Annotated in this window: 36 protein-coding genes; 16 read left to right on the top strand and 20 right to left on the bottom strand. The window is 72.6% G+C overall.

The genetic code is table 11. The features are described from left to right. Positions 1-106: 106 nt before the first annotated feature. From ACFVZH_RS35335 to ACFVZH_RS35310, 6 genes are all read right to left on the bottom strand, one after another. Positions 107-1,417: a DUF58 domain-containing protein gene (locus ACFVZH_RS35335; RefSeq protein ID WP_384903982.1), complete on the bottom strand. Its 1,311-nt coding sequence runs from the start codon at positions 1,415-1,417 to the stop codon at positions 107-109. A 12-nt stretch (positions 1,418-1,429) separates the two neighbouring features. After that, positions 1,430-2,413: an AAA family ATPase gene (locus ACFVZH_RS35330; RefSeq protein ID WP_384903980.1), complete on the bottom strand. Its 984-nt coding sequence runs from the start codon at positions 2,411-2,413 to the stop codon at positions 1,430-1,432. Continuing rightward, the gene (locus tag ACFVZH_RS35325) at positions 2,410-3,612 is read right to left on the bottom strand and encodes a DUF4350 domain-containing protein (protein ID WP_384903979.1); all 1,203 of its coding nucleotides are present in this window, start codon (positions 3,610-3,612) and stop codon (positions 2,410-2,412) included. The genes ACFVZH_RS35330 and ACFVZH_RS35325 overlap by 4 nt, the downstream gene beginning before the upstream one ends. Next, positions 3,609-4,304 carry a DUF4129 domain-containing protein gene (locus ACFVZH_RS35320; RefSeq protein WP_384903977.1) on the bottom strand — a complete coding sequence of 232 codons (696 nt, stop codon included), beginning with the start codon at positions 4,302-4,304 and terminating at the stop codon, positions 3,609-3,611. Before ACFVZH_RS35320 ends, ACFVZH_RS35325 begins: the two co-directional genes overlap by 4 nt. 4 nt (positions 4,305-4,308) lie before the next feature. Continuing rightward, the gene (locus tag ACFVZH_RS35315) at positions 4,309-5,523 is read right to left on the bottom strand and encodes a hypothetical protein (RefSeq protein WP_384903975.1); all 1,215 of its coding nucleotides are present in this window, start codon (positions 5,521-5,523) and stop codon (positions 4,309-4,311) included. A 403-nt stretch (positions 5,524-5,926) separates the two neighbouring features. Next, on the bottom strand, positions 5,927-6,169 hold the full coding sequence (locus ACFVZH_RS35310; protein ID WP_384903974.1) for a hypothetical protein: 243 nt from the start codon (positions 6,167-6,169) through the stop codon (positions 5,927-5,929). Positions 6,170-6,176: 7 nt separating this feature from the next. Between ACFVZH_RS35310 and ACFVZH_RS35305 the strand changes: the two genes are divergently transcribed. Next, positions 6,177-6,413, top strand: a complete 237-nt coding sequence (locus tag ACFVZH_RS35305; RefSeq protein WP_384903972.1) for a hypothetical protein — start codon at positions 6,177-6,179, stop codon at positions 6,411-6,413. A 431-nt stretch (positions 6,414-6,844) separates the two neighbouring features. Here ACFVZH_RS35305 and ACFVZH_RS35300 read toward each other — a convergent pair whose 3' ends face one another. Beyond that, positions 6,845-7,543, bottom strand: a complete 699-nt coding sequence (locus tag ACFVZH_RS35300; protein WP_384903971.1) for a hypothetical protein — start codon at positions 7,541-7,543, stop codon at positions 6,845-6,847. Between the two features lie 610 nt (positions 7,544-8,153). Next, positions 8,154-8,480: a carboxymuconolactone decarboxylase family protein gene (locus ACFVZH_RS35295; RefSeq protein WP_384903969.1), complete on the bottom strand. Its 327-nt coding sequence runs from the start codon at positions 8,478-8,480 to the stop codon at positions 8,154-8,156. A gap of 394 nt (positions 8,481-8,874) precedes the next feature. Between ACFVZH_RS35295 and mtrA the strand changes: the two genes are divergently transcribed. The 6 genes from mtrA to ACFVZH_RS35265 all read left to right on the top strand — a co-directional run bounded on the left by mtrA (position 8,875) and on the right by ACFVZH_RS35265 (position 16,289). Then, positions 8,875-9,552, top strand: a complete 678-nt coding sequence (gene mtrA / locus ACFVZH_RS35290; RefSeq protein ID WP_010356958.1) for a two-component system response regulator MtrA — start codon at positions 8,875-8,877, stop codon at positions 9,550-9,552. 1 nt (position 9,553) lies between these two features. Next, positions 9,554-11,572, top strand: coding sequence for an MtrAB system histidine kinase MtrB (gene mtrB / locus ACFVZH_RS35285; RefSeq protein ID WP_384903967.1), 2,019 nt, complete (start codon positions 9,554-9,556; stop codon positions 11,570-11,572). Between the two features lie 73 nt (positions 11,573-11,645). Next, positions 11,646-13,427, top strand: coding sequence for an LpqB family beta-propeller domain-containing protein (locus ACFVZH_RS35280; RefSeq protein WP_384903984.1), 1,782 nt, complete (start codon positions 11,646-11,648; stop codon positions 13,425-13,427). A 124-nt stretch (positions 13,428-13,551) separates the two neighbouring features. Next, positions 13,552-14,355: a ComF family protein gene (locus ACFVZH_RS35275; protein ID WP_384903965.1), complete on the top strand. Its 804-nt coding sequence runs from the start codon at positions 13,552-13,554 to the stop codon at positions 14,353-14,355. A gap of 296 nt (positions 14,356-14,651) precedes the next feature. After that, the gene (gene hpf, locus ACFVZH_RS35270; RefSeq protein ID WP_366304815.1) at positions 14,652-15,332 is read left to right on the top strand and encodes a ribosome hibernation-promoting factor, HPF/YfiA family; all 681 of its coding nucleotides are present in this window, start codon (positions 14,652-14,654) and stop codon (positions 15,330-15,332) included. 204 nt (positions 15,333-15,536) lie between these two features. Continuing rightward, positions 15,537-16,289, top strand: a complete 753-nt coding sequence (locus ACFVZH_RS35265) for a response regulator transcription factor (protein ID WP_351857285.1) — start codon at positions 15,537-15,539, stop codon at positions 16,287-16,289. Here ACFVZH_RS35265 and ACFVZH_RS35260 read toward each other — a convergent pair. Further along, the gene (locus tag ACFVZH_RS35260; protein ID WP_384903964.1) at positions 16,286-17,449 is read right to left on the bottom strand and encodes a winged helix-turn-helix domain-containing protein; all 1,164 of its coding nucleotides are present in this window, start codon (positions 17,447-17,449) and stop codon (positions 16,286-16,288) included. The two genes, ACFVZH_RS35265 and ACFVZH_RS35260, sit on opposite strands and share 4 nt — an antisense overlap. 48 nt (positions 17,450-17,497) lie before the next feature. Then, positions 17,498-18,088 carry a GNAT family N-acetyltransferase gene (locus tag ACFVZH_RS35255; protein WP_384903962.1) on the bottom strand — a complete coding sequence of 197 codons (591 nt, stop codon included), beginning with the start codon at positions 18,086-18,088 and terminating at the stop codon, positions 17,498-17,500. A gap of 239 nt (positions 18,089-18,327) precedes the next feature. Here ACFVZH_RS35255 and secA point away from each other — a divergent pair, with 239 nt between their 5' ends. Beyond that, positions 18,328-21,138: a preprotein translocase subunit SecA gene (gene secA / locus ACFVZH_RS35250; protein ID WP_384903960.1), complete on the top strand. Its 2,811-nt coding sequence runs from the start codon at positions 18,328-18,330 to the stop codon at positions 21,136-21,138. A 164-nt stretch (positions 21,139-21,302) separates the two neighbouring features. Here the strand turns inward: secA and ACFVZH_RS35245 are convergent, their stop codons facing one another. Next, positions 21,303-21,827, bottom strand: a complete 525-nt coding sequence (locus ACFVZH_RS35245; protein WP_384903958.1) for an Rv3235 family protein — start codon at positions 21,825-21,827, stop codon at positions 21,303-21,305. Positions 21,828-22,113: 286 nt separating this feature from the next. Here ACFVZH_RS35245 and ACFVZH_RS35240 point away from each other — a divergent pair, with 286 nt between their 5' ends. Further along, positions 22,114-22,620 (top strand): DUF6912 family protein, encoded by a 507-nt coding sequence (locus ACFVZH_RS35240; RefSeq protein WP_384903956.1) that lies wholly within the window; start codon positions 22,114-22,116, stop codon positions 22,618-22,620. Between the two features lie 57 nt (positions 22,621-22,677). After that, a complete protein-coding gene (locus ACFVZH_RS35235; RefSeq protein WP_384903954.1) occupies positions 22,678-23,334 on the top strand; it encodes an HAD family hydrolase in 657 nt (218 codons plus the stop codon). Positions 23,335-23,505: 171 nt separating this feature from the next. On the opposite strand, the gene ACFVZH_RS35230 is transcribed toward ACFVZH_RS35235, so the two are convergent. Further along, positions 23,506-24,060, bottom strand: coding sequence for a DJ-1/PfpI family protein (locus ACFVZH_RS35230; RefSeq protein WP_384903952.1), 555 nt, complete (start codon positions 24,058-24,060; stop codon positions 23,506-23,508). Between the two features lie 431 nt (positions 24,061-24,491). Between ACFVZH_RS35230 and ACFVZH_RS35225 the strand changes: the two genes are divergently transcribed. After that, positions 24,492-29,459: an NAD-glutamate dehydrogenase gene (locus ACFVZH_RS35225; protein WP_384903950.1), complete on the top strand. Its 4,968-nt coding sequence runs from the start codon at positions 24,492-24,494 to the stop codon at positions 29,457-29,459. 66 nt (positions 29,460-29,525) lie between these two features. Here the strand turns inward: ACFVZH_RS35225 and ACFVZH_RS35220 are convergent, their stop codons facing one another. Genes ACFVZH_RS35220 through ACFVZH_RS35210 form a run of 3 tightly spaced genes read right to left on the bottom strand, consistent with a single transcriptional unit; the run spans position 29,526 to position 32,621 of the window. After that, the gene (locus ACFVZH_RS35220) at positions 29,526-30,890 is read right to left on the bottom strand and encodes a glycosyltransferase 87 family protein (protein ID WP_384903948.1); all 1,365 of its coding nucleotides are present in this window, start codon (positions 30,888-30,890) and stop codon (positions 29,526-29,528) included. Positions 30,891-30,901: 11 nt separating this feature from the next. Beyond that, on the bottom strand, positions 30,902-31,720 hold the full coding sequence (locus ACFVZH_RS35215) for an ABC transporter ATP-binding protein (protein ID WP_384903946.1): 819 nt from the start codon (positions 31,718-31,720) through the stop codon (positions 30,902-30,904). Beyond that, positions 31,713-32,621, bottom strand: a complete 909-nt coding sequence (locus ACFVZH_RS35210; protein WP_384903944.1) for an ABC transporter permease — start codon at positions 32,619-32,621, stop codon at positions 31,713-31,715. Before ACFVZH_RS35210 ends, ACFVZH_RS35215 begins: the two co-directional genes overlap by 8 nt. Before the next feature lie 167 nt (positions 32,622-32,788). Here ACFVZH_RS35210 and ACFVZH_RS35205 point away from each other — a divergent pair, with 167 nt between their 5' ends. Further along, positions 32,789-33,388, top strand: coding sequence for a TetR/AcrR family transcriptional regulator (locus ACFVZH_RS35205; protein ID WP_384903942.1), 600 nt, complete (start codon positions 32,789-32,791; stop codon positions 33,386-33,388). A 15-nt stretch (positions 33,389-33,403) separates the two neighbouring features. On the opposite strand, the gene ACFVZH_RS35200 is transcribed toward ACFVZH_RS35205, so the two are convergent. From ACFVZH_RS35200 to ACFVZH_RS35185, 4 genes are all read right to left on the bottom strand, one after another. Beyond that, positions 33,404-34,255, bottom strand: coding sequence for a carbohydrate ABC transporter permease (locus ACFVZH_RS35200; protein ID WP_384903940.1), 852 nt, complete (start codon positions 34,253-34,255; stop codon positions 33,404-33,406). Next, on the bottom strand, positions 34,252-35,550 hold the full coding sequence (locus ACFVZH_RS35195) for a carbohydrate ABC transporter permease (RefSeq protein WP_384903937.1): 1,299 nt from the start codon (positions 35,548-35,550) through the stop codon (positions 34,252-34,254). The genes ACFVZH_RS35200 and ACFVZH_RS35195 overlap by 4 nt, the downstream gene beginning before the upstream one ends. Before the next feature lie 7 nt (positions 35,551-35,557). Then, entirely contained in the window at positions 35,558-36,913 is a 1,356-nt protein-coding gene (locus ACFVZH_RS35190) for an ABC transporter substrate-binding protein (RefSeq protein WP_384903935.1), read from the bottom strand. A 123-nt stretch (positions 36,914-37,036) separates the two neighbouring features. Then, the gene (locus tag ACFVZH_RS35185; protein WP_384903933.1) at positions 37,037-40,822 is read right to left on the bottom strand and encodes an FHA domain-containing protein; all 3,786 of its coding nucleotides are present in this window, start codon (positions 40,820-40,822) and stop codon (positions 37,037-37,039) included. Between the two features lie 482 nt (positions 40,823-41,304). Between ACFVZH_RS35185 and ACFVZH_RS35180 the strand changes: the two genes are divergently transcribed. The 4 genes from ACFVZH_RS35180 (at position 41,305) to ACFVZH_RS35165 (ending at position 46,744) form a co-directional block, all read left to right on the top strand. Then, entirely contained in the window at positions 41,305-43,056 is a 1,752-nt protein-coding gene (locus ACFVZH_RS35180; RefSeq protein ID WP_384903931.1) for a protein kinase, read from the top strand. A 106-nt stretch (positions 43,057-43,162) separates the two neighbouring features. After that, on the top strand, positions 43,163-44,395 hold the full coding sequence (locus ACFVZH_RS35175; RefSeq protein WP_384903929.1) for a serine/threonine-protein kinase: 1,233 nt from the start codon (positions 43,163-43,165) through the stop codon (positions 44,393-44,395). A gap of 36 nt (positions 44,396-44,431) precedes the next feature. Beyond that, positions 44,432-45,535: a peptide chain release factor 2 gene (gene prfB / locus ACFVZH_RS35170; RefSeq protein WP_384903927.1), complete on the top strand. Its 1,104-nt coding sequence runs from the start codon at positions 44,432-44,434 to the stop codon at positions 45,533-45,535. A 378-nt stretch (positions 45,536-45,913) separates the two neighbouring features. Beyond that, a complete protein-coding gene (locus ACFVZH_RS35165) occupies positions 45,914-46,744 on the top strand; it encodes a hypothetical protein (RefSeq protein ID WP_384903925.1) in 831 nt (276 codons plus the stop codon). 94 nt (positions 46,745-46,838) lie between these two features. Here ACFVZH_RS35165 and ACFVZH_RS35160 read toward each other — a convergent pair whose 3' ends face one another. Then, the gene (locus ACFVZH_RS35160; RefSeq protein WP_351782936.1) at positions 46,839-47,021 is read right to left on the bottom strand and encodes a hypothetical protein; all 183 of its coding nucleotides are present in this window, start codon (positions 47,019-47,021) and stop codon (positions 46,839-46,841) included. Positions 47,022-47,233 lie beyond the last annotated feature (212 nt).

The following is a 47,233-nucleotide window of genomic DNA, read 5'->3' as shown; positions in this document are numbered from 1 at the left end:
CCGAACAATCATTGTGGGAAAGCCCCGCACCTCATGGTGCGGGGCTTTTCTGCGTTCCGGGGCCGTTTCCCCCTTCGGGGACGCTCTGTCGTGGCGCTTGTTGTGTTCAGAGGCGGCCGGCGGCTTTCAGGGCGAGGTAGGCGTCGGCCAGCGCGGGGGCGAGGGTTTCGGGGGAGGCGTCGACGACCGTGACGCCGTGGCGTTGGAGCTGGTCGGCGGTACGGGAGCGCTGGGACTGCGTCTGGGTGGCCGCGGCGGCCTCGTAGACGCCCTCGATGGTGCCGCGGTTCGCCGCCATCCGGGCGGCGTGGGGATCGGCGACGGAAGCCACGAGGACGGTGTGGCGCTGCGTGAGCTGAGGGAGGACCGGGAGGAGGCCCTCCTCGATCGGGGCCGTGTCGAGACTCGTCAGCAGGACGATGAGGGAGCGGCGAGGGGCGCGCGCGAGGGCGGTCGCGGCCAGGCCGCGGGCGTCGGTCTCGACCAGCTCGGGCTCGAGGGGGGCGAGGGCGTTGACCACGGCAGGCAGGACGTCGCCGGCGGAGCGGCCCTGGACCTGGGCGCGGAGCCGGCGGTCGTAGGCGAGGAGGTCCACGCGGTCACCGGCGCGGGAGGCGAGCGCGGTGAGGAGGAGAGCCGCGTCCATGGAGGCGTCGAGGCGGGGGACGTCGCCGACGCGGCCGGCGGAGGTGCGGCCGGTGTCGAGGACGATGAGGATGTGGCGGTCGCGTTCGGGGCGCCAGGTGCGGACGGCCACCGTGGACTGGCGGGCCGTGGCCCGCCAGTCGATCGAACGGGTGTCGTCGCCGGGGACGTACTCGCGGAGACTGTCGAACTCGGTGCCCTCACCGCGCGTCAGGACGCTGGTGCGGCCGTCGAGTTCGCGGAGCCGGGCCAGCCGGGACGGCAGGTGCTTGCGGCTGGTGAAGGGGGGCAGCACACGGACCGTCCAGGGAACCTCGTGGTTGCCCTGGCGGGCGGCGAGGCCGAGGGGGCCGTATGAGCGGACGGTGATCCGTTCGGCGTGGCGGTCGCCGCGGCGGGTGGGGCGCAGGCTTGTGGTGAGGCGGCGGCGTTCGCCAGGCGGGACCGTCACCTCCTGGCGGGATGCTGCCTGCTCGGTGCCGGGGAGCCAGCTGCTGGGCGGCCAGGCGTCGCGGAGCTGGGCGCGGAGGGGCCGGCCCGACGGGTTGGTGACAGTGAGCCGGACTTCCGCCGCGTCACCGAGTCGAACGGATGTGTCACCACTTCGGGTGAACTGGAGCTTTCGTACTGGCGCGGCCAGGGCGAAGTCGCACAGAATTGCCAGGGAGAGAGGTGCGTTCACCGCGAGCATCCCCGTCCAGCTGGGGGCGAGGATGCCGACGGGGAGCGATCCGAGTGCGGCGAGCAGCGCTGTTCGTCCGGTGAGGGCCATGGGGCGCCGTTCTCAGCGGGGGACGGGGACGTGGGCGAGGATCGAGTTGATGACGGAGTCGGGGGTGACCCCCTCCATCTCGGCCTCGGGCCGCAGGTGGATGCGATGACGCAGGGTGGGGAGAGCGAGGGCCTTCACATCGTCCGGGGTGACGTAGTCCCGGCCGGTGAGCCAGGCCCAGGCGCGGGCGGTGGAGAGCAGGGCGGTGGCGCCTCGGGGGGAGACGCCGAGTGTGAGCGAGGGGGAATCACGAGTGGCACGACAGATATCGACCACGTAGCCGGCGATCTCGGCGGAGACCGAGACCTTGGCGACGGCGGCACGGGCCGCTTCGAGCTCGGCCGGGCCCGCGACGGGGCGGACGCCGGCGGCCTTCAGGTCGCGGGGGTCGAAGCCCTCGGCGTGACGGGTGAGGACCTGGATCTCGTCCGCGCGTGAGGGCAGAGGGACCGTCAGTTTCAGCAGGAACCGGTCCAGTTGAGCCTCGGGGAGAGGGTAGGTGCCCTCGTACTCGACGGGGTTCTGGGTCGCGGCGACCAGGAACGGCTCGGGCAGGGCGCGAGGGGTCCCGTCGACGGTGACCTGGTGCTCCTCCATCGCCTCCAGGAGCGAGGACTGGGTCTTCGGGGGCGTGCGGTTGATCTCGTCGGCGAGGAGCAGGTTGGTGAAGACCGGGCCGGGCTGGAAGGAGAACTCTGCGGTCCGGGTGTCGTAGACCAGCGAGCCGGTGACGTCGCTGGGCATGAGGTCGGGCGTGAACTGGACACGCTTGGTGTCGAGTTCGAGGGCGGCGGCGAGCGAGCGGACCAGCAGGGTCTTGGCGACTCCGGGGACGCCTTCGAGGAGGACGTGTCCCCGGCAGAGCAGGGCGACGACGAGACCGGTGACGGCGGGGTCCTGGCCGACCACGGCCTTCGCAATCTCGGTGCGCAGGGCCTCCAGGGAGGCGCGGGCGCTGTCCGAGTTCGTAGCGATATCGGGGGTCGGGGCGCTCATGAGGTGCGTACCTCTCTTTCGAGGGCGTCGAGTTGGTCCGCCAGGCGGATGAGAGCGGCGTCGTCGGCGGGAGCCGGGCCGAAGAGGAGGGTCCTGGGGTCCGTGCCGGTGTCCGGGAGACGGGTGGACAGCGCGGGGAGGAGGCGTTCAGGGGAGTGGGCATCCTGGCGGGCGACGCCGAGCAGCGGGGCGAGGCGGGTGCGGGTCGCGGTGCGCAGGACGGAGGCGGCGCGGTCGCGGGCGTCGGCCTTGCGGTAAAGGCGGGCGCGGCCCTCGGTGGCCTCGGAGGCGCGGACGGCGACCGGGAGGCGTTCGGTGACCAGGGGGCCGAGGCGGCGGGCGCGCCAGATGGCGGCGAGTACGGCCGCGATCGCGAGCTGGAGGGTGCCCCACAGCCAGCCGGAGGGGATGAGGGAGAGGAAGGTGCCCGTGGTGTCGCCGGCGGTGTCGTCGGCGGTGGCCGAGGGATCGGTGAGGGAGGGGAGGTACCAGACGAGATGAGGCCGGGAGCCGAGGAGTTGCAGGGCGAGCGAGGCGTTGCCCTGCTGGTCGAGACGCTTGTTGTGGAGGATGTCGGGCGAGCCCAGGAGAACCGTGTCGGTGCTGCCTGGGCCGGGGAGGCGGACCAGGGTCGGCAGACCGTCGGAGAGGTAGCACGAGTCGGCGGTGGTGCCGGGATCGATGAGGTAGCGCTCGCCGCCGAGGTCGACGCTGCCGGCGCGGGTGGCCGCGGGCAGGGCGCAGGACGGGGCGAGGTTCCGCACGGAGGCGCTGGGGGCGGTGGTGACGCCGGGGGCCAGGGTGGCGAGGGAGGCCGTGCCCGCGCCGACGAGGACGGTGCGTCCGGTGGCGGCGGTCATCGTCGCGCGGAGCCCGACCTGCTGGCTGTCCGTCAGCAGGTCGGGGGTGGTGACCAGGAGCGTCGCTTCGCCGTCGGTCGCGGCTCGGGCCTCGTCGAGGGTGGTGGCGCGGGTGATCGTGACGCCGCGGGCGGCGAGGAGTTCGGCGACGGCCCGGCTGCCGGTGGGGTCGGCCGAGCGGGGGTCGAGGGCGCCGTGCGGGTCGCCGGAGCGCACCGTCGCGAGGGCGAGGCCGCCGATGACGACGAGGGCGAGGACCAGCGCCGTGCCGCGGACCCGGGTCCAGACCCGGCGGGCGGAGAGGGCGGTCGAGGTGGCGGCGGTGGCCGGGCGACTCATGCGGATGCCTCCGCGGAGGAGACGTCGAGGGTCGGGCGGGTGCGCTCCAGGGCGGTGTCCAGCTCTTCGACGCGGCGGTACGCGGCCTCGTCGGCGGTGCGGCCCCCGTATGTGACGTCGTCGAAGGTGCGGGCCGTCAGGCGCAGGTCGTCCGCGTGGGAGGGCAGGGAGCGGCCGGCCTCGGCGGCGGCCTCGTCGGCGGTGCGGCCGGGGCGGGGATCGAGCAGGGCGCGTTCCTCGAGGGAGCGGACGATGGCCCGCATCCGCTCCTGGACCGCCTCGTTCCAGCGGCCGGCGGAGGCGTGGCGGGCGGCGGCCGAGCGGTGCTCACGGGCCGTGCGGGGGCCGTCCGCGAAGAGGGAGTCCCCCGAGGTGCCAGGGGCCCGGTGCGGGGTGCCCAGGCGCCACCAGAGGGCGGCGACCAGGGCGATCACCACCAGGACGATGGCGACGAGGCCGAGGACGCCGCCCGGGGTGGCTCCCGAGGCGGTGGCGAAGAGCTTGTCGAGCCACTCCCAGAAGCGGTCGAGGCCGCGCTGGAGGAGGCTCGGGTCGTTCTGGTGGTACATCGGGTCGGACAGCTCCCGTTCCGCCGCCTCGCGGGCGGGGATACGGGAGATGTCCACCGGTACGTCGCCGTCGGCGAGCGGATGTGTCGGCAGTGCCGCGGTCGTTCCCCCCGTGACCGTCACGGCATCAGCCTCCGACGGTCCGGCCGTCGGAGGTGGCGGCGTAGCCGGGGAGGCCCGCGGCCCGTGCCAGGTCGAGGTCCAGGGCTTCGCGGCGGATGCGCTGGTCGACGTAGAGCAGGACGGTCACGCCGGCGGAGATCGGGTAGGTCACCGCGCTGGTGATCACACCGCCGATGCCGGTGATGATCAGGAACGGCCAGCCGAAGGTGGTGGGGGTGCCGGAGAGGAGGCCGGAGAAGCCGTCGCCGTCGAAGGCGATGCCGACGATGGTGAACGGAATCGCGATGATCATCGCGAAGAGGAAGATCAGCAGCTGGGTGAGGATCGTGATCCCGAAGATCCGCCACCACGAGCCCTGCACCAGCTTGGCCGAGCGCTTCAGGGACTGGGTCACGCCCTGGCGTTCGAGCATCAGGGCGGGGGAGGCGAGGCTGAAGCGGATGATCAGCCAGGCGGCCGCCGCCAGGGAGCCGAAGCCGCCGAGGACGACGAGCGCCACCCCCGGGGCGCCGCCGATCAGGAGACCCGGGAGGAGGCCGACGGAGACGACGGCCGCGCCCATGGCGGCCATGAGCAGGGTCAGTCCGACCAGCTGGAGCAGGCGGGGGCGGGCCTCCTGCCAGGCGGAGCCCAGCGAGACCGGGCGGCCGAGGATGGCGCGGCTGATGACGACGGTCAGCAAGGCCGCGCTGACCGTGGACGCCATCAGCGTGACGAGCAGCGACGGGCCCAGGCCGATCAGGGACGACTGGGCCGACTCGAGGGACTGCCGCAGCTCCTCGGCGGGCGTGGCGTCCGGGCTGATGTCCGCGGGCGCCGGGACGAGATACCGCTGGGCCAGGGTGTTCGCGGTCTGGGAGATCACCGCGACCGTGACCGTGATGGTCAGTACCGTGCGCCAGTAGCTGCGGAGGGTCTTCGCCGCGCCGTCGAGGATCTCGCCCATGCCGAGCGGGCGCAGCGGGATCACGCCGGGCTTCGCGGCCGGCGGCTTGCCCCAGTGGACGTTCGGAGGCGGGGCTCCCCAGTTCCGGCCGGGGCCCGCGGGCGGGGTCCGGTCGCTCGGCGGAGACCACTGGCCCGCGGGCGGCTGGTCCTTGGACCACTGGGGGGCGGAGCCGTTCGCGTCGGCCGGAGCGGTGGGCCGGGGCACCCCGGAGCCGTCCTGGCCGTCGGAGGGGGCGGATCCGGGCGAGGTCCAGCCCGGAGTGTCGTTCACGGTCGTCCACCTCGGAGGATTGGTCGCGGTGCCGGATCGGCGAAACCGGCTCGGTCACGGCGGCCGACACCGGACACGGCGGCGGGCCGGGTGCCATCGTGCCACGCGGGACCCGCCCATGGGCCGGGGCCGCTCACTCGTTCGTACCTTCGTCCGGACCTTCATTGTGCGAGCGGCAGACGGCACACTGTGCGGATACCCGATCAAGCCGCGCGAACCGTGCGGTGGCGGGCCGAGCGGGGTGTGGTCGTCGAGATCGCGCCCCGGGCTGGGGGAGGCGCTGTGGGGCAGGTCACGGCAGGTAACGATTGGCTAATGGGACGTTGTCGTAGCGCCTCATGAAAACGGCCCCCTCACCAGCGAGGTTCCGCCGACGAGACGGCCGTGACATCCATCACTGACATCAGTCCCGGGCTTCCAACCCCGATCGGCCGGTGGCGAGACTCCGCAGAGTGGCTGGCTGACGGAGTAGTCCGTCCAGCTGATCGATCGCGGCGATCACGTCGGGGTCGAGAGACTCGGCGTAGATGTCGAGGCTGGTCGCGATCCGGCTGTGACGCAAGATCGCCTTAATGATCCTCGGGTGCACCTTCAGGTGGACCAGGAGCGTGCCGCAGGACTTACGGAAGCCCTTGGGGTTCTTCAAGCTGTACGTGATCAACAATGAGGACGCGTTCTTCGGGTACTACCCGATCCGTCCCAACAAGGTCGTCGCCCAGGGCGAGACGATCGAGATCTACGACCTGGTGGGCAAGGACACGACGCTCTTCCACCACTCGGTCAACGACGGCGAGTCGTCCAGTGGAGCGCAGCAGGTCCAGCAGGCCCGGATGTGGTTCGACAGCGTCTGGGAGACGATCGGAAGGGACTTCGACCTTGACGCACGCTGACCCGCTCACCGAGACCCTGGCCAACGCCCGAGTCATCCTCTTCGACTTCGACGGGCCCGTGTGTGGCGTGTTCGCCGGACTGCCGGCACCCGAGGTAGCAGGGGAACTGACCGCACTCCTCTCTGCCGAGAACGAAGCCGCGGGCACGAAGGCCACCCAGGGTACCGGCCCGTGGGGTGTAGCGGTGGGGAACTCCCATCCCGTCTGCCATCGACCCAGGCAGAGCCGAGCAGACACGGGTCCTGGCGTCCAGGTCGTTCGTACAGTGGCGCGCTCCACCTGGACGCCAGGACCCGCGCCTGCTCCACGGTGTGTGGGTCGACGGCAGACGGGATGGGAGTTGGGGTGAGTGGTGGATCGGTGCCGGCGTCGGACGAGCCGACGAACCTTGAGCGGCGCCCAGTGTCTCTCCTCAGGACACGGGCGGGTTGTCACGGTGATTGCGAATTCGTGGGCACTGTCAGGGCGGAGGGAGCCAGTACCCACAGCAAGGCTCGGCCGGTCAGTGGGGTCGTGGCGATCAGGGTCAGGTAGACCTCGATGACCGATCCCTTGCCGGTGAGGACGTCCAGGTCCCCGGAAAGACGCGACAGCAGGTAGATGACGGCGTCGACGATGAGCCAGGAGGCCAGGTTCGCGCCGATCCACCACGCCCAGCGACTCGTGACCTTGCGCAGCACCATTGCCTGGGAGAGGCCGAGCAGGGGACCCAGGGCCAGGCTCTGGCTGGCGGCCAGCAGGTAGGCCGTCGAGACATCGTCGCCGGACTCCTGGGCGGTGATCACCGCAGGCATGATGACGAGCAGCCAGGCCAGCAGCGCTGGGCCGACATTGGCGGTGATCCATACCTTGCGCGGGATGGGGACGCGCCGACGGACGACGAGCCATTGCAGCGCTCCAAGAGCGCCTCCGAACAGGATGGCCCCGAGAGTGGCGATCACCAGTGCCACGACCAGGTGGCGGCTGACCAGTTTCAGGTTGAGCGCGTCGCTGCCCACCAGCGCCAGTACGAAGCCGACAGTCAGAACGATGACGAACGCGATCGTGTTGTAACCGATCCACTGCCAGTACAGGCGAGCGTCCCAGCCACTCGGTGAGGCCGACTTGAGGCATGAGTCGGAAGCTGCCATCACTCACCCTTCCCGTGCCCTCGGTTCGGGAGGACGCCATGCTCCACGGTCCGCCCTCGGGCGAGGCGGCCATCCCGGTGACCGTCTGGTGCGCCTGCCACCCTGACCGCCGGAGCCCGGGGACGTTGAAGCCACGAGCAGACGCGGCAACGCGATCACCGCATCGGAGCATCGGGGCGGAACCGTGGACAAGACTTCACGCAAGGGCCGGCGACAGACATTCCGCGCCGTGCTGCGTTCGCTGCTGACGGCGGGAATCCTCGTCGCCGCCTACTACGTGCTTCCTCTGGATTCGGCCTTCACCACCGGCAGTGTCGTCGCGCTCGTCGGCGGTATGGCGGCGGTGGCATTGCTCCTGGCGTGGCAGATCCGAAAGATCACGCCGGCCCCCCGTCCCGAGCTGCGGGCAGCGGAGGCCCTGGGGACGACCCTCCCGCTCTACCTGCTGCTGTTCGCGACGGCCTACTACTTGATGGAGCGCAGCGTCGCAGACAGCTTCAGCGAGGCACTGTCGCGGAGCGACGCGCAGTCGAACGGGGCAGGGTGCAGTCGGGCCGTTCGGGGATGGGAAGCCAGAGCGATGGGGCGTGACCGTCGGCCGAGGGTCTTGCTATCCCTCGGACTCGATCTCTGCCTCCGCGACCGCGATGGCGATGCCGAGAGCCGCGGCGATGTTGCCGGCCGCCGTCATGACGCGGGCCGTGCCCACGATGGGGGCGATGGCGACCAGGACGTCCTGGAGCCGCTCAGCGGTCACGTCCGCCTCCATGGCAGGGCCGATGTGAGCCGCGTAGGAGATGGGGGGAGCGTCCGAGGCCGCGAGCGCGGCGATACGGGTGAGGATGAGCATGTCTGGCGGCAGGCTGCACCGTTCGATCGAGTCGACGGTCATGGCGGCCAGAGTGTCCAGGACGGGGGTTTCGGATGCTACGGACATGCGGAATCGCCTCCTGAGGCGACGGCGACATCGAGATCGGGGCGGGGGAGGCCGGAGCGGAGAGGCATACACGGGCACCGCGCTCCCTCCTCCCACCGTAGGAGCATTCCGAGTGGGGCGCCCGGGGAGCCACGGGGCCAGGGGAGTGCTCGGAGATGCCTCGGTGCCGTGGTTCTCCACTGACCGATGTGGCCGCTCTCGACCGTAGGCCGAAGCCAGTGGCGCGGGGTACGGTTCTGGGCGACCACGGGGGCCACGGGGGTGACATCCATGACTGACATCAACACCCACGGACACGGACGGTCATCAGCAGCCGCTCCGGGACGATGCCGCAGGTCAGTGAGGTATCTCACCAGCCGCCTTACGACTGATACGGAAATGGGATGATGTCGATATGAAGGGACGCGTTCTTGTCGTCGACGACGACACCGCACTGGCCGAGATGCTCGGCATCGTGCTGCGGGGTGAAGGGTTCGAGCCGTCGTTCGTCGCGGACGGTGACAAGGCGCTTGCCGCATTCAGGGAGGCCAAGCCTGACCTGGTGCTGCTCGACCTGATGCTGCCCGGAAGGGACGGCATCGAGGTGTGCCGCCTGATCAGGGCCGAGTCGGGTGTGCCGATCGTCATGCTCACGGCCAAGAGCGACACGGTGGACGTGGTGGTGGGCCTCGAGTCCGGCGCCGACGACTACATCGTGAAGCCGTTCAAGCCGAAGGAGCTCGTCGCCCGTATCCGGGCACGGCTGCGGAGGTCCGAGGAGCCGGCGCCGGAGCAGCTGACCATCGGCGACCTGGTCATCGACGTGGCCGGGCACTCGGTGAAGCGGGACGGGCAGTCCATCGCCCTGACCCCGCTCGAGTTCGACCTGCTCGTCGCGCTGGCGCGCAAGCCGTGGCAGGTGTTCACCCGTGAGGTCCTGCTGGAGCAGGTCTGGGGTTACCGGCACGCGGCCGACACGCGGCTGGTGAACGTGCACGTCCAGCGGCTGCGCTCGAAGGTCGAGAAGGACCCCGAGCGCCCCGAGATCGTGGTGACCGTCCGTGGCGTCGGTTACAAGGCGGGACCGAGCTGACATGAGTACAGGCAGTACTGCTCCGAAGCCCGGGGACCCGGGAGTCCGTACGGGGCGGACTGCCGGACCGGGGCGGGGGGGCTCGCGTTCCGGCCGTCTGCCGCGCGGCGGACGTTTCCTCCAGGACGGGACGCCGGGTGGCACCGTCTTCCGGCTCTTCGCACGCTGGGTGCGCCGCCCGCTGCTGCCGGCCGTGCGCCTGTGGCGGCGGAACATCCAGCTGCGGGTCGTCGCCGGCACCCTGCTGATGTCTCTCGGCGTGGTGCTGCTGCTCGGCATCGTCGTGATCGGCCAGGTCCGCAACGGCCTGTTCGACGCCAAGGAGAAGGCAGCCCAGAGCCAGGCCGCCGGCGGGTTCTCCGCCGCCCAGGACCGGGCGGCGACCACTCCCTCGGCGCCCGGCCAGCAGGACGGCGGACGCGCCGGCGCGTCCGTGAACTGGCGCTCCACCCTGGTCGAGCAGCTCGCCAGCGGTGGCCAGAGCGCCTTCAACGTGGTCGCCCTGTCCCTCGACACCGGCGACGCGGCGAGCCGCGGTGCCCGTGCCTCCGGAGAGGTCGACCCCACCACGAGCATCCCCGCCGAACTGCGGCACTCGGTGGCCCAGGGCACGGACACCTTCCAGCAGTCCACCCGGATCCACTACACGAGCGGCAAGGCGTCCGAGCGGGGGCTCGTGATCGGCAAGCGGCTGAACGACGCCGAGGGCGATCCGTACGAGCTGTACTACCTGTTCCCGCTGACACAGGAGGAGGACTCCCTCACCCTGGTCAAGGGCACGCTCGCGACCGCCGGGCTGTTCGTCGTCGTCCTGCTCGGGGCCATCGCCTGGTTCATGGTGCGCCAGGTCGTCACGCCCGTCCGGATGGCCGCCGGGATCGCCGAGCGGCTCTCCGCCGGCCGGCTCCAGGAGCGGATGAAGGTCACCGGCGAGGACGACATCGCGCGGCTCGGCGAGGCGTTCAACAAGATGGCGCAGAGCCTCCAGCTGAAGATCCAGCAGCTGGAGGAGCTGTCGCGGATGCAGCGGCGGTTCGTGTCGGACGTGTCGCACGAGCTGCGTACCCCGCTGACCACGGTCCGGATGGCCGCCGACGTCATCCACGAGGCCCGGGTCGACTTCGACCCGGTGACCGCGCGCTCCGCCGAGCTCCTCGGCGACCAGCTCGACCGCTTCGAGTCGCTGCTCTCCGACCTCCTGGAGATCAGCCGCTTCGACGCGGGAGCGGCGGCCCTGGAGGCCGAGCCGATAGACCTGCGCCAGGTCGTGCGCCGGGTCATCGGCGGTGCCGAGCCCCTCGCCGAGCGCAAGGGCACCCGGATCGTGGTCGTCGGCGACAAGCAGCCCGTGGTGGCCGAGGCGGACGCCCGCCGGGTCGAGCGGGTGCTGCGCAACCTCGTGGTCAACGCCGTCGAGCACGGCGAGGGCCGGGACGTGGTGGTGAAGCTGGCCTCCGCGGGCGGAGCCGTCGCCGTCGCCGTCCGCGACTACGGCGTCGGCCTCAAGCCGGGCGAGGCGACCCGGGTCTTCAACCGTTTCTGGCGCGCCGACCCGGCCCGGGCGCGTACGACCGGCGGTACGGGTCTCGGCCTGTCGATCGCCGTCGAGGACGCCCGGCTGCACGGCGGCTGGCTCCAGGCATGGGGCGAGCCCGGCGGCGGTTCGCAGTTCCGGCTCACCCTGCCGAGGACCGCGGACGAGCCGCTGCGGGGTTCCCCGATCCCGCTGGAGCCCGAGGACTCGCGGCGCAACCGCGAACAGGCGGCCGCCGGACGCGCCCAGGAGGGCGCGCGCCGGGTCGCGGTGCCGGCCCAGCCCGCAGGGGAGCGGCCTCCGCTCCCCGGACCGCCGAGGCTGCCCGCGCCGTCGCGGGCGACCGTCGACCCGACGGCTCTGCCCGGCAGTGGCGCCCGGGTGGTGGCGCGCGCGGCGACGGAGACCGATGGTGGCGGGGCGGGTCCGGCGGGGGCCGACGTGAACGGGAACGCGGAGCGGGAGGACGGGACACGTGGGCGCTGACTCCCGAGTGGAGCACGCGGGGCGGGGACGGGGTACGCGGGCGGCGGTGCTGGCCGCGTGCGGCGGTCTGCTGATGACCGCCTGCGCGACGATGCCCGACAGCGGCGACGTACAGGCGGTGAAGGGGGCCAACGCGGGTGACTCGCAGGTACGGGTCTACGCCGTCGCACCCCGTGACAACGCGGAGCCGGACGAGATCGTCGACGGCTTCCTGGAGGCCATGACCAGTGACGACCCCGGGTTCGCCACTGCCCGCAAGTACCTGACGAGCGCGGCCGCGCGGAGCTGGAAGCCGGAGCAGAGCATCACCGTGCTCACCACCGCGCCCGACCGCGAGCAGGCCGACCGCAACGCCGACCCCGACAACCAGGGCCGCGCCTACCCGCTCTCCGGCCGCAAGATCGCGACCGTGGACGCCCGGCACGCGTACCAGCCGATCAGCCCCGCCGACTATGTGCAGGCGATCCATGTCGTGCAGCAGCCCGCGGCGAACGGCAAGGGCAAGGAGTGGCGCATCGACAGCCTGCCGCCCGGCCTGGTGCTCGGCGAGGCCGACTTCCTGCGCAACTACCGTTCGGTCAACAAGTACTACTTCGCCTCCGGGGAGGACTGGGTCGTCGCCGACCCGGTCTACATCCGGCAGCGGCAGGACCCGGTCACCCGGATGGATCCGGTGACGCAGACGGTGAAGGCGCTGCTCGAAGGCCCGACGAACTGGCTGAAGCCGGCCGTCGACTCCTCCTTCCTCTCGGGTACGGAGCTGAGGGAGGGCGTCACCACGCTCACGCCGGACGACCAGTCCACGCTGCGGGTGCCGCTCAACGCCAAGGCGGACCGGGCGGGCGGCGACGCGTGCCGGCGGATGGCGGCGCAGCTGCTGTTCACGCTGGGGGACCTGACGTCGGTACGGGTCGAGCAGGTGGAGCTCCTGGGGTCCGGTGACCGGTCGCTGTGCCGGCTGGGCAAGGGGCAGGCGGCCGAGTTCGCCGCGGTCCGGGACACGGGCCGGGAGGAGAACCCGTACTTCGTCGACGAGCACGGCAAGCTGATGGCGCTGATGGCCGGGGCCAAGGAGGCCGTCGCGCCGGTCGAGGTGCCGGGGCCGCTCGGCAAGGGCACCGTGCAGCTCGGGTCCGTCGCCGTCGACCGGGGTGAGACCCGGGCCGCCGGGGTCGGCTCGGGCGGCCGTGAGCTGTACGTCTCCTCGATCACCACCGAGCAGGAAGCGGCTCCCGCGATCCTGCGGAGCAAGGCCGCCCGGCCCCAGGACCGGCTGTCCGCGCCCAGCTGGGACGGCCGGGGCGATCTGTGGGTCGCCGACCGCGACCCCGCCGGACCGAAACTGTGGATGGTGCCGGACGGTACCGGCACGCCCGTCGAGGTCCGTACCCCCTGGCTGGACGACGGCGCCCGGATCGAGTCCCTGCGGGTCTCCGCGGACGGCGTCCGGATCGCGCTGGTGGTCACCCGGGGCGAGCGCACGACCCTGCAGATCGGCCGGGTCCAGCGGCAGACGTCGGGTGACGAACCGGTCGTCTCGGTCCTTGACCTGCAGCCCGCCGCGCCCCGGATGGAGTCGGTCACGGCCGTCTCCTGGGCCGGGCCGAGCCGGCTCGTCGTGGTCGGCAAGGAGGCGGGCGGCGTCCAGCAGATCCGCTACCTCCAGACCGACGGTTCGACGTCGGCGACCTCGGTGCTGCCCGGGCTGAACGGGGTGACCTCGGTCGCCGCGCCGCACACGGACAAGGCGTTCGTCGTCGCCGACTCCGGGAACGACGGCATCGTCCGGCTGGTGCCGGGCTCGAACTGGCAGCCGGTCGTCAAGGTGGGGGCCTCGCCCGTCTATCCGGGCTAGGGGAGCGTCGTCGGGGATCCGTTCTCCCGGCACCCCGCCGCCCCCGCACCTGACGTACTTCGCCGGGTCGCGGGGGTTTTCCACAGGGGTGGCAGGGGGCGCCGGGAAGGCGCACAGTGGAGCCATGCGGGGGTGGTGGCGGGAGGTCGCCGGGCTGGTGCTGCCGGTCGCCTGCGGAGGCTGCGGCAGGCCGCGGACGGAGTTGTGCCCGTCGTGCGCGGCCGCGCTGACCGGGACGGGGCCGAGCAGGGTGCGGCCGACGCCCGAGCCGCCCGGGCTGCCCGTGGTCCATGCCGTCGCGCCGTACGCCGACGCCGTCCGGGAACTGCTGCTCGCCCACAAGGAGCGGGGGGCACTCACGCTCGCCCGGCCCCTGGGCGGAGCCCTGGCCGCCGCCGTGGAGGCCGCCGCGGGGCCCTCCGAGGGCCCGGCGGCCGCGCCGCTACTCCTGGTGCCGGTGCCGTCCTCGCGACGTTCCGTGCGGGCGCGTGGGCACGATCCGACGCGGCGGATCGCTCTGGCGGCGGCGTCGCGGCTGCGGAGGGCGGGGCGGGCGGCGCGGGTCGTGCCCGTGCTGCGCCAGCGGCGGTACGTGGCCGACCAGGCGGGCCTCGGCGCGTCCGGGCGGCTCGCCAACCTCGCGGGGGCCCTGGAGGTCGTGCCGGGCGGAGCGCGGCTCCTCGCGGCCGGAAAGGCGGTGCTCGTGGACGACCTGATGACGACCGGAGCCTCGCTCGCGGAAGCGGCGCGGGCCCTCGGAGCCGTACACCGTCCGTTCATTCCCGGAATACCGAACGGCTTACCGGCCGGTTTCGCGCAGCATGGATTCGAACAGCGGGTGGCGGCTGTGATCGCATCCTCTCCCGTCTCGTTCGAAATAAACAGGAACTCGCCAGGAACTTGGATCGTTGCAGGTGGTGAGCGGTGAAAGCACCCGAACGGAGGTATGTCGCGGTAGCGGGTGCCGACACCCGTCCGAAGGGGCTATGTTCGGTTGTGAGGGATGGCGAATGCCATCGCCTCACCGAATACATGGTTGCGCCTACAGGACAGGAGTTCAGGGCGAATTAACCTCTTGTCGATGGGGTGGGGATCTTGTCGACTGGGGAGGAGGAGGTGAAAGTCGCCAAGTCCGAGCTCCGGTAATCCAGCCGGAGTCTGGTGCAAAGGGAGATGCCCGGCGGCCAAGGCGCCGATCCGGGTGATCCGGGAACGGAGTTCTGCGTGGACATCGTCGTCAAGGGCCGCAAGACCGAGGTGCCCGAGCGGTTCCGCAAGCACGTGGCCGAGAAGCTGAAGCTGGAGAAGATCCAGAAGCTCGACGGCAAGGTGATCAGCCTCGACGTCGAGGTGTCCAAGGAGCACAACCCGCGGCAGGCCGACAGGTCCGACCGCGTGGAGATCACCCTCCACTCCCGAGGCCCGGTGATCCGGGCGGAAGCGGCGGCAGGCGACCCGTACGCAGCGCTCGACCTCGCGAGCGACAAGCTCGAGGCACGACTGCGCAAGCAGCACGACAAGCGGTACACCCGCCGCGGCAACGGCAGGCTGTCGGCAGCGGAGGTCGGGGACGTGGTGCCCGGCGCCGCCCAGCTCAACGGGGACGGCCAACTGGCCGCCGACGAGCCCGACAAGGTGCCCACCACGATGATGGGCTCGATCGAAGTCCAGGGCGAGGGCCCGCTGGTGGTCCGCGAGAAGACCCACCGGGCCGCCCCCATGACGCTCGACCAGGCGCTCTACGAGATGGAGCTGGTCGGCCACGACTTCTATCTCTTCGTCGACTCCGACAACAAGCAGCCGAGCGTCGTCTACCGGCGACACGCTTACGACTACGGCGTCATCCACCTGGAGAGCGACCCGCTCGCCGAGGGCGGCGGCGCCGGTGGTGCACTCGGCGGCTGACCGGCCGCCACCCCTCATCTCAGATGTCTCCCACGGTGCCCCTGGAGCGCACGGCGTGCCCCCCAGGGGCACCCCCGTGTGCCCGCGGAGCACCCCATCGCCGCCGGGGCATGAAATCATGGCGTGCACGCCAACCTGTGCTCTGCGAGCAGCGGTTGGAGGACCGGAAACGAATTCAGGCCACGGCCTTCAGGGGGAGGAACGATGGCGGACAGCTTCGGGCCGGTGCTCAGCGGGCGCGAGCACGGCGGTGCGGTCCCGGAGGGATCGGATTCGGACAGCGGTGCGTTCCGCAGGGAGCCGATCCGCGTCCTCGTCGTGGACGACCATGCCCTCTTCCGCCGCGGCCTCGAGATCGTCCTCGCCCAGGAGGAGGACATCCAGGTCGTCGGAGAGGCCGGTGACGGCGCCGAGGCCGTCGACAAGGCGGCCGATCTGCTGCCCGACATCGTCCTGATGGACGTACGGATGCCCCGGCGCGGCGGCATCGAGGCGTGCACCTCCATCAAGGAGGTGGCCCCCAGCGCGAAGATCATCATGCTGACGATCAGCGACGAGGAGGCCGACCTCTACGACGCGATCAAGGCCGGGGCCACCGGCTACCTCCTCAAGGAGATCTCCACCGACGAGGTCGCGACGGCGATCCGGGCGGTCGCGGACGGCCAGTCCCAGATCAGCCCGTCGATGGCGTCGAAACTCCTCACCGAGTTCAAGTCGATGATCCAGCGCACCGACGAGCGTCGGCTGGTGCCCGCGCCCCGGCTCACCGACCGCGAGCTGGAGGTCCTCAAGCTCGTCGCGACCGGGATGAACAACCGGGACATCGCCAAGGAACTGTTCATCTCGGAGAACACCGTGAAGAACCACGTCCGCAACATCCTGGAGAAGCTCCAGCTGCACTCCCGGATGGAGGCCGTGGTCTACGCGATGCGGGAGAAGATCCTGGAGATCCGCTAGCCCAGCGCGGACACCAGGGCCGCCGCCAGGTCGGGGCGCTCGACGCGCTCCACCCGCACGGCGTCGCAGCCGACCCACTCGGCCGCCTCGCGCAGGGCCTGGGCCACGGCGGGCACGGCCTTGGGGCCGTCGAGGGTGACCTGCCGGGCGACGAGCGTCCGGCCCTCCCGCGCCGGGTCGACCCGGCCGACGAGCCGGCCCCCGGCCAGGACCGGCATCGCGAAGTAGCCGTGCACCCGCTTCTGCTTGGGCACGTACGCCTCCAGGCGGTGCGTGAAGCCGAAGATCCGCTCCGTCCGGGGCCGCTCCCAGATCAGCGAGTCGAACGGCGAGAGCAGCGTCGTGCGGTGCCGGCCCCGCGGCTCCGCCGCCAGCGCCGCCGGGTCGGCCCAGGCGGGCTTCCCCCAGCCCGCCACCGTCACCGGCACGAGCCCCGACGCCTCCACCGCCGCGTCGAACTGCTCGGCCTTGAGCCGGTGGTAGTCGGCGATGTCCGCGCGCGTGCCCACGCCGAGCGCCTCGCCCGCCTGCCGCACCAGGCGCCGCACGCACTCGGCGTCGTCCAGCTCGTCGTGCAGCAGGGTCTGCGGGATCGCCCGCTCGGCCAGGTCGTACACCCGCTTCCAGCCTCGTCGCTCCGTGACGACGACCTCGCCGTACATCAGCGCGCGCTCCACGGCGATCTTGGCGTCGGACCAGTCCCACCACTCGCCCTGGTTCTTCGCGCCGCCCAGCTCGGTCGCCGTCAGCGGTCCCTGGTCCCGCAGCTGGTCGATCACCTTGTCGTACGCCCCGGGCGACAGCTCGTGCCCCCAGTGCGGGCGGTCGCGGTAGGCGCGCCTGCGGAAGGCGAAGTGCGGCCACTCCTCGACGGGCAGCACGCAGGCGGCGTGCGACCAGTACTCGAAGGCGTGGGCCCCGGTCCAGTACGCGTCCTCGACCGTCGTCCGGCCGACGGCGCCCAGGCGCGCGTAAGGAATGAGCTCGTGCGAGCGGGCCAGCACGGAGATGGTGTCCAGCTGGACCTGGCCGAGCGACCGCAGGACCCCGCGCACCCCGGCCCTGCGGTCGGGCGCGCCCAGGAAGCCCTGGGCGCGCAGCGCGATCCTGCGGGCTTCGTCGGCGGACAGTTCGGCGGCGGGGCGCGGCGCAGTCGTCATGGACCGCACCCTAGGCCCCGGCACTGACACCCGGTCCAGGCCCGGGGCTCAGGCGGCACCGGTCGGCAGATCGCGGGCCGGGAGGTACGGGAGGGGGCTCGGCAGGCCGAAGTCGGAGGGGAGCAGGGCGCCGACCCAGCCGTCCCGGAGCGTGCCCTTGTTGGGCAGGCCCGCACGCTGCACGCCCTCGACCACGAAGCCGACCCGCTCGGCGACGGCCCGCGAGCCGGCGTTGCCGACCTCGGCCCGCCAGATCAGCCGGACGCAGCCGAGCCCGGTGAAGGCCCAGTGGGCCAGGGCGCGCACGGCCTCGGTCATGTAGCCCTGGCCGCGGGCCTCGGCGGCGAGCCAGTAGCCGACCTCCCAGGTGCCGGTGCCCCGGTCGTGCAGCGAGGCGGCGGCGAGCAGCGGGCCGCCGCCCAGCGGCTCCACGGCGAAGACGTACTCCCTGTCCTCCCGCCAGCCGTCCGGGACCAGCTGGTTCAGGAAGAACGCCGCGTCCTCGCGCCGGTACGGGTCGGGGACGGTCGTCCAGCGGCGGATGGCGGGGTCCTGACAGATGGCGTACACCGTCTCGGCGTCCTCGGGGACGAAGCTCCGCAGCCGCAGGCGGTCGGTGGTGAGGGTGATGGGGTCCATGCCGGGATTGTCGTGAGACCGCTGTCCGGAAGCGAACACTTTTCGGGTGGGGCGGCACCTTCCGCCCACCTCGTGCGTTCTCATTCCGGGCGGACGTACGGCTCCGGCACTGCGGGCCTCCCTCTGCACGGGCGGTCTCGCTTACGATGGCCGTTGCGGTGGGGACCACCTGCCGTGCCCGCGCTCGCGTCCATCACAAGACCCAGTGCCAGGCCCGACCGGCAAGGAGACCAGCCTCAGTGTCCGTCTTCAACAAGCTCATGCGTGCAGGCGAAGGCAAGATCCTGCGCAAACTGCACCGCATCGCGGACCAGGTCAACTCCATCGAAGAGGACTTCGTCAACCTCTCCGACGCCGACCTGCGGGCGCTCACCGAGGAGTACAGGCAGCGGTACGCCGACGGCGAGAGCCTCGACGACCTGATGCCCGAGGCGTTCGCGACGGTGCGCGAGGCCGCCAAGCGCGTCCTCGGCCAGCGCCACTACGACGTCCAGCTGATGGGCGGCGCCGCCCTCCACCTCGGCTATGTCGCCGAGATGAAGACCGGTGAGGGCAAGACCCTCGTCGGCACCCTCCCGGCCTACCTCAACGCGCTGTCCGGCAAGGGCGTGCACCTGATCACGGTGAACGACTACCTGGCCGAGCGCGACTCCGAGCTCATGGGCCGGGTGCACAAGTTCCTCGGCCTGTCCGTCGGCTGCATCCTCGCCAACATGACTCCGGCCCAGCGCCGTGAGCAGTACGGCTGCGACATCACGTACGGCACGAACAACGAGTTCGGCTTCGACTACCTGCGCGACAACATGGCGTGGTCCCAGGACGAGCTCGTCCAGCGCGGCCACAACTTCGCCTGTGTCGACGAGGTCGACTCCATCCTCGTCGACGAGGCCCGTACGCCGCTGATCATCTCCGGTCCGGCCGACCAGGCGACGAAGTGGTACGGCGACTTCGCCAAGCTCGTCACCCGCCTCTCCAAGGGCGAGCCCGGCAACCAGCTCAAGGGCATCGAGGAGACCGGCGACTACGAGGTCGACGAGAAGAAGCGCACCGTCGCCATCCACGAGGCCGGTGTCGCCAAGGTCGAGGACTGGCTCGGCATCGACAACCTCTACGAGTCGGTGAACACCCCGCTCGTGGGCTACTTGAACAACGCCATCAAGGCGAAGGAACTGTTCAAGAAGGACAAGGACTACGTCGTCATGGACGGCGAAGTCATGATCGTCGACGAGCACACCGGCCGTATCCTCGCCGGCCGCCGCTACAACGAGGGCATGCACCAGGCGATCGAGGCGAAGGAAGGGGTGGCGATCAAGGACGAGAACCAGACCCTCGCCACGATCACCCTGCAGAACTTCTTCCTCCTGTACTCGAAGCTCTCCGGCATGACCGGTACGGCCATGACCGAGGCCGCCGAGTTCCACCAGATCTACAAGCTGGGCGTCGTCCCGATCCCCACGAACAGGCCGATGATCCGCAAGGACCAGTCCGACCTGATCTACCGGACCGAGGTCGCCAAGTTCGCCGCCGTCGTCGACGACATCGCGGAGAAGCACGAGAAGGGTCAGCCGATCCTCGTCGGCACGACCTCCGTCGAGAAGTCCGAGTACCTCTCGCAGCAGCTCTCCAAGCGCGGTGTCCAGCACGAGGTCCTCAACGCCAAGCACCACGACCGCGAGGCCAGCATCGTCGCCCAGGCCGGCCGCCGCGGCGCCGTCACCGTCGCCACGAACATGGCCGGTCGCGGTACCGACATCAAGCTCGGCGGCAACCCGGACGACCTCGCCGAGGCCGAGCTGCGCCAGGCGGGTCTCGACCCGGTCGAGCACGTCGAGGAGTGGGCCGCGGCCCTCCCCGCCGCCCTGGAGCGCGCCGTGAAGGCCGTGAAGGCGGAGTTCGAGGAGGTCAAGGACCTCGGTGGGCTGTACGTGCTCGGCACCGAGCGCCACGAGTCCCGCCGTATCGACAACCAGCTGCGCGGTCGTTCCGGCCGTCAGGGCGACCCCGGCGAGTCCCGCTTCTACCTCTCGCTCGGCGACGACCTGATGCGTCTGTTCAAGGCGCAGATGGTCGAGCGCGTGATGGCCATGGCCAACGTGCCGGACGACGTGCCGATCGAGAACAAGATGGTCACCCGGGCGATCGCCTCCGCCCAGTCGCAGGTCGAGACCCAGAACTTCGAGACGCGCAAGAACGTCCTGAAGTACGACGACGTCCTCAACCGGCAGCGCCAGGTCATCTACGGCGAGCGCCGCCGCGTCCTGGAGGGCGAGGACCTGCACGAGCAGATCCAGCACTTCATGGACGACACGATCGACGACTACATCCGCCAGGAGACCGCCGAGGGCTTCGCGGAGGAGTGGGACCTCGACCGTCTGTGGAACGCCTTCCGGCAGCTCTACCCGGTGAAGGTCACCGTGGAGGAGCTGGAGGACGCGGCCGGGGACCGGGCGGGCATCACCGCCGAGTTCATCGCCGAGTCCATCAAGGACGACAGCCACGAGCAGTACGAGACGCGGGAGAAGCAGCTCGGCTCGGAGGTCATGCGTGAGCTGGAGCGGCGCGTGGTCCTGTCCGTCCTGGACCGCAAGTGGCGCGAGCACCTCTACGAGATGGACTACCTCCAGGAGGGCATCGGCCTGCGCGCCATGGCGCAGAAGGACCCGCTGGTCGAGTACCAGCGCGAGGGCTTCGACATGTTCACCGCCATGATGGAGGGCATCAAGGAGGAGTCCGTCGGCTACCTGTTCAACCTGGAGGTCCAGGTCGAGCAGCAGGTCGAGGAGGTCCCCGTGCAGGCGTCCGCTCCCTCGCTCGACAAGGGGGACGCCGTCCCGGCGGCCGCCGGGCGTCCGGAGATCCGCGCCAAGGGGCTCGACACCCCGCAGCGGCCGGACCGGCTGCACTTCTCCGCGCCGACCGTCGACGGTGACGGCGGTGTCGTCGAGGGCGACTTCGCCTCCGACGACGCGGACGGCGGCGACGGGATGACCCGCGCCGAGCGGCGCAAGGCGCAGAAGAACGCGGGCGGCGGGCGTCGCCGCAAGAAGTGAGGTGCCGCCGCCGACGGCTCTGACGAGGAGTCGCCGAGGCGGTGAGCGGTGCGAGGGGTCGGTTGCCCGGTGGGCGGCCGGCCCCTTCGTCATGCGGGGCGGGCGGTGCGCCTCATGTCCGGCGGGCGCCCGCGGCGAGCGGCATGCGGGGCGGTCGGTGCGCCTCACGCCCGGTGGACGCCCGCGGCGAGGCCGTCGAGCTCCACGGCGGCGCAGCGCCAGCGCTGGTCGGCGCCGCGCTCCAGGCGGAACGCCATCGCCCGGACGCGGGGGCCGGTGGCGATCGTCGCGAATGCCTCCACGGCCGTCCGGCCGTCGTGCACCTGCGCCGAGCAGCGGCGCAGGACGGGCCGGGGGCCGAGCGACCGCAGGGGCGTCAGCGGGGCGAGCAGGACGAGCTGCTCGTACGCCTCGCCGACGGTGTGGCCGAGCATCCAGTGGACGGGGCGCTCCCCGCTGAGGACGGCGAGGAGGCGCTCGGCGAAGACGGTGTGCGGGGGCAGCGCGCGGGGCGGCGCGGGAGTGCGGGGGTGTGTGCCCGCGTGCCCGCGGGGGCGGGTGCCCGCCGGTCCTCCGGGGGCGGTGCGGGGGCGAGGGGTGCGCGGGCGGGTGGTCGCCGTGGCGGCGTGCGGCTGCCGCGTCTGCCCCGGCACGTGCGGCTGCGGCTGGCTGGTGAGCGTGGTGGTCATGGCGGTCCCCTTGTCGTTCCGTAACCGAGCGATACCGAGCGGTAACTTTCCGTTGGGGATCTTGTACGGGTGGGCTCCGAGGGCCCGCAAGGACTCCGGCTCGCGGCAGCCGCCCGAAAACGGAATCACCTATCCGGGTGACGCCCCGGAAAATCGGCTCTCCAGGTGCCCGGAAACGGCCTCCCGCGGCGGACGGAGGTGGACGGCGGCGGACGTCGGCCGGGAACCCCGAAGGGGGACTCCGCACGTATCCTGAGGGCCTCTCCGTCTACGAAAGCGGCCAGCCATGCGCGTGTACGTCCCCCTGACCCTCCCCGGTCTCGCACAGGCGCACAAGGCGGGCGAGCTGGGCCCCGGCCCGCTGACCGCCTACGCCGTCACCCCCGCGCTGCGCGAGTGGTACGTCTCCGACGACATCGAGGAACTGGAGTACGCGGCGCTCAACCGGGCCGCGGCCGCCTCCCTGCGACTCCTCGCCGGCGAGCCCGGGGCGCCCCGGCGCCGGATCGTCGTCGCCGTCGACGTCGCCGACAAGGACGCGGCCGCCGACCCCGACGGCGGGCTGCACGCCGACTCCATCGGCGAGGTCCGGATCGCCGGCCCCGTCCCGCTGTCCAAGGCGGCGGCGGTGCACGCCGACGCGGACGACGCCGAGGCGGACGTCACCGCGGCGGCGGGCGCGCTGGGAGCGGCGGACCAGGGCGACGACGACGCCCGGTTCGTCGTGGACGGCGCCGAGGACCACGAGCTGCTCTGGTTCGGCGTGCAGGAGATTCCCGGGCTGCTGGGCTGACGCCCTTCCGCGCCCCGGAGGCTCTTCGCCGTCCGAGGCGGCGGGTACCGTCTCCCCATGGGGAAGCACGGGAAGCATCTGGTCTGGGACTGGAACGGCACACTGCTCGACGACACCGGCGCGGTGATCGGCGCCACGAACGCCGCCTTCGCGGAGCTCGGGCTCGCATCGATCACCCTGGAGCAGTACCGGGAGCTGTACACGGTGCCGGTGCCGAAGTTCTACGAGCGGCTCATGGGGCGGCTGCCCACCGACGCGGAGTGGACCGTCATGGACGGCGCCTTCCACCGGCACTACTGGCAGCGGGCCGAGGGCTGCGGGCTGACGGTCGGCGCCGCGGAGCTGCTCGCCGCGCGGCAGGAGTCCGGGTTCACGCAGTCGCTGCTGTCGCTCGCGCCGCACGCCGAGCTGATACCGCTCGTACGGAGGCACGGGATCGCCGAGCGGTTCGTCCGCATGGACGGGCGCGCCGACGCGACGACGGACGGGAAGTCCGGGCACATGGTGCGGCACCTGGCCGCGCTGCGCGTGCCGGCCGAGCAGGTGGTCGTCATCGGCGACGCGGCGGACGACGCGGTGGCCGCGGCGCACGTGGGGGCGAGGGCGGTGCTGTACACCGGGGGGTCGCACAGCCGGGCTTCCCTGGAGCGGGTCGGGGTGCCCGTGGTGGACTCGCTGGAGGAGGCGGTCGCCGTCGCGGAGGAGCTGGCGTAGCCGTTCGCCGGCGCCCCCTGCGGGGCGGCGCGGCCCGGGCCATGCCTGTCCGGTCGCGGGTCGGCCGAGCGGGCCGCGTGCGCCCCGATGGCCACCCACCGGCCCGGGTGCGGACCGGCGGGCGGCCGGGGCGGGTACGAACGCCGACGACCACCCGACGGGCCCGGGGTGTCAGCCCTTGGAACGCAGGACCTTGAGGAATTCGCGCATCCAGCTCGGGTGGTCGGGCCAGGCACGGGAGGAGACGAGGAGGCCGTCGACGACGGCCGCGGAGTCCTGGAAGGTGGCGCCCGCCGCCTGCATGTCGAGCTCCAGGGCGGGGTAGGCGGTGACGCGGCGGCCCTCCAGGCTGCCCACGGCGGCCGTCAGGAGCGGGCCGTGGCAGATCTGCGCGACCGGCTTGTCGGCGTCGAAGAACGCCTTGAGGATCTTGCGGAGCTCGGGGTCGTTGCGCAGGTACTCCGGAGCGCGGCCGCCCGGGATCACCACCGCCAGGTACGCGCCCGGGTCGACCTCCGAGAAGGCCAGGTCGGCGGGCCAGGTGTAGCCCGGCTTCTCGGTGTACGTGTCGAATCCGGGCTCGAAGTCGTGGACCACGAACCGCAGCGTCTTACGGGCCGGGGCGGCGATGTCGACCTCGTAGCCCTCCTCCAGAAGCCGCTGGTAGGGGTACATCACCTCCAGGGATTCCGCCGCGTCCCCGGTCACGATCAGGATCTTCGCCATGGCTCTCCCAGGTCACAGATGGTCGGTCTGTCGTGCTGTGCCCCATGCTCGCGTACACGCTGCCCCCGACGGGCCGGTTTGCCAAGAGGACACGTGTCGCTGTCCATAACGTCAAACTTCGCCCGCTCTTTTGTACGCATACGGCTCATGACGGTTCGGGGTGCGGGGGCGATAGGCTTTTGCCGTGATCAGCGCGATACGCCGTGGGGGCAGCGAAGCCCCCGGCTGCCGCCCGGTCCGCGACAGCGGCCGGGCCGACGGTGCGTTCGCCGATCCTTCCCGCCCGGGCGCGCCGCGCTCCGTGGCCGATAACGACCCGGGCATCTCTCATCCGGGCATAACGTCGTCTCCGACCGGAACCACCGCGTCGTGGCGTTGTGCCCTTTCTTCCACCGACGTCACGCAACGGCGCGCGACAGGAGCCAGAGGACATGCAGACCAAGCTGGACGAAGCAAAGGCCGAGCTGCTCGAAAGGGCCGCTCGGGTAGCTGAGCACAGCCCGGTCGGGGGGCGACTTCCGACGGGCCCGGAGGGTGCGGGGAAGCGCCCCGACCGGGACACGGTGCTCGACTACCTCCAGCGCTACTACCTGCACACCGCGCCCGAGGACCTCGGCGACCGGGACCCGGTCGACGTGTTCGGCGCCGCGCTCTCCCACTACCGGCTCGCGGAGAACCGCCCCCAGGGCACCGCGAACGTGCGCGTCCACACCCCGACGGTCGAGGAGAACGGCTGGACGAGCAGCCACTCCGTCGTCGAGGTCGTCACCGACGACATGCCCTTCCTCGTCGACTCGGTGACCAACGAGCTCTCCCGCCAGGGCCGCGGCATCCACGTCGTGATCCACCCGCAGGTCCTCGTCCGCCGTGACGTCACCGGCAAGCTCATCGAGGTCCTGTCGGCCCAGTTCGACGGCGAGCTGCCGCACGACGCGCTCACCGAGTCGTGGATCCACGTCGAGATCGACCGCGAGACCGACCGCGCCGACCTCAAGCAGATCACCTCCGACCTGCTGCGCGTCCTGTCCGACGTCCGCGAGACGGTCGAGGACTGGGACAAGATGCGCGACGCCGCGCTGCGCATCGCGGACGGGCTCCCCGCCGAGCCCACCGCCTCCGACCTGCGGCCGACCGAGGTGGAGGAGGCCCGCGAGCTGCTGCGCTGGCTCGCCGACGACCACTTCACCTTCCTCGGCTACCGCGAGTACGAGCTGGTCAACGGGGACGCCCTGACCGCAGTCCCCGGCACCGGTCTCGGCATCCTCCGCTCCGACCCGAAGCACGCCGACGCCGACCAGGGCCACCACGCCCACCCCGTCTCGCCCTCCTTCAGCCGGCTGCCCGCCGACGCCCGCGCCAAGGCGCGCGAGCACAAGCTGCTGATCCTGACGAAGGCCAACAGCCGGGCGACCGTGCACCGCCCCTCGTACCTCGACTACGTCGGCGTGAAGAAGTTCGACGCCGACGGCAACGTCGTCGGCGAGCGGCGCTTCCTCGGACTGTTCTCGTCCGCCGCGTACACCGAGTCCGTCCGCCGGGTCCCGGTCGTCAAGCGCAAGGTCCAGGAGGTCCTCGCGGGCGCCGGCTTCTCGCCGAACAGCCACGACGGCCGCGACCTGCTCCAGATCCTGGAGACCTACCCGCGCGACGAGCTGTTCCAGACCCCGGTCGACCAGCTCCGGTCCATCGTCACCAGCGTCCTGTACCTCCAGGAACGCCGCCGGCTGCGGCTCTACCTGCGCCAGGACGAGTACGGCCGTTACTACTCGGCCCTCGTCTACCTGCCGCGCGACCGCTACACGACCCGCGTCCGGCTGCGGATCATCGACATCCTGAAGGAGGAGCTCGACGGCACCAGCGTCGACTTCACCGCCTGGAACACCGAGTCGATCCTCTCCCGCCTCCACTTCGTCGTCCGCGTGAAGCCCGGCACCGAACTCGCCAAGCTCACCGACGCCGACGTCGACCGCATCGAGACCCGGCTCGTCGAGGCCGCCCGCTCCTGGTCCGACGGCTTCGGCGAGGCCCTCAACGCCGAGTTCGGCGAGGAGCGCGCCGCCGAGCTGCTCCGCCGCTACGGCAACGCCTTCTCCGAGGGCTACAAGGCCGACCACTCGCCGCGCGCCGCCGTCGCCGACCTGGTCCGCATGGAGGCCGTCGCCGCCAGCGGCAAGGACTTCGCGCTCTCCCTCTACGAGCCGGTCGCCGCCGGCCCCGGCGAGCGCCGCTTCAAGATCTACAAGACGGGCGACCAGATCTCCCTCTCCGCCGTCCTGCCGGTGCTCAACCGGCTCGGCGTCGAGGTCACCGACGAGCGCCCGTACGAGCTGCGCTGCGCCGACACCACGCACGCCTGGATCTACGACTTCGGTCTGCGGATGCCCGCCCCGACGGGCAACGGCGGCGACTACGTCGGCGGCGACGCCCGCGAGCGCTTCCAGGAGGCGTTCGCCGCCACCTGGACCGGCGAGGCCGAGAACGACAACTTCAACTCCCTCGTCCTCTCCGCCGGGCTCACCTGGCGCGAGGCGATGGTGCTGCGCGCCTACGCCAAGTACCTGCGCCAGGCAGGTGCGACGTTCAGCCAGGACTACATGGAGGACACCCTCCGCAACAACGTCCACACCACCCGGCTGCTCGTCTCCCTCTTCGAGGCCCGGATGGCCCCGGAGCGCCAGCGCGCCGGCACCGAGCTGACCGACGGCATCCTGGAGGAGCTGGACGGCGCCCTCGACCAGGTCGCGAGCCTGGACGAGGACCGGATCCTGCGCTCCTTCCTCACCGTCATCAAGGCCACGCTGCGGACCAACTTCTTCCAGAAGTCGGTCGACGGCACCCCGCACGCCTATGTGTCGATGAAGTTCGACCCGCAGGCCATCCCCGACCTGCCCGCCCCGCGCCCCGCCTTCGAGATCTGGGTGTACTCGCCCCGCGTCGAGGGCGTCCACCTGCGCTTCGGCAAGGTCGCCCGAGGCGGCCTGCGCTGGTCCGACCGCCGCGAGGACTTCCGTACGGAGATCCTCGGCCTGGTCAAGGCGCAGATGGTGAAGAACACCGTCATCGTGCCGGTCGGCGCCAAGGGCGGCTTCGTCGCCAAGCAGCTCCCGGACCCGTCCGTGGACCGGGACGCCTGGCTGGCCGAGGGCATCGCCTCGTACAAGACCTTCATCTCGGCGCTGCTCGACATCACCGACAACCTGGTCGCGGGCGAGGTCGTGCCGCCGGCCGACGTGGTCCGTCACGACGAGGACGACACCTACCTGGTCGTCGCCGCCGACAAGGGCACCGCGACCTTCTCCGACATCGCCAACGGGGTCGCCGAGGACTACGGCTTCTGGCTCGGCGACGCCTTCGCCTCCGGCGGCTCGGCCGGCTACGACCACAAGGGCATGGGCATCACCGCCCGCGGTGCCTGGGAGTCCGTCAAGCGCCACTTCCGCGAGCTGGGCCACGACACCCAGACCGAGGACTTCACGGTCGTCGGCGTCGGCGACATGTCCGGCGACGTCTTCGGCAACGGCATGCTGCTGAGCGAGCACATCAGGCTCGTCGCCGCCTTCGACCACCGGCACATCTTCATCGACCCGAACCCGGAAGCGGCCGCCTCCTACGCCGAGCGCCGCCGCCTCTTCGAGCTGCCCCGCTCGTCCTGGGCCGACTACGACCTGTCGCTGCTCTCCGCGGGCGGCGGCATCCACCCCCGCAGCGCCAAGTCGATCCCGGTCAACGCGCAGGTCAGGGCCGCCCTCGGCATCGAGGACGGGGTCACCAAGATGACCCCGGCCGAGCTGATGAAGGCCGTCCTCCACGCGCCCGTCGACCTGCTGTGGAACGGCGGCATCGGTACGTACGTCAAGTCGTCGGCCGAGTCCAACGCCGACGTCGGCGACAAGGCCAACGACGCCATCCGCGTCGACGGCCAGAACGTCCGCGCCCAGGTCATCGGCGAGGGCGGCAACCTCGGCGCGACCCAGCTCGGCCGCATCGAGTTCGCCCGCGGCGGCGGCCCCGAGGGCCAGGGCGGCAAGGTCAACACCGACGCCATCGACAACAGCGCCGGCGTCGACACCTCCGACCACGAGGTCAACATCAAGATCCTGCTCAACGGGCTCGTCACCGAGGGCGACATGACCGTCAAGCAGCGCAACAAGATCCTCGCGGAGATGACCGACGAGGTCGGCCGACTCGTCCTGCGCAACAACTACGCGCAGAACACCGCCCTCGCCAACGCCGTCGCCCAGTCGCCCTCGCTGCTCCACGCCCACCAGCGGTTCATGCGCCGCCTGGGCCGCGACGGCAGCCTCGACCGCTCCCTGGAGTTCCTGCCCAGCGACCGGCAGGTCCGCGACCTGCTCAACAACAGCCGCGGTCTGAGCCAGCCGGAGCTCGCCGTCCTCCTCGCGTACACCAAGATCACGGTGGCCGACGAGCTGATCGGCACGGAGCTGCCGGACGACCCGTACCTGCGCGGGCTGCTCCACGCGTACTTCCCGACGCTGCTGCGCGAGAAGTTCACCGAGGCCGTCGACAATCACGCCCTGCGCCGCGAGATCATCACCACCGTCCTGGTCAACGACACCGTCAACACCGGTGGCTCGACCTTCCTGCACCGCCTCCGCGAGGAGACCGGCGCGTCGATCGAGGAGATCGTCCGGGCGCAGACCGCCGCCCGCGCCGTCTTCCGGCTCGGCCAGGTCTGGGACGCCGTCGAGGCCCTCGACAACCAGGTGCCGGCCGAGATCCAGACCCAGATGCGCCTGCACTCCCGCCGGCTCGTCGAGCGCGGCACGCGCTGGCTGCTCAACAACCGGCCGCAGCCGCTCCAGATCGGCGAGACGATCGAGTTCTTCGCCGAGCGTGTCGAGGAGGTCTGGACGCAGCTGCCTCAGCTGCTGCGCGGCTCGGACCTGGAGTGGTACCAGTCGATCCTGGAGGAGCTGACCGGGTTCGGCGTGCCGGAGGAGCTCGCGCTGCGGGTCGCCGGCTTCTCCTCCGCCTTCCCGATCCTCGACGTCGTCGCGATCGCGGACCGGATGGGCAAGGAGCCGCTCGCGGTGGCCGAGGTCTACTACGACCTCGCCGACCGGCTGCGGATCACCGACCTGATGGACCGGATCATCGAGCTGCCGCGCGCCGACCGGTGGCAGTCGATGGCCCGCGCCTCGATCCGCGAGGACCTGTTCGCGGCCCACTCGGCGCTGACCGCCGACGTCCTGACCGTCGGCAACGGCACGACGAGCCCCGAAGAGCGGTTCAAGGCGTGGGAAGAGAAGAACGCGGCGATCCTCGGCCGCGCCCGGACGACCCTGGAGGAGATCCAGGGCTCGGACACCTTCGACCTGGCGAACCTGTCGGTCGCGATGCGGACCATGCGCACGCTGCTCCGCACGCACAGCTAGTCGCGTGACGGCGAAGGGCCCCACCGGTGTTCCGGTGGGGCCCTTCCGCGTACCCCGGGGGCCCGCTCAGGCGGCCCGCTCCGCAGGCCCGGTGACCGTGGAGGTCCAGAGGCGGCGGGCGGCGAGCAGGGTGGCGGCCAGGAGGAGGGCGTTGCGGAGGAGCATGACGGTGAGGCCGGTGGGGGTGCCGGCGACGACGTCGGCGTACAGGACGGGGTAGGCGAGGGAGCTGAGCGCGGCCGCGGGGAGCAGCAGCAGGGCGACGGGGCGCATCACGGTGTGGCGGGAGGTCAGGCAGACGGCGGCGAGGCCGATCAGCCAGATCATGTACTGGGGGCTGATCACCCGGCTGGTGGCGGTGAAGAGCAGGACGGCCGTGAAGGCCGCGTCGAGGGGGGTGGCCGCGGTCCAGTGGCGGGCGCGGACGCGCCAGAGCAGCAGCCAGCCGAAGGCGGCGACGGTGAGCAGCAGGGCGAGGTGGCCGATGCTGGAGACGTACGGGCCGACGTACTCGAAGGCGCCGTAGCGGAACTCGACCCGGCCCGGCCAGACGCCGGCGGCCCGGACCGCGGCGAGGGCCGTGCCGCCCAGGGACTCGATCTGGATGCCGCGGCTGCCCTGCTGGCGCAGGAAGCCGAGGGACTCGGAGAAGAAGAGCGCGAGGGTGGCGAGGAGGGCGAGGGCGGTCACGGCGGCGGCGGTCCACGCCTCGCGGGTGGTACGGCCCCGGGGTGTGCCGATCAGCGTGAGCACCGGCCAGACCTTGACCATCGCGCCGATTCCGGCGAGCGCCCCGCCGAGCTGGTGGGCGGCGGTCGAGCGGGCGCCGAGCGCGAGGAGCGCGAGGACGGCGAGGGCGGTGGTCTGGACGTCGTACCGGGCGAGCGGCAGGTGGAGGAGGAGCGGGAGGCCGCAGACCCAGATCCAGGCGCCGTGGGTGAGGCGCGCGCTGTCCGCGCGGGCGAGGGCGAGGGCGACGACCGCGTCGGCGAGGAGCGTGAGGGTGACGAACGCCTGGAAGTACGTGAGCCAGGGCAGGATGCCCGGCGACATGATCACCAGGCCCGCGCCGGGCGGGTACTGCCAGGTGGCGTCGCCGGGCGGGAAGGTGCCCTGGGCGAACTGGCCGTACCAGTGCTCGTAGAGGGCGACCTCGCGGCCCACCCCGCCGATGCCGAGGCTGTCGCGGAGGAGCAGCAGGACCATGCCGGCCCGGGTGAGGAGCCAGACGGCGGCGAGGGCGAGGTAGGGGCCGCGGCCGACGGTGACGAAGGTGGCGGAGGTGAAGGTGTCCGAGTCGAAGGGGGACTTGGTCAGGGCGGGGGGCTCACTGCCGGCCCGGGGCGGGACCGGCGGTTCGCCGGCGGCCCGGGGCGGTACGGGCGGTTCGCTGTCGGCCCGGGGTGGCGACTGAGGGTGATCGTTCGTCATCCCACCGCACTTTAGCCCGCAATGTCCTGTTTGCTCGGTGTCCTCGCCTCCGGCTTGGCCGTGAACTCCTCGTACGCCGCCACCACCTCCTTCGCCGGGCCGTCCATCCGCAGCGTCCCCGCCTCCAGCCACAGGGCCCGCTCGCAGGTCTCCGTGATCGTGGAGTTCGAGTGGCTGACCAGGAAGACCGTGCCCGCCTCCGCCCGCAGCTCGTCGATCCGCCGCTGGCTGCGGCGGCGGAAGCGCGCGTCGCCGGTCGACAGGGCCTCGTCGATGAGGAGGACGTCGTGGCTCTTGGCGGCGGCGATGGAGAAGCGCAGCCGGGCGCCCATCCCGGAGGAGTACGTCCGCATGGGGCGGGAGATCGCGTCGTCCTTCTCGTTGATGCCGGAGAAGTCGACGATGCCGTCGTAGCGCTCGCGCACCTCGGTGCGGCTCATGCCCATCGCGAGACCGCCCAGGAGCACGTTCCGCTCGCCGGTCAGATCGTTCATCAGGGCCGCGTTGACGCCGAGCAGGGACGGCCGGCCCTGGGTGTAGACCTGGCCCGCGCTGACGGGCTGGAGGCCCGCGATGGCCTTCAGGAGGGTGGATTTCCCGGATCCGTTCGAACCGATCAGGCCAATCGCCTCGCCCCGGTACGCGACGAAGCTGACGCCCCGCACCGCGTGGACCCGGCGGCCGGCCGGAGCCGTACGGCCGCGGCGGAGCATCCGGCCGAGCGCGGCCGTGGCGTTGCCCCGGCCGCCGGGGTGGGCGCCGCCGTGGACGGTGTACGTGATGTGGACGCCGTCCGCCACGACCGTCGGGGTCTTCCGTTCCTCAGCCACGGCCGTACGTCTCCTCTGCCTTCCAGAACCAGATGAAACCGCCGCCGAAGGCCAGCAGGGCCCAGCCGGCGGCCAGCGCCCAGACGTGCGGCGGCAGCTGCGCCGAGGTGTAGCTCTCGATCAGGGCGAACCGCATGAGGTCGATGTAGACCGCCGCCGGATTGCACTGGAGGGCCAGCGTCACGGCCGCCGGGAAGCGGCCGCTGCCCGCCAGGCTCTGGATCGACCACATGACGCCCGACGCGTACATCCAGGTGCGGAGCACGAACGGCATCAGCTGGCTGATGTCCGGGGTGCGGGCCGCCATCCGGGCCAGGACGAGCGCCACGCCGGTGTTGAACAGGGCCTGGCACGCGAGCGCGGGGACCGCGAGCAGCCAGCTCCAGGTGGGGAACTCGCCGAACGAGAACAGGATCGCGACCAGCGCGGCGAGCGACAGCAGCAGCTGCTGGAGCTGCTGGAGCGCGAGCGAGACCGGCAGGCTGGCGCGCGGGAAGTGCAGGGCGCGGACCAGGCCCAGGTTGCCGCTGATCGCCCGGGTGCCGGCCATGACCGTGTCGGAGGTGAACGTCCACACGAAGATGCCGGTGATCAGGAAGGGGACGTAGTCCGGGACGCCGTGCTTGGCGTTCATCAGGACGCCGAAGATCGCGTAGTACACGGCCGCGTTGAGGAGAGGGGTCATCACCTGCCAGACCTGGCCGAGGCGCGCCTGGCTGTACTGGGCGGTCAGGCGGGCCGTCGCGAACGCGGCGATGAAGTCGCGTCGGGACCAGAGCTGCCTGACGTAGGCGGGGAGCGAGGGGCGGGCGCCGCTGACGGTGAGGCCGTGGCGGAGGGCGAGCGCGCGCAGATCCTCCTCGGGGGCCTGCTGCGGAGGTGGGGCGAGGGTCGTGGTCACGGGCGGGCGCTTTCGGCGAGGGGGCTCCCGATGGTGCTCCCGGTGGGCGGGGTGTCGGTGACGACGGGACGGGTCCGTATCGTCGCGTCGCTGGGAGGAGCGTAGGCCGCGGGCACGTCGGAACGCAACCGTATCGTCGTAACGTGGGCGTTGGTTAGGATGCCGTCATGACCGATCCGACCCCCCGCCGCGCCCCCGCCGGAGCCGCCGTACTCCGCGAGGACGTGACCGAGGCCATCCGCGCCGCCGTCTTCGAGGAGCTCGCGGCCGTCGGCTACGCCCGGATGTCCATCGAGGGCATCGCGCGCCGCGCGGGCGTCGGCAAGACCGCCGTCTACCGGCGCTGGAAGTCCAAGCTCTCCCTGGTCCTCGACCTCGTCGGCGCCTTCGCCGCCCAGGGCCTGCCCGCACCCGCCACCGGCTCCCTCCACGGCGACGTGCGCGCGCTCCTCCAAGTGGCCTCGCACGCCCTGCGCCACCCGGTCGCCTCGCAGGTCATCCCCGAGCTCCTCGTCGAGGCCGCCCGGCACCCCGAGATCGCCGAGACCGTCACCTCCACACTGCTCGACGGCCAGCAGGGTGTGGTCACCCGGATCGTCCACGAGGCCGTCGCCCGCGGCGAACTCCCCGAGGGCACCGACCCCGCCCGCGCCCTCGACCTGATCGTCGGACCGCTCTACTGGCGGCTCGCCGTCGTCCGCACGCCCCCGCCGCCGGGGTACGCGGACGACCTCGCGCGCGCGGCGGTGGCGGCGCTCCGCGCGTGACCCGCCGGGGCCGGCCTACTTGACCGCGCCCGCCATCACCCCGGACGCGAACTGGCGCTGGAAGGCGAAGAACACCAGCAGCGGCACCACCATCGACAGGAACGCGCCCGGCGCGAGCACGTCCACGTTGTTGCCGAACTGGCGTACCTGCTGCTGGAGCGCCACCGTGATCGGCGGCGACTGCGAGTCCGCGAAGATCAGCGCGATCAGCATGTCGTTCCAGACCCACAGGAACTGGAAGATCCCCAGCGAGGCGATCGCGGGACCGCCGAGGGGCAGCACCACCCGGGTGAAGAGCCGGATCTCGCCGGCCCCGTCCAGCCGCCCCGCCTCCAGGAGCTCGCGCGGGATCTCCGCGAAGAAGTTCCGCAGCAGGAAGATCGCGAACGGCAGGCCGAACGCCGTGTGGAAGAGGACGACCCCGAGCGTCGTCTCGAACAGCCCGACCGCGCCGAACAGCTTCGACACCGGGACCAGCGCGACCTGCACCGGCACCACGAGCAGCGCCACCACGCCGAGGAACCACCAGTCGCGGCCGGGGAACTCCAGCCAGGCGAACGCGTACCCGGCGAACGATCCGAGGACGAGCACGAGGAGCGTCGCCGGAACGGTGATCAGGACGGTGGAGAGCAGCGAGCCGGTGATCGTCTCGTTCGCCAGGAGGTGCGCGTAGTTCTCGGTGGTCAGCCGGGCCGGGGCCGTGAACACCTGCCACCAGCCGCCCGCCGCGATGTCGGCGGGCGAGCGGAGCGAGGAGACCAGCAGCCCGGCCGTGGGCAGCAGCCAGAACAGCCCGGCCAGGACGAGGAAGACGCGGACCGCGCCGGAGGCGGCCCCGGCGGCGATCCGGGAGGCGGGCGACGTCATCGGCGGGTCTCCCTTCGTATGCGGCGGATGTTGACCGCCATCACCGGCAGGACGAGGAGGAGCAGGACGACCGCGATCGCCGAGCCCACCCCGAGGTCCGCGTCCGTGCCGAAGGACGAGCGGTACAGCTGGAGCGCGAGCACGTTCGCGTCGTCCTGGGCCGAGCCCGGCGCGATCACGAAGACCAGGTCGAAGACCTTGAGGACGTTGATCATCAGCGTGACGAGGACGACCGCGAGGACCGGGGCCAGGAGCGGCACCGTGATCCGGCGGAACACCTGCCACTCGTTCGCCCCGTCCACCCGCGCCGCTTCGAGCAGCTCGCGCGGCACCGCCGCGAGCCCGGCCCCGATCAGCACCATCGCGAACCCGGCCCACATCCACACGTACGCCCCGATGACGGCCGGGGTGACGAGCGAGGGCCCCAGCCACTCCACGCCGTCGTACTGCTCGCGGAAGTTGCTCGCGGGCAGGCGCAGGACGGCGCCGTCGGCGCGGTCGGCGGGCAGCGAGAAGGTGCCGTCGGCCGCCGCCGTGGCCGTGGCCACCACCTTCCCGTCCCGTACGGCCTCGATCCGCAGGCCCGCCAGACCCTGTTCGGCCGGGTCGACCGTGTTCGGCCGCCCGCCGCCGCCCCGGGTGAAGTCCAGCCACGCGGTTCCGGTGATCGCGCCCGCGGGCGGCGGAGCGGGCTCGCGGGCCGGCCGGGCCTCCTGCGGCATCCGCCCCGGAGCCACCCCGATCAGCGGCAGCCGTACGGGCTCCCCGGCGCGGACCGGTTCCTTGGTGACGAACGCGCCGCCGCCCGCCGCCTTCAGCGGGTGCACCGGCAGCGGCCGGGCCCGCGGGAAGCCGGACGCCTCGGCGAACGTGTCGTGGACCCCGACCCAGACGGCGTTCGCGACCCCGCGGTCCGGGTCCTGTTCGTAGACGAGCCGGAAGATGATCCCGGCGGCCAGCATCGAGATCGCCATCGGCATGAAGACGACCAGCTTGAACGCCGTGCCCCAGCGGACGCGTTCGGTGAGCACCGCGAAGACCAGACCGAGCGCGGTCGCCACGGCCGGCGCCACGACCAGCCAGATCAGGTTGTTGCGGACGGCGGTGCGGAGCGAGTCGTCGGTGACGAGGGAGAGGTAGTTGTCCAGGCCGACGAAGGAGGTCCCGGCGCGGTCGAAGAGCGAGCGCTGGACGGAGTACCCGATCGGGTAGACGACCAGCGCACCGAGCAGGAGCAGGGCGGGGAGCAGGAACCCCGCCGCCACCGTCCTGCTCGTGCGGGTGACCCTCGGCATGCCGGCCTCAGCCCTTCGCGGCGGCCCGGTACGCCTTCGCCGCGTCCGCCTCCAGGCGCGCCTGCGTCCCGGCGACGTCCTTCGGGTTCTTCAGGAAGTCCTGGAGGGCCTTCCACTCGCCCTTGCCGGGGGTGCCGCCGAACGACTGCGGCATCTGGTCCGACATGTCGAAGCGGAAGTCGTCGCCGGCGCCGATGAGCGCCTTCGCGATCTCGCGCTGGACGTCGTTCGGGTACGCGGCCGGGTCCAGGTTCTTGTTCGGGGAGAGGAAACCGCCCTCGGCCGCCCAGATCCTCGCCGCGTCCGGGGAGGCGAGGAAGGCGAGCAGCGCGTGCGCGCCCTTGGTGTCCTTGAGGGCCACGGCCGCGTCGCCGGCCGTCACCACCGGGGCGGTGCCGGCGCCGACGGTCGGGAACGGGAAGACCTTCGCGTCCGTCCCGATCTTCGCCTCGGTCTGGGCGATGTTGACGGCGGCGAAGTCGCCCTCGAAGACCATCGCCCCCTTGGGCTGGTCGCCGCCCGTGAACGTCTGCGTGACCGACACCGGGTACTCCGTCTGCAGGGCGCCACTCGTGCCGCCCGCGATCAGCGCCGGCTTGCCGAACAGTTCCGCGAGGGTGTTCAGGGCCGCGGCGACGGACGGGTCCGTCCACTTGATCGTGTGCTTCGCCAACTGGTCGTACTTGGCCGGACCCGCCTGCGAGAGGTAGATGTTCTCGAACCAGTCGGTGAGGGTCCAGCCGTCCGCGCCGCCCACCGAAACGGGCGTGACGCCGGACGCCGAGATCGTCTCCGCGGTGGCGAGGAAGTCCTTCCAGGTCTTCGGCTCGGACGCGCCCGCGTTCTCGAAGACGGCGGTGTTGTACCAGACCAGGGACTTGTTGGCGGCCTTGAAGTACACCCCGTACTGGGTGCCGTCCACCGCCCCCAGCTCCTGCCAGCCGCGGGAGTAGTTCGCGGCCAGCTGCGCCTCGGCCTCCGGGCCCACCGGCTTGAGCCACTTCTGGGCGGCGGCCTGCTGGATCGCGCCCACCTGCGGAAGCATCGCCACGTCCGGCGGCGAGCCGCCCGCGATTTTCGTCCCGAGGAAGTTCACGATCGGGTCCTGGGCGGGCACGAACGTGACCGTCGCCCCGGTGCGCTTCTCGAACTCCCGCAGCACCTTGGTGAAGTTCTCCTGCTCGGGGCCCGTCCAGACGGCGGCGACCTCGATCTTCTCGCCCTTGAGCGGCAGTTCGCCGCCCGCCGTCGGCCCCGGATCCTTACCGGCCTCGCCGCCACAGGCCGCGAGGGCGAGTGCGGTGAGCGCCGTGAGCGCCGTCATGGTCACTGCGGCCTTGCGTGGACGAAGAGTTGTACGCATCGCTGCCCCGTCTCTCCCGTGCGCGTCGCTGTCCCGTGCCGACAGGTCTACGCCGGGCGGCGAGGCCCCGCAATACCGCCTCCCGCGTCAAGTGGACGATCGTTGCCGCCTCGTGACGTCCCGTCAGCCGTGCGTCGCAGGGGCCAGCGGGGCCACCGGCGTCGCCTCGACCGAGCGGGCCGCCCGGTCGAGCGCGCTCGCCAGAAGGGCCAGGTCCGTCGGACCGTTGCCCAGCTCGCGGACCGGTCGGCGGGTGGGCGGGTCGCCCATCCGCTCCCACTCCAGCGGGACGACCGTCGGGCGCAGCGTCCCCGTCCGGGGGATCCGGCCCGTGACCCGGCCCGCCTGGAACGGGGTCACCCGGCCGTCCGGATGACCGAGGCGGCCCCGCCCGGCCGCCGGCACGTCCGGCCCCGCGACCGCCGGAGGCATGTCGAGCACGATCCGCAGCCGGGCCCCGTGGGCCAGCTCCGTGTCGGCCGTACGGTCCGGGCGCGCCGAGGTCGCGACGAGGTGCACCCCGAGCCGCTCGCCGTTCCGCGCGACCGCCTCCAGGGCCCGCACGACCGAGCCCGCGGCCGGCCGGCCGGGCGCGCCGAGCGCCGGTGCGACCAGCGCGTCGAAGTCGTCCACCAGCACCACCAGCCGCGGCAGCTGTCCGGCCCCCGCCACTCTCGCCGGAGCCTGCTCCCCCGACGCGGGCCGCGGAATCCGGCCCCCTGCCGCCTCCGCCCCCGGATGGGGGACCCGGCCACTGGTCCGGCCGGTGATGTCGTCGGCGCCGGTCCGGGAGACTCGGCCGCTCGGGTGGTCGGTGAGGTCTCCGTCGTTCGTACGGAGGGTCCGGCTGCTCGGCCGGTCGTCGAGGGACCCGCCGTCCCGCCGGGGCAGCCGCCCACTGGGCGTGTCCGCGAGGAAGGCGTCCCCGCCCGGCCGCGTCCGGCCGCCGGCCCGCTCGTCGGGCGACCCGTCACCGGCACGGGCCGCACGGCCGCCGGGACGGTCGCCGAGGTCTCCGGCACCCGGGTACGCGGCCCGGCCGCCGAGGTCGCCGTCGCCGGTACGGGTCACACGGCCACTGGGGCGGTCGGTGAGGTCGCCGTCGCCGGTGCGCAGGGTGCGGCTGCTGGGGCGGCCGCCGAGGTCTCCCGTGCCCGGGTACGGGAGGCGGCCGCCACGGCTGCTGGGGAGGGAGCCTATGGAGCCGTCGCCGGTGCGCAGGGTGCGGCCGCTCAGGCGGTCCGTGAGGTCGCCCGTGTCGGGGACGCGGACGGTCGCGCGGGCGGTCTGGGGCAAGGACTCGGCGGCGCTGGGGGAGCGCTGGCCGATCAGCCGCTCGGCGGGGGACGCGGAGCGGGCGCCGCGGCGGTCCGCGAAGTGGCCGTCGCCGAGGAGCTCCGCCCGGCGCTTCAGTTCGGCGCCGAGCGCCTGCGCGAACTCCCGCATCCGGACCGGGTCCGAGGCGACCAGGTGCTCGGTGACGTGCGGCAGCTCCGTACAGGCCGCGAGACCTTCGCCGCGCTCGCCGCCCGCACCGTCCACGAGGAGCAGGCCGAGCCGGTCGGGGCGGCCGCCGGCCGCGAGGGAGGCGGCGATCGAGCGGAGCAGCTCGGTCCGCCCGCTGCCCGCGGGCCCCTCGATCAGCAGGTGCGGGCCCTCCTGGGTGAGGTCCACCGCCAGCGGGCCGCGCGGTCCGGCGCCCAGCACGGCCGTCCCGTCGCCGGCCGAGGCCCAGCGGGCCATCAGGGAGGCGGGGGTGGCCCGGGCGAGTCCGAGTTCGTCGAGGAGGCGGGCCGACGGGGGCAGCGCGGCGGCCCGGCCGTACGGCGCCGCCGCGCTCTCCGTCCGCAGGGGGGCGAGGGCGCGCCCGAACCGCTCGGCCCACGCGACGGAGACCGCGTCGACCACGCCGACGGTGCCGTGGCCCGCGACCCGCCCGTCGGCGGTGCGCAGCAGCCGCAGCGCCGTCGCCACGTCGCCGCTGAGCAGTGCGAAGGCCCCGCACTCGCGGAACGCCAGGGACGCGGCGCACGCGGCCTCGTACGTGGCGGCCACCGGCGATTCCGGGGTGGCCGAGGGCGCCTCGGCCAGGCACAGGAGGTGGATTCCGGCCGCCGGGCCGACCCCCGCGAGCCGCGCGACCGTCTCGCGCAGCGCCGCCGAACCGGGGTCGCCGTCCACGACCACGACCGTCGTCGGTCCGTCGTGGCGGGCCGCGGCCTCGGCGACGGAGGCGCGGTCGGCGCTCGGCCAGCCGGGGCCGAGCGGGCCGTCGTCGAGGCGCCGGGTCAGCTCCGCCGTACGGGCCTGCGCCTGCTCGCGGTCGTACGCCAGGAGCAGCCGGCAGTCCTGGCCGTGGGCCGGCCGGACGTGCGGGAGCCAGCCGAGCCAGCCCCAGGCGCGGCGCCGCTCCTCCAGGGAGCGGTTCCGGTCGGCGCTGATCAGCACGATCTCCAGGTCGGCGGGGGAGTGCAGGGCGGCGAGCTGGGCGACGACCGAGCGGGCGAGTCCGGCCAGCCGGGCTGCGGGGCCCGCCAGGCCGAGGGAACCGGCCTCGCGCAGCCCGACGGTGACCGGCACGCCGGACAGCTCGGCACGGTCCGTGGTGCCGAGCCGGACCACCAGCGCCTCGGGGTGGCCGGCCGCCCGCTCCCAGAGCCGGGGCCCGGGGCCGAGGGCGGTGAGCAGGACGGTGGCGGGGTCGGGCCAGGTGTCCGCCACCGGCTCGGCGTCGGGGGCGCCCGCGCGCGTGCCGGTGCCGGGCCGGGTGCCGGCGTGGGTGTCGGGGACGGGGCCGGTGGCGGCGGGGGCCGGCAGCTCCTCGCGCCCGCTCGTCAGGCGTCGGGCCCACGCGCCGAGCCCGCGCTTGCCGCCCGCCCGGCCGGAGCCGGCCTGCGGGGTCTCACGGCCGCGGGTCTGCCGGGTCCTGCTGTGCGCCTCGCCACCGTCGTCGTGGCCCTCGGCGGGCTCTCCCGCGCGCGCGTGGCCGCGGTCGCCGGGGCCGGTGCCGTACGGATCGGGGTACCGGTCGGCGGGGTCGGCGTACGGGTCCGGGTGCCGGTCGTCGCGGTCGTGGGGGGCGTAGGGGTTCGTCCCGCCGGCCGCGTCGCCGAGGACGGCGCCGCGCGCGCCGCCGTGGGTCGTGTCGCCGGTGGTGGCGTCCGCGGGGCGGCCGGGAGCCGCGCCGGGGCCGGCGGCCCGTCCCGCGCGGTGGCCGTGGGCCGGTCCGTCGGCGGTGTCGTGGCCGTCCGTGCCGTGGGCGACCCGCAGGTGGCCCTCGCCGTCCGGGGCCGTCGCCACCGTGTCCGTGCCGCCGGGGGCGCCGCCGGGGCCGGTCAGGCGGAGGGCGGACTCGCCGAGCCGCAGCAGGGCGCCGGGGCGGAGCCGGACGGGGCGGTCGCCGACGGGCACGCCGTCGAGGGTCGTCCCGTTGGTCGAGCCCAGGTCGGCGACGGTGACCCGGCCGCTCTCCCCGACGGTCACCGTGCAGTGCGCGCGGGAGACGTCGGGGTCGTCGAGCGGGACGTCCGCGTCGACGGAACGGCCGATTCTGATCGCTCCGCCGTGCAGCAGGTGCACCCCGCCGGCGTCCGGGCCCTCGACCACGTGCAGGCGGGCGGAGGCGGCCTCGCCGACCCGGTCGTCCGGACCGGGGAGCTGGAGGGAGAGGACGGCGCCGTCGACGAGCGGCGGTTCGCCGAGGACGCAGCGCCGGCCGTCGAGCCGCTCCGCGCCCGCGTAGAGCACGGCCGTGCCCGAGGCCGAGGTGTCGGGGCCGGTGACGGCGGCGGCCAGCTGGGAGGCGACGGCGGCGAGCGCCGTGCCCGCGGGGGCCGTGACGAGCACGTCGCAGGCGCGCCCGGCGCCGTGGCCGGCGTACGGCGCGAGGACGGTCAGCCGGATCTGCATCGCCGTCAGCGGTCCCTTCTGCGCGAGATGCCCGGCAGGGGAACCGCCCTGTGACTCCCCCCACCCGGCACGGACGCGTCGTCCGGTACAGGTCGGCACGGCGCGGGGGCTCCCGACCCCACCGATGCGACGTGCTGGAGGCATCCTCGCACCTGCCGCCGACAACGCGCCCCCGGGTCGGCAACAAGTGATCTTGAATGGTCGGCTGTGGACCGGAAAATGCCCGCATGAGCATCCCTTCGGGGCATGCGCGGCAACCGTCCCACCTCGTGGAGCGTCTTCTTCCGGACAAGTTCCGTTCGCTCCGGACCACCGGCGAGACTCGAACACCGCATCGGAATCCGCCTGTGGACGACCGGCCTGTGACCCGTTCGGCGGCACTAAAGTGGGTCGGACACCCGGACGGGTCACAACAGAGGACAGGGACCCCGGGGACATCACCAGGACCACCCCAGGACCACGATCAGCAGGGAGCGCGTGACGTGCGGCCTATCGGCAGCAAGTACCTGCTCGAGGAGCCGCTCGGCCGCGGCGCCACGGGCACCGTCTGGCGAGCCCGCCAGCGGGAGACGGCGGGCGCCGAGGCGGCCGTGGCCGGCCAGCCCGGCGAGACCGTGGCGATCAAGGTCCTCAAGGAGGAGCTGGCCAACGACGCGGACATCGTGATGCGCTTCCTGCGCGAGCGGTCCGTCCTGCTCCGGCTCACCCACCCGAACATCGTGCGCACCCGCGACCTGGTCGTCGAGGGCGATGTCCTCGCCCTCGTCATGGACCTCGTCGAGGGCCCGGACCTGCACCGGTACATCAGGGAGAGCGGCCCGCTCACCCCGGTCGCCGCCTCCCTCCTGACGGCCCAGATCGCCGACGCGCTCGCCGCCAGCCACGCCGACGGCGTCGTCCACCGCGACCTCAAGCCGGCCAACGTCCTGCTCGCCGAGCAGGGCGGCCAGATGCACCCGATGCTCACCGACTTCGGCATCGCGCGCCTCGCGGACTCCCCGGGCCTGACCCGCACCCACGAATTCGTCGGCACGCCCGCGTACGTGGCGCCGGAGTCCGCCGAGGGCCGCCCGCAGACCTCCGCCGTCGACATCTACGGTGCGGGCATCCTGCTCTACGAGCTCGTCACCGGCCGGCCCCCGTTCGCCGGAGGCACCGCCCTCGAGGTCCTCCACCGGCACCTCAGCGAGGAGCCGCGCCGCCCCTCGACCGTGCCCGGACCCCTGTGGACGGTCATAGAGCGCTGCCTCAGCAAGGACCCGGACCGGCGTCCGAGCGCCGAGAACCTCGCCCGCGGCCTGCGCGCGGTCGCCGCCGGCATCGGCGTGCACGCCACGCCCGCCCAGATCGAGGCCGCGGAGGGCGTCGGCGCGCTCCTCGCCCCCGATCCGGCGCCCGCTCCGGTCCCGGAGACCCCGGGCGCCCAGGCCCCGGGGGCCGCGGACCCCACCCAGGTGCTGCCCACCGGCGCCGGGATGCCCCCGCGCTACGACCCCGCCGGGGCGACCAGCGTCATGCCGACCGGCGGGCCGGCGGGCGCCGCCGATCCGACGGCCGTGATGCCCCCCGTGCCGCCGCAGCCGCCGCAGGGCGCGCAGGCCGAGGAGCCGCACCCCTGGCAGAGCCAACTGCGCGCGGCCCGCGACCGCAACGAGCAGACCCAGGTGCAGTACCTGGACCCGAGCCAGGACCCGCTGCGCCGGCGCCCGCAGCGGCAGCAGCCCCCGCAGGACGGCCGCCCCGGCGCGTACGGCCAGCAGCCTCCGCAGGACGGGCGGCAGCCCGGCGCGTACGGCCAGCAGCCCCCACAGGCGTACGGACAGCAGCGCCCCGCCCCGCAGCGGCCCGCGCCCCAGCAGTACCCCCAGCAGCACCAGCCGCAGCAGTACGCGCCGCCGCCGCCCCCGCAGCAGCAGTACGCGCCGCCCCAGCAGCAGTACCAGCCGCCGCAGCCGCCGCCCCAGGCTCCGGCGCCGCGCGAGCCGCGCCCGCCGCGTCAGCGCAGCGCCAACCCGGTGCGGATCCCCGGCCTCGGCTGCCTCAAGGGCTGCCTGGTCATGATCGTCCTCTTCGTCGTGGCCGGCTGGCTCGTCTGGGATCTCACCCCGCTCCAGGACTGGGTCGCCCAGGGCAAGGGCTACTGGGAAGCGATCGGCGACGGGATCTCCTCGTTCACCGACTGGGTCTCCAGCCTGGGTGACAGCGGGGGTACTACCGGCGGTACGGGACAGTAATGCTGCCGATTTATCGACTTCCGAGGGGTGATTTCCCCTCGGAGGTCGAGACCGGCGCCCGCGGACGCGTAGCTTTGGCGTAACCGCAGCCGCTGAGGGAGCAGTCTTGGCACGGAACATCGGCAGCCGCTACACCGCCCACCAGATCCTCGGGCGGGGCAGCGCCGGAACGGTGTGGCTCGGCGAGGGGCCCGAAGGGCCCGTCGCCGTCAAACTGCTGCGCGAGGACCTGGCCTCCGACCAGGAGCTCGTCGGCCGCTTCGTCCAGGAGCGGACCGCGCTCCTGGGCCTTGACCACCCCCGCGTGGTCAAGGTCCGCGACCTCGTCGTCGACGGCAACGACCTCGCCCTCGTCATGGACCTGGTCCGCGGCACCGACCTGCGCACCCGCCTCGACCGGGAGCGGCGCCTCGCCCCCGAGGCGGCCGTCGCGATCACCCTCGACGTCGCCGAGGCCCTCGCCGCCGCGCACGCCGCCGGGGTCGTCCACCGGGACGTCAAGCCCGAGAACATCCTGCTGGACATGGAGGGCCCGCTCGGGCCCGGCGGTGCCCACCCCGCCCTCCTCACCGACTTCGGCGTCGCCAAGCTCATCGACACCCCCGGCCGCACCAAGGCGACCCGGATCATCGGCACCCCCGACTACCTCGCCCCCGAGATCGTCGAGGGCCTCCCGCCCCGCGCCGCCGTCGACATCTACGCCCTCGCGACCGTCCTGTACGAGCTGCTCGCCGGCTTCACCCCGTTCGGCGGCGGCCACCCGGGCGCCGTGCTGCGCCGCCACGTCACCGAGACCGTCGTCCCGCTGCCCGGCATCCCCGAGGAGCTGTGGCAGCTCATCGTGCAGTGCCTCGCGAAGGCCCCGGCCTCCCGGCTGCGCGCCTCCGAGCTCGCCACCCGCCTCAGGGACGTCCTGCCGCTGCTCAAGGGCATCCCGCCGCTCGACGTGGACGAGCCGGACGCGGAACCGGCGCCGGAGCCGTACGAGGAGGACGCGTACGCCACCGCCCCGGGCGCCGGTGAACCCGGGCCGCGCCGGGCCGCCGTCCCCCTCGTCCCGGGCGCCTCCGCCGACTCCAACCGCGACACCCACACCTCGATGCGGGTCCCCGCCCCCGATGAGCTCTCCGGCGGCCCCCTCGGCACCGCCCGCGCCCCGCGACCGGCGGGCGCCCGCCGCCCCGGCTCGGCCCGGCACAAGGCGGGCGCCGTCCGCAAGCGCCGGATCACGCTCGCCGTCGCGGCGGTCGTGGTCGCGCTCGGGGCCGGCGGCTACCTCGCGGTCGCCGGGGACGGGGACGCCCCGCCGCAGGACTCCAAGCAGTCCTCCCAGCCGTAGGTTCGGCTCCAGGCCCGGAGCCGTTACGCTGGACGCGTGGCAGTCGTCGATGTATCCGAAGAGCTGAAGTCCCTCTCCTCGACCATGGGGTCGATCGAGGCCGTCCTGGACCTCGAGAAGCTGAGGGCCGACATCGCCGTGCTCGAAGAGCAGGCCGCGGCCCCGTCCCTGTGGGACGACCCGGAGGCGGCGCAGAAGATCACGAGCAAGCTTTCGCACCTCCAGGCCGAGGTCCGCAAGGCCGAGACCCTGCGCGGGCGCATCGACGACCTCGCGGTGCTCTTCGAGCTCGCGGAGGAGATGGACGACCCGGACACCCTCGCCGAGGCCGAGACGGAGCTCGTCTCCGTCCGCAAGGCCCTCGACGAGATGGAGGTCCGCACCCTCCTCTCCGGCGAGTACGACGAGCGCGAGGCCCTGGTCAACATCCGGGCCGAGGCCGGCGGTGTCGACGCCTCCGACTTCGCCGAGCGGCTCCAGCGCATGTACCTGCGCTGGGCGGAGCGCCACGGCTACTCGACCGAGATCTACGAGACCTCGTACGCGGAAGAGGCCGGCATCAAGTCGACCACCTTCGTGGTGAAGGCCCCGTACGCCTACGGCACGCTCTCCGTCGAGCAGGGCACCCACCGCCTGGTCCGCATCTCGCCCTTCGACAACCAGGGCCGCCGCCAGACCTCCTTCGCCGGTGTCGAGATCCTGCCGGTCGTCGAGTCCTCCGACCACGTCGAGATCGACGAGTCCGAGCTGCGCATCGACGTCTACCGCGCCTCCGGCCCCGGCGGCCAGGGCGTCAACACGACCGACTCGGCCGTGCGCATCACGCACCTCCCGACCGGCATCGTCGTCTCCTGCCAGAACGAGCGCTCCCAGATCCAGAACAAGGCGAGCGCGATGAACGTCCTCCAGGCCAAGCTGCTGGAGCGTCAGCGCCAGGAGGAGCGGGCCCGGATGGACGCCCTCAAGGACAGCGGCAGCTCCTGGGGCAACCAGATGCGCTCGTACGTCCTCCACCCGTACCAGATGGTCAAGGACCTCCGTACGGAGTTCGAGGTCGGCAACCCGCAGGCCGTCCTGGACGGCGAGATCGACGGCTTCCTCGAAGCGGGCATCCGCTGGCGCAAGCAGCAGGACAAGTAACCACGGCTCCACGCGTCCGGGCCCCGCACCTCTTCGGTGCGGGGCCCGGCGCCGTTCCGCACCCGCGCGCGTTCGCTGACGCAAGCAGACGAGGGGCCGTCGGGACGCTTTGTCGACAAGGGAACTGGTCTCCCGGAGCCCGTAGTTCAGGGTTTACGTCACAGTTGCATCATGGCATCTCGGTCACCTGGTGATCTTTCGGGCATCGCACGCGCAACGACCTTGACGCCTCATCGGAAACTCGGAAGGGTGACGTACTGGCATGCGCTTTCCTGGGACGCGTGTGATCGGGGGCCGGTCCAGTCGTGACATCGCCCCTGCTGCGCGGGCCCCGAGCGCTGCCCCATGACGAGATGAGCTACTGGGGGTAGCAGCCAGATGACGAACAAGACGCGGATCCGCCTGGTGCGGGTCGCGGCCGGCGCCGTGATCATCGCCGGTGCGTCCCTGACGGCGGCCGGTGCCGCGCAGGCCGTGGGTGGACTCGGCTCGGAGACGAACCAGTCCCAGGACGTGGGCCTCGGTATCCAGTCCGAAGGCGAGACGGACGGCGGCGGCGACAGCCTCGGCCAGATCTCCGGTGGCGCGAGCGCCGACGGTGGCACCACGACCGACGGTGGCACGACGACCGACGGTGGCACCACCACGGACGGTGGCACGACCACCGACGGTGGCACCACGACCGACGGTGGCACGACCACCGACGGCGGCACCACCACGGACGGTGGCACGACCACCGACGGCGGCACCACGACCAACGGCGGCAACTCGTCGAACGGCGGCAACTCGTCGTCCAACGGCGGGAACTCGTCGAGCGGTTCGAGCTCCGGCTCGAACGGCAACAGCGGTTCGAACGGCAACGGCAACGGCGGCAACTCCGCCACCGGTGGCTCGTCCAGCACCGGCGGCTCGTCGGCCACCGGCGGTTCCACCTCCACCACCGGTGGCGGTTCGTCGACCGACGGCGGCGCCGGCACCTGCACCGTCGACCTCGACGGCGCCGAGTGCGTCGACACCGACAACAACAACCCGGACACCAACAACGCCGGCTCGCAGCCCGTGCAGCAGGGCCAGGCGAAGGAGGAGCTCGCCGAGACCGGCGCGGCCGAGACCTCGTTCCTGGTCATCGGTGCCGCGACCATGATCGCCGGCGGCATCGGCTTCCGCATGCTGCCGCGTCTCGTCGCCGGTGGCCGCACCGCCGCCTGACGTACCCGCGTACGCGCATGACGAAGGGCCGGGGAGTTCGCTCCCCGGCCCTTCGTGTGGTTCCGGCTCGTATGGGCTCCGCGCGCCCTCCGGATCAGACCGTCCGGACCGCCGCGAGCAGTGCGATCGCCGCGAGCAGCGCGACAGCCAGCGTCAGCAGCATCGCGGGGGACGGACCCTGGGGGGTCAGACGCTCCCGGTTCGCGCGGCAGACGGGGCAGCGGCCCTCGGCGACCGGGGCCGCGCAGTTGGCGCACACCAGTCGGTCGTAGGTCATGCGCTCTCCTCCTCCCGCACTGGGGTACACAACAGGACAACGTCCGGTGGGACCCGGACGTTCCCTCTACCACTGTGCCAGCTCTGCGGCGTTTCGGCGCGCCCCGCCGGTACGTCCGAGGCTGTCGCACGACTTCTCCCGTCCGGGAGTCAAGAGCGCGATTTTGCGGTGCCGGCGAGGAGTTTGCTGAGGTTGTGGACGGTGCCGAGGAG

The sequence above is a fragment of the Streptomyces sp. NPDC059534 genome, from assembly GCF_042743475.1.
GTDB lineage: Bacteria > Actinomycetota > Actinomycetes > Streptomycetales > Streptomycetaceae > Streptomyces.
Note: the sequence above shows the minus strand (reverse complement) of the source record. Positions and strands in the feature narration are given on the sequence as shown.

What these genes read in the sequence shown, in the direction of transcription:
- ACFVZH_RS35230 (WP_384903952.1), bottom strand. Translation starts at nt 24,060, where the DNA reads ATGGCGAAGATCCTGATCGTGACCGGGGACGCGGCGGAATCCCTGGAG.
- ACFVZH_RS35220 (WP_384903948.1), bottom strand. Translation starts at nt 30,890, where the DNA reads ATGACGAACGATCACCCTCAGTCGCCACCCCGGGCCGACAGCGAACCG.
- ACFVZH_RS35200 (WP_384903940.1), bottom strand. Translation starts at nt 34,255, where the DNA reads ATGACGTCGCCCGCCTCCCGGATCGCCGCCGGGGCCGCCTCCGGCGCG.
- mtrA (WP_010356958.1), top strand. Translation starts at nt 8,875, where the DNA reads ATGAAGGGACGCGTTCTTGTCGTCGACGACGACACCGCACTGGCCGAG.
- ACFVZH_RS35330 (WP_384903980.1), bottom strand. Translation starts at nt 2,413, where the DNA reads ATGAGCGCCCCGACCCCCGATATCGCTACGAACTCGGACAGCGCCCGC.
- ACFVZH_RS35335 (WP_384903982.1), bottom strand. Translation starts at nt 1,417, where the DNA reads ATGGCCCTCACCGGACGAACAGCGCTGCTCGCCGCACTCGGATCGCTC.
- ACFVZH_RS35300 (WP_384903971.1), bottom strand. Translation starts at nt 7,543, where the DNA reads ATGGCAGCTTCCGACTCATGCCTCAAGTCGGCCTCACCGAGTGGCTGG.
- ACFVZH_RS35245 (WP_384903958.1), bottom strand. Translation starts at nt 21,827, where the DNA reads ATGACCACCACGCTCACCAGCCAGCCGCAGCCGCACGTGCCGGGGCAG.
- ACFVZH_RS35165 (WP_384903925.1), top strand. Translation starts at nt 45,914, where the DNA reads ATGACGAACAAGACGCGGATCCGCCTGGTGCGGGTCGCGGCCGGCGCC.
- ACFVZH_RS35160 (WP_351782936.1), bottom strand. Translation starts at nt 47,021, where the DNA reads ATGACCTACGACCGACTGGTGTGCGCCAACTGCGCGGCCCCGGTCGCC.
- ACFVZH_RS35185 (WP_384903933.1), bottom strand. Translation starts at nt 40,822, where the DNA reads ATGCAGATCCGGCTGACCGTCCTCGCGCCGTACGCCGGCCACGGCGCC.
- ACFVZH_RS35225 (WP_384903950.1), top strand. Translation starts at nt 24,492, where the DNA reads ATGCAGACCAAGCTGGACGAAGCAAAGGCCGAGCTGCTCGAAAGGGCC.
- ACFVZH_RS35275 (WP_384903965.1), top strand. Translation starts at nt 13,552, where the DNA reads ATGCGGGGGTGGTGGCGGGAGGTCGCCGGGCTGGTGCTGCCGGTCGCC.
- ACFVZH_RS35265 (WP_351857285.1), top strand. Translation starts at nt 15,537, where the DNA reads ATGGCGGACAGCTTCGGGCCGGTGCTCAGCGGGCGCGAGCACGGCGGT.
- ACFVZH_RS35295 (WP_384903969.1), bottom strand. Translation starts at nt 8,480, where the DNA reads ATGTCCGTAGCATCCGAAACCCCCGTCCTGGACACTCTGGCCGCCATG.
- mtrB (WP_384903967.1), top strand. Translation starts at nt 9,554, where the DNA reads ATGAGTACAGGCAGTACTGCTCCGAAGCCCGGGGACCCGGGAGTCCGT.
- ACFVZH_RS35190 (WP_384903935.1), bottom strand. Translation starts at nt 36,913, where the DNA reads ATGCGTACAACTCTTCGTCCACGCAAGGCCGCAGTGACCATGACGGCG.
- ACFVZH_RS35240 (WP_384903956.1), top strand. Translation starts at nt 22,114, where the DNA reads ATGCGCGTGTACGTCCCCCTGACCCTCCCCGGTCTCGCACAGGCGCAC.
- ACFVZH_RS35255 (WP_384903962.1), bottom strand. Translation starts at nt 18,088, where the DNA reads ATGGACCCCATCACCCTCACCACCGACCGCCTGCGGCTGCGGAGCTTC.
- ACFVZH_RS35280 (WP_384903984.1), top strand. Translation starts at nt 11,646, where the DNA reads ATGACCGCCTGCGCGACGATGCCCGACAGCGGCGACGTACAGGCGGTG.
- ACFVZH_RS35195 (WP_384903937.1), bottom strand. Translation starts at nt 35,550, where the DNA reads ATGCCGAGGGTCACCCGCACGAGCAGGACGGTGGCGGCGGGGTTCCTG.
- ACFVZH_RS35235 (WP_384903954.1), top strand. Translation starts at nt 22,678, where the DNA reads ATGGGGAAGCACGGGAAGCATCTGGTCTGGGACTGGAACGGCACACTG.
- ACFVZH_RS35260 (WP_384903964.1), bottom strand. Translation starts at nt 17,449, where the DNA reads ATGACGACTGCGCCGCGCCCCGCCGCCGAACTGTCCGCCGACGAAGCC.
- ACFVZH_RS35325 (WP_384903979.1), bottom strand. Translation starts at nt 3,612, where the DNA reads ATGAGTCGCCCGGCCACCGCCGCCACCTCGACCGCCCTCTCCGCCCGC.
- ACFVZH_RS35205 (WP_384903942.1), top strand. Translation starts at nt 32,789, where the DNA reads ATGACCGATCCGACCCCCCGCCGCGCCCCCGCCGGAGCCGCCGTACTC.